At 64.0% G+C, this 56,195-nt stretch carries 54 protein-coding genes, 3 tRNA genes and 1 other RNA gene (2 of these 58 only partly in view); 45 read left to right on the plus strand and 13 right to left on the minus strand.

From position 1 onward, the window contains the following. The 9 genes from QUV11_RS00490 to QUV11_RS00530 form a co-directional block, all read left to right on the plus strand. Nucleotides 1-653, plus strand: partial view of an amidohydrolase family protein gene (locus tag QUV11_RS00490; RefSeq protein WP_300879948.1) — the end only. Its footprint begins 2,545 nt before the window's first position; the window shows 653 of its 3,198 coding nt (coding positions 2,546-3,198); its start codon lies beyond the left edge, outside the window; its stop codon occupies nt 651-653. Between the two features lie 242 nt (nt 654-895). Next, a complete protein-coding gene (locus QUV11_RS00495) occupies nt 896-3,244 on the plus strand; it encodes a PAS domain-containing sensor histidine kinase (RefSeq protein WP_300879949.1) in 2,349 nt (782 codons plus the stop codon). Next, nucleotides 3,241-3,702, plus strand: a complete 462-nt coding sequence (gene tsaE, locus QUV11_RS00500; RefSeq protein ID WP_300879950.1) for a tRNA (adenosine(37)-N6)-threonylcarbamoyltransferase complex ATPase subunit type 1 TsaE — start codon at nt 3,241-3,243, stop codon at nt 3,700-3,702. Before QUV11_RS00495 ends, tsaE begins: the two co-directional genes overlap by 4 nt. Then, the gene (locus QUV11_RS00505; RefSeq protein WP_300879951.1) at nt 3,699-4,685 is read left to right on the plus strand and encodes a phosphotransferase; all 987 of its coding nucleotides are present in this window, start codon (nt 3,699-3,701) and stop codon (nt 4,683-4,685) included. The genes tsaE and QUV11_RS00505 overlap by 4 nt, the downstream gene beginning before the upstream one ends. A 29-nt stretch (nt 4,686-4,714) precedes the next feature. Then, nucleotides 4,715-5,410 (plus strand): nucleotidyltransferase family protein, encoded by a 696-nt coding sequence (locus QUV11_RS00510; protein ID WP_300880048.1) that lies wholly within the window; start codon nt 4,715-4,717, stop codon nt 5,408-5,410. Further along, nucleotides 5,403-8,402 (plus strand): PD-(D/E)XK nuclease family protein, encoded by a 3,000-nt coding sequence (locus tag QUV11_RS00515; protein ID WP_300879952.1) that lies wholly within the window; start codon nt 5,403-5,405, stop codon nt 8,400-8,402. Before QUV11_RS00510 ends, QUV11_RS00515 begins: the two co-directional genes overlap by 8 nt. Continuing rightward, nucleotides 8,399-11,869 carry a double-strand break repair helicase AddA gene (gene addA, locus QUV11_RS00520; RefSeq protein ID WP_300879953.1) on the plus strand — a complete coding sequence of 1,157 codons (3,471 nt, stop codon included), beginning with the start codon at nt 8,399-8,401 and terminating at the stop codon, nt 11,867-11,869. Before QUV11_RS00515 ends, addA begins: the two co-directional genes overlap by 4 nt. 95 nt (nt 11,870-11,964) lie before the next feature. After that, a complete protein-coding gene (gene trxA, locus QUV11_RS00525) occupies nt 11,965-12,291 on the plus strand; it encodes a thioredoxin TrxA (RefSeq protein ID WP_300879954.1) in 327 nt (108 codons plus the stop codon). Beyond that, a complete protein-coding gene (locus QUV11_RS00530) occupies nt 12,269-12,673 on the plus strand; it encodes a virulence factor (RefSeq protein ID WP_300879955.1) in 405 nt (134 codons plus the stop codon). The genes trxA and QUV11_RS00530 overlap by 23 nt, the downstream gene beginning before the upstream one ends. Here the strand turns inward: QUV11_RS00530 and QUV11_RS00535 are convergent, their stop codons facing one another. From QUV11_RS00535 to QUV11_RS00555, 5 genes are all read right to left on the minus strand, one after another. Then, complete coding sequence (locus tag QUV11_RS00535; RefSeq protein ID WP_300879956.1) at nt 12,674-13,465, minus strand: inositol monophosphatase; 792 nt, start codon at nt 13,463-13,465, stop codon at nt 12,674-12,676. 5 nt (nt 13,466-13,470) lie between these two features. Then, a complete protein-coding gene (argJ, locus tag QUV11_RS00540; protein WP_300879957.1) occupies nt 13,471-14,697 on the minus strand; it encodes a bifunctional glutamate N-acetyltransferase/amino-acid acetyltransferase ArgJ in 1,227 nt (408 codons plus the stop codon). 115 nt (nt 14,698-14,812) lie between these two features. Next, nucleotides 14,813-14,896, minus strand: a tRNA-Leu gene (locus QUV11_RS00545). Between the two features lie 73 nt (nt 14,897-14,969). After that, the gene (locus tag QUV11_RS00550) at nt 14,970-16,418 is read right to left on the minus strand and encodes a coniferyl aldehyde dehydrogenase (RefSeq protein ID WP_300879958.1); all 1,449 of its coding nucleotides are present in this window, start codon (nt 16,416-16,418) and stop codon (nt 14,970-14,972) included. A 95-nt stretch (nt 16,419-16,513) separates the two neighbouring features. Further along, nucleotides 16,514-17,692, minus strand: a complete 1,179-nt coding sequence (locus QUV11_RS00555; RefSeq protein ID WP_300879959.1) for a PQQ-dependent sugar dehydrogenase — start codon at nt 17,690-17,692, stop codon at nt 16,514-16,516. Nucleotides 17,693-17,832: 140 nt separating this feature from the next. Between QUV11_RS00555 and QUV11_RS00560 the strand changes: the two genes are divergently transcribed. The 4 genes from QUV11_RS00560 (at nt 17,833) to QUV11_RS00575 (ending at nt 21,160) form a co-directional block, all read left to right on the plus strand. Beyond that, complete coding sequence (locus QUV11_RS00560) at nt 17,833-18,447, plus strand: ribonuclease HII (RefSeq protein WP_300879960.1); 615 nt, start codon at nt 17,833-17,835, stop codon at nt 18,445-18,447. A gap of 229 nt (nt 18,448-18,676) precedes the next feature. Then, nucleotides 18,677-19,828 carry a site-specific DNA-methyltransferase gene (locus QUV11_RS00565; protein ID WP_300879961.1) on the plus strand — a complete coding sequence of 384 codons (1,152 nt, stop codon included), beginning with the start codon at nt 18,677-18,679 and terminating at the stop codon, nt 19,826-19,828. Between the two features lie 5 nt (nt 19,829-19,833). Further along, the gene (gene folP / locus QUV11_RS00570) at nt 19,834-20,940 is read left to right on the plus strand and encodes a dihydropteroate synthase (protein WP_300879962.1); all 1,107 of its coding nucleotides are present in this window, start codon (nt 19,834-19,836) and stop codon (nt 20,938-20,940) included. A gap of 13 nt (nt 20,941-20,953) precedes the next feature. Then, on the plus strand, nt 20,954-21,160 hold the full coding sequence (locus QUV11_RS00575) for a hypothetical protein (protein ID WP_300879963.1): 207 nt from the start codon (nt 20,954-20,956) through the stop codon (nt 21,158-21,160). A 54-nt stretch (nt 21,161-21,214) separates the two neighbouring features. On the opposite strand, the gene QUV11_RS00580 is transcribed toward QUV11_RS00575, so the two are convergent. Next, a tRNA-Pro gene (locus QUV11_RS00580) sits at nt 21,215-21,291 on the minus strand. Between the two features lie 143 nt (nt 21,292-21,434). Here QUV11_RS00580 and thyA point away from each other — a divergent pair. The 4 genes from thyA to QUV11_RS00600 all read left to right on the plus strand — a co-directional run bounded on the left by thyA (nt 21,435) and on the right by QUV11_RS00600 (nt 26,173). Next, entirely contained in the window at nt 21,435-22,406 is a 972-nt protein-coding gene (gene thyA, locus QUV11_RS00585) for a thymidylate synthase (RefSeq protein ID WP_300879964.1), read from the plus strand. A gap of 129 nt (nt 22,407-22,535) precedes the next feature. Next, the gene (locus QUV11_RS00590; protein ID WP_300879965.1) at nt 22,536-23,810 is read left to right on the plus strand and encodes a 3-methyl-2-oxobutanoate dehydrogenase (2-methylpropanoyl-transferring) subunit alpha; all 1,275 of its coding nucleotides are present in this window, start codon (nt 22,536-22,538) and stop codon (nt 23,808-23,810) included. Nucleotides 23,811-23,863: 53 nt separating this feature from the next. After that, nucleotides 23,864-24,868, plus strand: coding sequence for an alpha-ketoacid dehydrogenase subunit beta (locus tag QUV11_RS00595; protein WP_300880049.1), 1,005 nt, complete (start codon nt 23,864-23,866; stop codon nt 24,866-24,868). 6 nt (nt 24,869-24,874) lie between these two features. Further along, a complete protein-coding gene (locus QUV11_RS00600) occupies nt 24,875-26,173 on the plus strand; it encodes a dihydrolipoamide acetyltransferase family protein (RefSeq protein WP_300879966.1) in 1,299 nt (432 codons plus the stop codon). A 140-nt stretch (nt 26,174-26,313) separates the two neighbouring features. Here the strand turns inward: QUV11_RS00600 and QUV11_RS00605 are convergent, their stop codons facing one another. Further along, entirely contained in the window at nt 26,314-26,778 is a 465-nt protein-coding gene (locus QUV11_RS00605; protein WP_300879967.1) for a hypothetical protein, read from the minus strand. Between the two features lie 191 nt (nt 26,779-26,969). On the opposite strand from QUV11_RS00605, the gene QUV11_RS00610 reads away from it, so the two are divergent. Further along, nucleotides 26,970-28,139, plus strand: a complete 1,170-nt coding sequence (locus QUV11_RS00610) for an AI-2E family transporter (protein ID WP_300879968.1) — start codon at nt 26,970-26,972, stop codon at nt 28,137-28,139. Nucleotides 28,140-28,193: 54 nt separating this feature from the next. Beyond that, nucleotides 28,194-28,270 (plus strand) — tRNA-Asp (locus QUV11_RS00615). A 71-nt stretch (nt 28,271-28,341) separates the two neighbouring features. On the opposite strand, the gene QUV11_RS00620 is transcribed toward QUV11_RS00615, so the two are convergent. The 5 genes from QUV11_RS00620 to QUV11_RS00640 form a co-directional block, all read right to left on the minus strand. Next, nucleotides 28,342-28,551: a DUF2842 domain-containing protein gene (locus QUV11_RS00620; RefSeq protein ID WP_300879969.1), complete on the minus strand. Its 210-nt coding sequence runs from the start codon at nt 28,549-28,551 to the stop codon at nt 28,342-28,344. Continuing rightward, nucleotides 28,548-29,141, minus strand: a complete 594-nt coding sequence (locus tag QUV11_RS00625) for a 5-formyltetrahydrofolate cyclo-ligase (RefSeq protein ID WP_300879970.1) — start codon at nt 29,139-29,141, stop codon at nt 28,548-28,550. The genes QUV11_RS00620 and QUV11_RS00625 overlap by 4 nt, the downstream gene beginning before the upstream one ends. 73 nt (nt 29,142-29,214) lie before the next feature. Then, a non-coding RNA gene (gene ssrS / locus QUV11_RS00630) (6S RNA) lies at nt 29,215-29,371 on the minus strand. A gap of 7 nt (nt 29,372-29,378) precedes the next feature. Further along, nucleotides 29,379-29,753, minus strand: a complete 375-nt coding sequence (locus QUV11_RS00635) for a cell division protein ZapA (RefSeq protein ID WP_300879971.1) — start codon at nt 29,751-29,753, stop codon at nt 29,379-29,381. 7 nt (nt 29,754-29,760) lie between these two features. Further along, nucleotides 29,761-29,961: a hypothetical protein gene (locus tag QUV11_RS00640; protein WP_300879972.1), complete on the minus strand. Its 201-nt coding sequence runs from the start codon at nt 29,959-29,961 to the stop codon at nt 29,761-29,763. A 198-nt stretch (nt 29,962-30,159) separates the two neighbouring features. Between QUV11_RS00640 and tkt the strand changes: the two genes are divergently transcribed. The 5 genes from tkt (at nt 30,160) to thiE (ending at nt 35,987) form a co-directional block, all read left to right on the plus strand. Further along, nucleotides 30,160-32,133: a transketolase gene (gene tkt / locus QUV11_RS00645; protein ID WP_300879973.1), complete on the plus strand. Its 1,974-nt coding sequence runs from the start codon at nt 30,160-30,162 to the stop codon at nt 32,131-32,133. A 37-nt stretch (nt 32,134-32,170) separates the two neighbouring features. Then, nucleotides 32,171-33,178 carry a type I glyceraldehyde-3-phosphate dehydrogenase gene (gene gap, locus QUV11_RS00650; RefSeq protein WP_300879974.1) on the plus strand — a complete coding sequence of 336 codons (1,008 nt, stop codon included), beginning with the start codon at nt 32,171-32,173 and terminating at the stop codon, nt 33,176-33,178. A gap of 29 nt (nt 33,179-33,207) precedes the next feature. Continuing rightward, the gene (pgk, locus tag QUV11_RS00655) at nt 33,208-34,398 is read left to right on the plus strand and encodes a phosphoglycerate kinase (RefSeq protein WP_300879975.1); all 1,191 of its coding nucleotides are present in this window, start codon (nt 33,208-33,210) and stop codon (nt 34,396-34,398) included. A gap of 81 nt (nt 34,399-34,479) precedes the next feature. After that, complete coding sequence (locus QUV11_RS00660; protein ID WP_300880050.1) at nt 34,480-35,352, plus strand: fructose bisphosphate aldolase; 873 nt, start codon at nt 34,480-34,482, stop codon at nt 35,350-35,352. Further along, nucleotides 35,349-35,987: a thiamine phosphate synthase gene (gene thiE / locus QUV11_RS00665; RefSeq protein ID WP_289618665.1), complete on the plus strand. Its 639-nt coding sequence runs from the start codon at nt 35,349-35,351 to the stop codon at nt 35,985-35,987. The genes QUV11_RS00660 and thiE overlap by 4 nt, the downstream gene beginning before the upstream one ends. Here thiE and QUV11_RS00670 read toward each other — a convergent pair. Then, a complete protein-coding gene (locus QUV11_RS00670) occupies nt 35,931-36,140 on the minus strand; it encodes a hypothetical protein (RefSeq protein ID WP_289618666.1) in 210 nt (69 codons plus the stop codon). The two genes, thiE and QUV11_RS00670, sit on opposite strands and share 57 nt — an antisense overlap. Nucleotides 36,141-36,394: 254 nt before the next feature. Here QUV11_RS00670 and efp point away from each other — a divergent pair, with 254 nt between their 5' ends. From efp to QUV11_RS00775, 21 genes are all read left to right on the plus strand, one after another. Further along, complete coding sequence (efp, locus tag QUV11_RS00675) at nt 36,395-36,958, plus strand: elongation factor P (RefSeq protein ID WP_300879976.1); 564 nt, start codon at nt 36,395-36,397, stop codon at nt 36,956-36,958. Between the two features lie 15 nt (nt 36,959-36,973). After that, nucleotides 36,974-37,792, plus strand: a complete 819-nt coding sequence (locus tag QUV11_RS00680; RefSeq protein ID WP_300879977.1) for an inositol monophosphatase family protein — start codon at nt 36,974-36,976, stop codon at nt 37,790-37,792. Between the two features lie 226 nt (nt 37,793-38,018). Further along, nucleotides 38,019-38,384 (plus strand): NADH-quinone oxidoreductase subunit A, encoded by a 366-nt coding sequence (locus QUV11_RS00685; RefSeq protein ID WP_289618669.1) that lies wholly within the window; start codon nt 38,019-38,021, stop codon nt 38,382-38,384. Between the two features lie 8 nt (nt 38,385-38,392). Then, complete coding sequence (locus QUV11_RS00690; RefSeq protein WP_300880051.1) at nt 38,393-38,950, plus strand: NADH-quinone oxidoreductase subunit B family protein; 558 nt, start codon at nt 38,393-38,395, stop codon at nt 38,948-38,950. Nucleotides 38,951-38,996: 46 nt separating this feature from the next. Beyond that, nucleotides 38,997-39,752, plus strand: a complete 756-nt coding sequence (locus QUV11_RS00695; RefSeq protein WP_300879978.1) for an NADH-quinone oxidoreductase subunit C — start codon at nt 38,997-38,999, stop codon at nt 39,750-39,752. Continuing rightward, nucleotides 39,749-40,993: an NADH-quinone oxidoreductase subunit D gene (locus QUV11_RS00700; RefSeq protein ID WP_300879979.1), complete on the plus strand. Its 1,245-nt coding sequence runs from the start codon at nt 39,749-39,751 to the stop codon at nt 40,991-40,993. The genes QUV11_RS00695 and QUV11_RS00700 overlap by 4 nt, the downstream gene beginning before the upstream one ends. 8 nt (nt 40,994-41,001) lie before the next feature. Further along, on the plus strand, nt 41,002-41,325 hold the full coding sequence (locus tag QUV11_RS00705; RefSeq protein ID WP_300880052.1) for a nuclear transport factor 2 family protein: 324 nt from the start codon (nt 41,002-41,004) through the stop codon (nt 41,323-41,325). Beyond that, nucleotides 41,325-41,993, plus strand: coding sequence for an NADH-quinone oxidoreductase subunit NuoE (gene nuoE / locus QUV11_RS00710; protein WP_300879980.1), 669 nt, complete (start codon nt 41,325-41,327; stop codon nt 41,991-41,993). Before QUV11_RS00705 ends, nuoE begins: the two co-directional genes overlap by 1 nt. Continuing rightward, entirely contained in the window at nt 41,993-43,300 is a 1,308-nt protein-coding gene (gene nuoF, locus QUV11_RS00715) for an NADH-quinone oxidoreductase subunit NuoF (RefSeq protein ID WP_300879981.1), read from the plus strand. Before nuoE ends, nuoF begins: the two co-directional genes overlap by 1 nt. Then, the gene (locus QUV11_RS00720; protein WP_300879982.1) at nt 43,297-43,935 is read left to right on the plus strand and encodes a hypothetical protein; all 639 of its coding nucleotides are present in this window, start codon (nt 43,297-43,299) and stop codon (nt 43,933-43,935) included. Before nuoF ends, QUV11_RS00720 begins: the two co-directional genes overlap by 4 nt. A 6-nt stretch (nt 43,936-43,941) precedes the next feature. Next, on the plus strand, nt 43,942-45,960 hold the full coding sequence (gene nuoG, locus QUV11_RS00725) for an NADH-quinone oxidoreductase subunit NuoG (RefSeq protein ID WP_289618671.1): 2,019 nt from the start codon (nt 43,942-43,944) through the stop codon (nt 45,958-45,960). Next, a complete protein-coding gene (gene nuoH / locus QUV11_RS00730; RefSeq protein WP_289618672.1) occupies nt 45,957-47,000 on the plus strand; it encodes an NADH-quinone oxidoreductase subunit NuoH in 1,044 nt (347 codons plus the stop codon). Before nuoG ends, nuoH begins: the two co-directional genes overlap by 4 nt. Nucleotides 47,001-47,005: 5 nt before the next feature. Further along, nucleotides 47,006-47,485, plus strand: coding sequence for an NADH-quinone oxidoreductase subunit NuoI (nuoI, locus tag QUV11_RS00735; protein ID WP_289618673.1), 480 nt, complete (start codon nt 47,006-47,008; stop codon nt 47,483-47,485). A gap of 107 nt (nt 47,486-47,592) precedes the next feature. Then, nucleotides 47,593-48,207, plus strand: a complete 615-nt coding sequence (locus QUV11_RS00740) for an NADH-quinone oxidoreductase subunit J (RefSeq protein ID WP_289618674.1) — start codon at nt 47,593-47,595, stop codon at nt 48,205-48,207. Beyond that, entirely contained in the window at nt 48,204-48,509 is a 306-nt protein-coding gene (gene nuoK / locus QUV11_RS00745; RefSeq protein ID WP_300879983.1) for an NADH-quinone oxidoreductase subunit NuoK, read from the plus strand. The genes QUV11_RS00740 and nuoK overlap by 4 nt, the downstream gene beginning before the upstream one ends. A gap of 4 nt (nt 48,510-48,513) precedes the next feature. Continuing rightward, nucleotides 48,514-50,505, plus strand: a complete 1,992-nt coding sequence (gene nuoL, locus QUV11_RS00750) for an NADH-quinone oxidoreductase subunit L (RefSeq protein WP_300879984.1) — start codon at nt 48,514-48,516, stop codon at nt 50,503-50,505. Nucleotide 50,506: 1 nt separating this feature from the next. Continuing rightward, the gene (locus QUV11_RS00755) at nt 50,507-52,048 is read left to right on the plus strand and encodes an NADH-quinone oxidoreductase subunit M (protein WP_289618676.1); all 1,542 of its coding nucleotides are present in this window, start codon (nt 50,507-50,509) and stop codon (nt 52,046-52,048) included. After that, entirely contained in the window at nt 52,048-53,511 is a 1,464-nt protein-coding gene (gene nuoN, locus QUV11_RS00760; RefSeq protein ID WP_289618677.1) for an NADH-quinone oxidoreductase subunit NuoN, read from the plus strand. The genes QUV11_RS00755 and nuoN overlap by 1 nt, the downstream gene beginning before the upstream one ends. Next, nucleotides 53,508-54,218 carry a biotin--[acetyl-CoA-carboxylase] ligase gene (locus QUV11_RS00765; protein ID WP_289618678.1) on the plus strand — a complete coding sequence of 237 codons (711 nt, stop codon included), beginning with the start codon at nt 53,508-53,510 and terminating at the stop codon, nt 54,216-54,218. Before nuoN ends, QUV11_RS00765 begins: the two co-directional genes overlap by 4 nt. 31 nt (nt 54,219-54,249) lie before the next feature. Continuing rightward, nucleotides 54,250-55,026 (plus strand): type III pantothenate kinase, encoded by a 777-nt coding sequence (locus tag QUV11_RS00770; RefSeq protein ID WP_300879985.1) that lies wholly within the window; start codon nt 54,250-54,252, stop codon nt 55,024-55,026. Nucleotides 55,027-55,030: 4 nt separating this feature from the next. After that, on the plus strand, nt 55,031-56,195 hold the 5' portion of the coding sequence (locus tag QUV11_RS00775) for a ribonuclease J (RefSeq protein WP_300879986.1). The gene runs 521 nt beyond the window's last position; only the first 1,165 of its 1,686 coding nucleotides appear in the window; the start codon lies at nt 55,031-55,033; the stop codon falls past the right edge of the window.

The following is a 56,195-nucleotide window of genomic DNA, read 5'->3' on the forward strand; positions in this document are numbered from 1 at the left end:
TGGACATTTCGCTCATCGCCGATGGCAACACCACGCTCGAGCACAACATCCCGGTAGAGACCTTGTATGAAGATGTCCGCAGCTTCTTTGCGCAGAGCAAGGTCGGTTACACCCCGACGCTGGTGGTCACGTATGGCGGTCCGGCGGCCGACCCGTATTGGCGCAGCCATATGGACGTGTGGTCCCACCCGATCCTGAGCAAGCATGTTCCGCGCCGGCGTCTCGAGGCGACCTCGGTGCGTCGCGAGATCGCACCCGAGGAGGATTATTCCGACACGGCATCGGCTCGCGAGGCGATGGAACTGGCGAAGCGCGGCGTCCTCGTCGGCATCGGCGCGCACGGGCAGGAAGAGGGCCTGGCCTCGCATTGGGAGCTGTGGAGCTTCGTCAAGGGCGGCATGACCCCGCTCGAGGCGCTGCGCACGGCGACGATCAGCGGCGCCCGTTCGCTGGGCTTCGACAAGGACATCGGTTCGATCGAGCCCGGCAAGCTTGCCGACCTGGTGATCATCGATGGCGACCCGGTGGCGGACATCCGCCAGTCCGACAAGATCACCCATGTCATGCTCAACGGGCGGTTGTACGAGGTGCCGACGATGAACGAGACGCTGACCGGAACTTCGACGCTCAAGACGTGGTATTGGGAGAAGTGAGGCAAATCCTCCTCGGAACGGGGAGGGGGACCGCGAAGCGGTGGAGGGGCGGGGAAATTGTGCGCCGATTGATCGGATGAGTGCGCACGCTGCCCCTCCGTCTCGCCTTTGGCGAGCCACCTCCCCTGAAGGGGGAGGATCAAATGTTTCGGTTTGCCCGTTTTGCGCCGCCACCAAATTGAGCTACGGCCTTCATCGATGAAGCGGGTGATTTTCAGCGAGCACTATCTGGCGATTCGGCCATGCTGATCGGCAACGGCAGCATGCTCGTTGTCGCCTTGGTGTTCGCCGCCTGGACCGCTGCGGCGATATGGGCACTGGTCACCGGCCTGCAGATGCGCAAGGCTGCGGGCACCGCTCGGCGGCAGCTGCGCAGGCTGACCCGGCTGGTCGAATCGGGCCCTGCCGTGCCGCTGATCGTCCGCTCGGATTCGCGCATCGAAGGCCCGGAAAAAGTCGCCCGGTGGCTGGGCCTGGCCAAGCTGCCACCCTATCTGTCCGAGCTGGCGCAGGAGGGTCGGGGCCTGTCGCGCGAGGCGCTCGACGCGCTGGGCAAGCAGATCACCACCGCGCAGAAGAGCGGCGCTCCGTTCGAGACGGCGATCACTGCTCAGGGATCGAACCGGCGGCTGCGCATCGAGGGAAAACTGGCTGATCCGCAGACAATCGCACCGGGAGCGGTGCTGCTGTGGCTGTATGATGCCACCGAAAGCGAAACCCGCATGGCCGCGCTCGTCGAGGCCGAAGCCGAAGCCAAGCGCGCGTTCGATGCGCTGTCCGGGCTGATCGAGGCCGCACCGATCCCGATGTGGTTCCGCCGCGAGGATCTTTCGCTGCTGCTGGTCAACACCGCCTATGTTCGCGCGGTAGGCGGACCTAGTGCCGCCGAGGTGGCGCAGGCGGGACAGGAACTTGTCGAGACGATCGATGGCCTGACCCCGATGGCGGTGGCCGCCCGGGCAATGGAGAGCAACGCGCCTTCCAGTCGGACCGTCACCACCACGATTGCCGGAACCCGGCGCGCGATGGAGATTGTCGATCTGCCGATCAAGGGCCGCGGTGTGGCGGGCTATGCGATCGACGTGCACGATCTGATTCTCGCGCGGCAGGCGACCGAGCGGTTCCGCGATGCACAGCGCGACATGCTTGACCACCTCTCGGCAGGCGTGGCGCAGTTCGATGCCCAGCGCCGCCTGATCTTCGTCAACCAGCCGTTCGTGCGGATGTTCGCGTTGAAGCCGCAATGGTTGCAGGACGGGCTCGAGTTCGAGCGGCTGATCGACCGCATGCGCGAAGCCGGGCGCGTGCCCGAGGTCCGTGACTTCCCCGCCTGGCGCGACGAGAAGCGCGAATGGTTTCATACCGCTGTGCCCCAGGAAGAGGTGTGGCTGATCGCCGATGGCACGCATCTGCGTGCGATTGTCCAGCCGACGCCCGACAACGGCCTGCTGTTGGTGTTCGAGGATCGCACCGAGCAGGTCCAACTCGCAAGCGCACGCGATACCTTGCTCAGAGTGCGCACCGCGACCTTCAACAATCTGTTCGAAGCGCTTGCGGTGTTCACCTCCGATGGCCGCCTGCATCTGTGGAACACGCGCTTCGGCGCGGTGTGGGATGTCGAGGAAGGCGTGCTGGCCGCGCACCCGCGCGCCGACGAACTGCTCAAGGCGATCGCTCCGCGGCTCAAGCGACCCGCGCAGATTTCCGCGCTGCGCGAGGTGATCCGCGCCGCCACGCTCGACCGCGTCCAGCGCGCCGGGCAGTTGGTGATGAAGGATGGCCGGGTGTTCGATTTCGTCGGCATCCCGCTGCCCGATGCCAGCGCATTGTTCACGATGATCGACGTGTCCGACGCCAAGAAGATGGAAGACGCGCTGCGCGAGCGCAACGAGGCTCTGGTCGAGGCTGATGCGATCAAGACGCGGTTCTTGGCCAATATGAGCTACGAATTCCGCACGCCGCTGACCTCGATTGGCGGCTTTGCCGAACTGCTGGCAAGCGGTGTCGCTGGCCCGCTGTCTGATCAAGGCCAGGATTATGCCAAGGCGATCATCGACTCGGTCGATCGGCTGTCCGCGCAGATCAACATGGTGCTCGATCTGAGCCAGAGCCAGGCGGGCACGCTGCCATTGAAGCTTGAGCCAACCGATATCGGCGCTTTGCTCGTCGATGTCGCCAAGGGCGCATCGGGGCTGGCGGGCGGTCGCAACATCGCGCTCGAGCTCGACGTCAATGGCGGTCCGGGCAGTGCCGAAGTTGATTGCGCGCGCTTCTCGCAGGCGATCAGCGCGGTGGTCGACAACGCGCTGCGCTATACCCAGGAGGGCGGCCGCGTGCTGCTGCTGGGTGACCGCTTCCGAGGCAAGCTGCGCATTGTCGTGTCGGATAATGGCCCCGGCCTGGACGCGCGCGCACAGGCGCGTGCGCTCGATGGCGTGCTGCAGGCGGACGACGCTGGCGGCAAGCCGGTGCAAAAGCGTTCGGGGCTTGGCCTGCCGCTGGCAAAGAACCTGATCGAGGCACACGGCGGACGGATGGAACTGATGAGCGAGCCCGGCGCGGGTACCATTGTCACGATCCTGATGCCATGACAGTCCGGATTGCATCGCTCGAGGCCATGCAGGCGCTGGGCGCCGCATTGGCCGATGTCGCCCAGCCCGGCGATGTCATCGCGCTGTCGGGCGATCTGGGCGCGGGCAAATCGACGTTGGCGCGCGCTATCCTCAAAGCCATGGGCTTTGCAGGCGAGGTGCCCAGCCCGACCTTCGCATTGATCCTGCCCTACGATCCGCCCGAGGTGCGCATCCCCGTCATCCATGCCGATTTCTACCGCCTCGATGGGGCGATGGAGCTCGACGAACTGGGCCTCGATGCAGGCGAGCCGGCGCTGCTGATTGCCGAATGGCCCGAACGCGTCGGTGGACTTGCCGGACCCGACACACTCGAATTGCGGATCGCCGGGACCGATGCTAGCGAGCGCGCGATAACTGCGCAGGCCGGTGTACGCTGGCAGGCGCGCTGGCAGCAGATTGCAGGTGGCAGGTTTTGAACGAACGTAATTCGGTACTCCGGGCATTTGCCGATGCCGCAGGCTGGGGCGCCGCCGAGATCGAGGCGATCCCGGGAGACGCTTCGTTCCGTCGGTATTTCCGGCTGGTCGGGGCAGAGCGCAATGCGATCCTGATGGATGCGCCGCCGCCGGAAGAGGACCCGCGCCCGTTCATCGATGTCGCGCGCTACCTGGCGGCACAAGGTCTGCGCGCGCCCGAAATCCTCGCGGCTGACGCCGATGCGGGACTGGTTCTGCTCGAGGACTTCGGCGATATGCGGATGCGCGAGACCGTCGATGCCGCGGACGCGGCTAGCGAGCGCGCGATCTACGCCCGGGCGATCGAAACGCTGGCGCAGTTGCACGATCGGCCCGCTGCAGGCGTTCCGCTGTACAACCGCGCGGACTATCAGCGCGAAGCCGGGCTGTTCACCGAATGGTATTGTGCCGCGCGGGGACTGGATGTCGATGCAGATGGCTATGCCCGCGCCTGGAGCGCCGTGCTCGATGGGATGGATGACGCCGCCCCGCAGGTAACGGTGCTGCGCGATTACCATTCCGAAAACATCATGCTGCTTGCGGACGGCGGGCAGGGGCTGCTCGATTTTCAGGACGCCCTGGTCGGTGATCCGGCCTATGACCTTGTCTCGCTGCTGCAGGATGCCCGCCGTGATGTCGCGCCCGCGCTTGAGGCGGAGATGATCGGGGCGTATCGCGCGCTGGCCAACCCGGCCTATGATTTCGACACCGCCTATCACGTGCTCGGCGCGCAGCGGAATGCCAAGATCGTCGGCATCTTCGTGCGGCTTTGGAAGCGCGACGGCAAGCCGCGCTATCCGCGGATGATCCCGCGCGTGTGGGCGGCGATGGAGCGCGATCTTGCCCATCCTGCGCTCGCGCCCGTCGCGGCCTGGTTCGATGCCAACATTCCTGCAGAGCTGCGCGATCCCGCCGGCACGCTCGGCGGCGAGTTCGCATTGTGAGCGCGCGCGCGCCCTTTGCTCGCACCGCGATGGTGATGGCAGCGGGTCTTGGCAAGCGGATGCGGCCGCTGACCATCACCACGCCCAAGCCGCTGGTGCGCGTCGGCGGCAAGCCGCTGATCGACCATGTCATGGCGCACCTCGCCGAGGCAGGCATGCAGCGCGTGATCGTCAACGTCCATTATCTCGCCGACGCGCTCGAAGCGCATCTCAAGGCGCGCGACTATCCGTTTGAGCTGATGATTTCGGACGAACGCGATGTGTTGCTCGAAACCGGCGGCGGGCTGGTCAAGGCGCTGCCGTTGATCAAGGAAGACCCGTTCTTCTGCCTCAACAGCGACAATGTCTGGCTGGAGAGCGCGCGCTCGTGCTTCGACGAGCTGCGGGCGGCTTGGGACGATACGCGGATGGATGCGTTGCTGCTGGTGGTGCCACACAGTCGCGCGGGAAATTATCAGGGTGTCGGCGACTTCCACCTCGACCAGATGGGGCGCATCATCCGCCGCCGGCCGGGCCGGGTCGCGCCCTATATCTACACCGGCATCCAGTTGCTGTCGCGCCGCCTGCTCGCCGATGCGCCCGAGGGGGCGTTCTCGACGAATGTGCTTTGGAACCGCGCCATCGCCGCCGACCGACTCTATGGCATCGCGCATCTGGGCCAGTGGTTCGATGTCGGCACTCCGGGTGCCATCGAACCCACGGCAGAGGCACTGTTGAATGCCTGATCCGGGGCAAACCCGCGTGTATGCCATCGGGGCGCAGCGCGGGTTTGCGGACGTTCTGGCGAGCGGTCTGCTCAGCCGGTTTGGCAAGGACCCACTGGCACTGGCGCGGGTGACGCTGCTGATCCCCAACCATCGTGCGGGACGTGCGATCACCGAGGCGCTGGTGCGCCATGCGGCCGACGGGCTGCTGCTGCCGCGCATGGCGCTGATCGGAGATCTCGATCTCGACGAAAGCCTGGGCGCCTTGCTCGATCCGCTGGGCGAGGGCGAAGCGATCCCGCCTGCGGTCGATCCGCTCGAACGGCGGTTCCGGCTGGCGGCGATCATCGCGCGCGAAGGCGCAGGCCGCCCCGGCGCGCACGACCCTGCCGAGGCGCTGCGGCTGGCCAGCGAATATGCCCGCGTGCTCGACCAGTTGCACATCGAAGAGAAGACGCTCGACCAGCTCGATGCGGTGGATGTCGAGGCGGACCTGGCGGATCACTGGGCGCAGGCGCGCGACCTGTTCCTGCGCGTCGGCCGTGCCTGGGCGCAGGAGCTGATCCAGGACGGCCGGATCGATCCCGCCGAGCGCCGCAACCGGCTGCTCGACAAGGCTGCCGATCGCTGGCGCTATCATCCGCCGCAAAGCCCGGTGATCGCCGCCGGGATCACCACATCGGCGCCGGCGATCGCACGATTGCTGCGCAGCATCGCGCATATGCCGCAAGGCATGGTGGTGCTTCCCGGGCTCGATCTGGATATGGATGCGCCGCTCTGGGAGGCGATAGGCGAGCCGGTCCCCGTGACCACGCCGGGAGAGGCGCCGCCCGCAGAACGCCCCGCCGTCACCCATCCGCAATATCATCTCAAGCAATTGCTCCACGCGATGAGCATCGAGCGGGCCGAGGTCGAGCCCTGGCAGCCCGAACCGCGCACCGGATGGATCGCGGACCGCGCCAATTTGCTGCGCAGCATTTTCCTGCCCGCGCGGCTCAGCGACCGCTGGGTTACGTTGCCCGCCGCCGACCGCCGCACCAAGGGCATCCGCATCGTCGAGGCCGAAAATCCTGACGAGGAAGCGCAGGCGATCGCAGTGCTGGTGCGCCAGGCGCTCGAGGTGTCCGGGCGCCGCACCGCGATCGTCACCCCCGATCGCACATTGGCGGCCCGCGTCATTGCCCACCTCAAGCGCTGGAGCATCGAGGCGGACGACAGCGCGGGCGAGGCGTTGCCGGTGACGCCGCCGGGGCGGTTTCTGCTGGCGGTGGCCAACTGCCTGGCGAGCGATTTTGCCCCGGTCGAACTGCTCGATCTGCTCAAGCACCCACTGTCGCAGCCGGGCGAGGGGCGGCTGGCCTGGCTCGACCAGGCCCGTGCGCTCGACATGCGGCTGCGCGGCCCCCGCCCGGCGCAGGGCCTTGCCGGGATCGATGCCAGTATAAGGCAACCAGAGCTTCGCGAATGGTGGACGGGGGCCAAGGCGCTGCTCGCTCCGATTGCGCAATTCCCGCGCGATCCGCAGCCGCTGTCACAGGTCATCGCCGCGATCATCGAGACTGCGCAAGCGCTGAGCCAACAGGCGGTGTGGAACGGGATTGCGGGGCGCTCAGCCTCCGATCTGGTGCAGCAACTGCTCGCGCGCGCGGCGAACCATGACCCGCTTGTTACCGCGAGCCAGGCCGCGACGATCCTGTCACGGCTGATGGCCGAAAAGGCCGTGCGCCCGCCCTTTGGCAAGCACCCGCGCGTGGCGATCTACGGCCTGCTCGAGGCGCGGCTGCAAAGCGCCGACCTCGTCATTTGCGCGGGGCTCAATGAGGGCGTGTGGCCGCAGATTCCGTCGCCCGACCCGTGGCTCGCGCCGATGGTGCGCAATGCGCTGGGACTGCCGCCGCTGGAAATGCGCGTCGGGCTGGCGGCGCAGGATCTGGCAGGCGCGCTCGCGTCGCCCGAGGTGGTGCTGACCCGCGCCCGGCGCGACGGCAGCGCGCCGACGGTCGCGTCGCGCTTTCTGCTGCGGCTGCAGGCGGTCGCGCCCGACAAGGACATGGAAGATACCGCCACTTTGGCGCTGGCCCGCACGCTCGATCGCCGGTTGCCCAAGGTCAGTATCGACAAGCCCGCGCCCCGGCCATCGCGTGCCCAGCGGGCGGTGAAGCTTTCGGTGACCGAGCTCGACCGGCTGCGCGCCGATCCATTCGCGTTCTATGCCAAGCGCATTCTCGGCCTGCGCTCGCTCGACCCGGTCGATGCCGAACCCAGCGCCGCCTGGCGCGGCAGCCTGGTCCACGAGATATTGGAGCTGTGGCACAAGGAGGATGGGCTCGACCCGGCTGCGCTGGTGCCGCGCGCCAACCTGTTTCTGGTGCGCGCCAACGTCCACCCGCTGATCAAGGCTCTGTGGCGGCCTCGGCTGGTGGCCGGGCTGGAGTGGGTGGTCCAGCAGACCTTCGATCTTGCCGAGTCCGGCCGCACGATGCTCGATGCCGAACGCAGCGGCAGCATCCTGGTCGATGGGGTCAAGATTTCGGGCAAGGCCGACCGCATCGACCGCATGCCCGACGGCACTTTGGTGATCGTCGACTACAAGACCGGAAAGCCTCCCTCGGCGGCGCAGGTGCAGACCGGCTTTGCGTTGCAGCTTGGGTTGCTGGGGCTGATGGCCGAGCGCGGCGGCTTTGCCGAGGACGCTGAGCTTCCGCCGATCACCGGCACCGCGCGCGGGTTCGAATATTGGTCGCTGGTGCGGCACAAGGACAGCGAAACGGGATTCGGCTATATCGACAGCCCGGTGCTGCAGGGGCGCAAGCGCAGCGGACTGCCTGCCGAGGACGTGGTCCCGACCAGCGAGAGTTTCCTGCGCGAGGCGCTGGCCGACTGGATCTTGGGCGACGCGCCGTTTGAGGCGAAGCTTGTTCCCGATCATGCGCTGTACACCGAATACGACCAATTGATGCGGCTGGCCGAATGGTATGGCCGCCAGGATGGTCGCACAGGGGGCACGAGATGAGCGGCGCTCCTTCCAGCCTGCATCCGCTGCACGGCGACCAGGCGCGGGCCGTGGCGCCCGCCGACCAGGTGTGGCTCAGCGCTTCGGCGGGCACCGGCAAGACGCAGGTGCTCACCGCGCGGGTGTTTCGCCTGCTGCTCGAGCCCGGCGTCAATCCGGACGCGATCCTGTGCCTGACCTTCACCAAGGCCGGCGCCAGCGAAATGGCCAACCGGATCAACGCGCAGCTCGCCGCCTGGGTGCGGATGAGCGACACCGCCCTGGGCGCGGACCTGCGCTGCATCGGCGCGCCGGTCGATCCCGACACACTCACCCGCGCGCGCCGCCTGTTTGCACGCGTGCTCGATGCGCCGCAGGGCGGCCTGCGCATCCAGACGATCCACAGCTTCTGCCAGTCGTTGCTGGCCAGCTTTCCCGAAGAGGCGGGGCTTGCCCCCGGCTTCCGCCCGATCGAGGACCGCGACCGGGTGCAACGGGCGCGCGACACGCTGGGTGCGATGCTGGTCGAGGCCGCGCGCAACGGCGACACGCGGCTGTCCGAAAATCTCGAAGCTTTGAGCCTGCGGATGGGGGCGGAGGCGACCGAGAAATTTCTGATGCGGTGCGCCGCAAAGCCCGATGCGATGGATGCGCTAAAAGGCGACATCCGCCCCTATATCAATGCGGCATTGGGCCTGAAGAGGGACGAGGACGGCAGCGATCTCGCGCGTCTGTGCAGCGACAGCCTGTTCGACATCGACAATCTGGAGGCGCTGCAGGAAAGCAACGTCGGCTGGGGCACCGCTACAGGTCAGAAGCATGCCGATGCGATCCAGACCTGGCTCGATATGGGCGATGACGAGCGGCTCGAGCATCTCGATCTGATCTGGGGCGTCGTGGCGATCGCCAACGGCAATCTGCGGTCCTTCACCCAGTCGCCCAAAAAGGTCGATCCCGATTACCCGTTCAAGGCCGAAAGCCTGTATTCCGACCTGCTCTCGCTCAAGGAGCACACTGCGCTGATCGGCTTTTCGGGCGAATATGCCCGCGCGCTCGAGGTCGGCCGTGCGTTCGCCTGGAGCTTCGCCGAAGCCAAGCGCCAGGCCGGACTGCTTGACTTCGACGACCTGATCCGCGCGGCGGCAGACCTGCTCTCCGGTCGGAGCATGGCGCAATGGATCGCATACAAGCTCGACCAGCGCTTCGACCATGTTCTGGTCGACGAGGCACAGGACACCAACCCCAATCAATGGGCGATCGTCAACGGACTGATCGCCGACTATTTCTCAGGGATGGGCAGCAAGACGGACCGGTTCCGCACCTTGTTCACAGTGGGTGATTTCAAGCAGGCGATCTTCGGATTCCAGGGCACCAGCCCGCAATATTATGCCGCCGCCCGCCACCGCATCGGTGCCCATGCGCGCGATGCCGGCCAAGCTTTCCTCGACCTCAGCCTTGATCGCAGCTTCCGTTCGACCCAGCCGGTGCTCGACATGGTCGATGCGGTTCTGGGCGATCTGGGACCGGCGGCCTTGGGCATCGCCGATGACGGCCTGCCTTTGCACGAAGGGCGTGCGGGGCCAGGCGCGGTTGAACTGTGGCGCCCGGTAGGCGAGGGCGTCGAGACCGAGGATGGCGAGACCGACGTGGGGCCGGAGGGCGAGATCGCAGAGGAATGGCTGTCCGGCGCCGAACTTCGCTTCGCGCACCAATTGGCCGACCGCATCGCGCGCTGGCTCGATCCGGCATCACCCGACCGGCTGTGGCTGGCGCGACGGTCGGACGGCAGCGCGGGCTGGGCCGGGGCAGGCGATATCATGGTGCTGCTGCGGCGGCGCGGTGACCTTGCTTCGCTGATCGTGGCGCGGTTGTATGCGGCTGGCGTTCCGGTGGCAGGGATCGACCGGCTGCGGCTGGGCCAGCCGCTGGCGGTGCAGGATCTGGTCGCGGCCATCCGCTTCGCGCTGCAGCCGCTCGACGACCTGACCTGCGCTGCTTTGCTGGTCTCGCCTTTGTGCGGCTGGACGCAGGAAGAGCTGCTGCACTATGGCCATCGTCCGGACAAGCGCGCGCTGTGGCCGCATCTGCGCGATCAGGCGCGCGACGATCCGGCGGTGCAGGCGCGGATCGAGGGGCTCTACGCGTTGCTCGGCATGGCCGATTTCGGCACCGCCTATGACTTCCTCGAACAGGTTCTGAGCGGCCCGGTGCAGGGGCGGGCGAAACTGGTCGCACGGCTGGGCGAGGAAGCGCTGGATCCGATCGCCGAGCTGCTGTCGCTGGCGCAGAAGTTCGCAGCATCCCATGACGGCGGGCTCCAGGCCTTCCTCCACTGGTTCGATGCCGGGGATGAAGAGATCAAGCGCGAGCTTTCTGGCCAGTCGGACATGGTGCGGGTGATGACCGTGCACGGGTCGAAGGGCTTGCAGGCGCCGATCGTGGTTCTTGCCGACGCCTGTGTCGATCCGACGCGCAAGGTGGACAGCAGCTTCGACTGGCCGGTCGAGATTACCGGGCTCGACGCGGTGATCGATCTTCCGGTCTACAACCTGCGCAAGGCGGAAAGGGCAGGTCCTCTCGCCGAAGCGCACGATGCAGCGCGCGCGGCGGATATGGAGGAGCATTGGCGGCTGCTCTATGTCGCGATGACCCGCGCCGCCGAGCGGCTGTATATCGGCGGCACATTGGGGCGGCGCGCCAAGGAACCGCCTGAGCTGAGCTGGTACGCGCTGATCGAACGCAGCTTCATGGCATTGGGCTGCGACTGGATCGATGAGGGTGAGGGCGCGTGCCGCCGTTTCGGTGTTGGCGGGGTGCCATCCGAAGCGGCGATAGGCGGGGCGGCATCTTCTCCTGCCAAAGCCATGCCGTTGCCCGATTGGGCGCTGACCCCTGCCGCGCCCGAGCAGCGCCCGCCGAGCCCGCTGGCGCCATCGTCGCTGGGCAAAGACGACAGTGCGAGCCCACCTTTCTTCGGCGCGGACCTTGCCAGGGCGGCGCTGCGCGGGCTGATCATGCACAGCCTGTTCGAACGCCTGCCCACTGTCGCGCCCGATCAGCGGCGTGCCGCGGCGCGGCGGTGGCTGGCGAGCCAGCACCAGATCACGGACGATGCCGAGGCCAATGGCATTATCGATTCAGTCTGCGCGGTGCTCGAGCACCCCGATTGGGCCGATATCTTCGGCGACCAGGCCCTGGCCGAAGCGCCGATCGCTGCGGTCGTGGGCCTGAACGTGGTGACCGGCACCGTCGACCGGTTGCTGATCGAGCCCGACCGCGTGCTGGTGGTCGATTTCAAGACCAGCCGGCGCCCGCCGCGATCGCTCGAGGCGCTGCCGGTGGCGCATGTGCGGCAGATGGCGGCCTATGTCTCGGCGCTGCGGCTGATCTTTCCCGGACGCGTCGTGCAGGCCGGGTTGCTCTACACCGCGACGCCTCAGCTGTTCGTGCTGCCCGACGCCTTGCTGGCTGCGACGAAGCTGGACTAACGGGCGCGACATGAATAGTTGCAAGCTCACGCCTTGAGCACGCCCATCGCCGCGCTTACATTGCTGATCAAGTCACCAAAAAGGAGTTACCCCCGATGGCCACCACCGCAATCAGCGATGCAAGCTTCGATGCCGATGTGCTGAAGTCCGACAAACCCGTTCTGGTCGATTTCTGGGCCGAATGGTGCGGCCCCTGCAAGATGATCGGTCCCGCTCTCGAAGAAATCAGCGACGAATTGGGCGACAAGGTCACGATCGCCAAGATCAACATCGACGACAACCCGGACGCCCCCGCCAAGTACGGCGTGCGCGGCATCCCGACGATGATCCTGTTCGACAAGGGCCAGATCGTCGAAACCAAGGTCGGCGCGGCTCCCAAGAGCGCGCTGAAGAGCTGGCTTGAAGGCGCGCTTCCCGGTTGATGGAAACATGCTCGAAAATGGTGTAATCCCTGAGCCCATGTCGGCTCAGATAGGTCATAATCGCGCTTTGGGCTTCAAGCCGACAAAGGGCGTGAGCATGTATGCCATTGTCTTCGATCTCGATACCACCGTGTTGCAGACCGCCTACCACAATGCCTCTTGGAACAACGCCTATTCCGATATCCGAAGGGTATTGGAAGCGCGCGGTTTCGAGTGGCAGCAGGGGTCGACCTATTTCGGCAACGACACGGTGACTCCGGTCGATTGCGTGCTGGCTGTCCAGCAGCTTCGCCGCGAGTATGACTGGTTCAAGCCCTCGGTTCGCGACATCCGCATGTTGCGGATCGAGGAAAACAACGACCTTGGGCCGGCAATAGAATAATCAGGCCAATATCGCCGCTGCCTCGTCCCACAGCCGGGGGGAGGCGGCGGCGATCATGCCCGTACGCTTGTCGCCGGGCAGATAGCGCGAGCCGTCAAGCCGCGCCGCCTTGCCGCCCGCTTCCTCCACGAACAGCACACCGGCCGCATGGTCCCAGGGCAGAGTGCGCTCGAACAAGGTCACGTCGTTCTCGCCCAGCACCAGCCGGGGATACTGCTCGGCGGCACAGCGCGGTATGTCGACGAGGCGGAATTTGCCCTCCGCCGCCGCGTTGATCGCGCTGCGGCGCGGTTCGGGAATAAACAGCGTCGAAATCGCGGCCACGGGCAATGCCTCGCCGCTCTCGCGCGCGGTCACCAAAACCTCGTTGATGAACGCGCCGCCGCCGCGAACCGCGTGGCACATGCGGTCGGCGAGCGGATCATAGAGCCAGCCTGCGACCGTCTCCCCGCCTTCGATCAGTGCGATCAGGATACCGAAGGGCGGATGGCCGTGCGCGTAATTGTGGGTGCCGTCGATCGGATCAATGATCCACGCGGTCGTGTCGTTTACGCGGTCGATCAATGCCGGATCGGCCTCGACTGCCTCTTCGCCGACGATGCTGGCCTCAGGCAGGATTGCCGCCAGCCCGGCACTCAGCCTCCGCTCGCTCTCCTTGTCGGCGAAGGTCACCAGATCGCCTGGCGACTTCTCGTCGATCTGGGAGGCGCTGAGCTCCTGATAATGGTGCAGCACCACGTCGCGCGCAACGGTGCGGATCAGGGCGGAAACCGGGGCGTGGAGCGGGTGCAAGGCCGTCAGCTCCGGTAGTCGGCGTTGATCGAGATATAGCCGTGCGTCAGGTCGCAGGTCCACACCGTGGCGCGGCCATCGCCAAGACCGAGGTCGGCCTCCACGAGGATATCCTGTCCCTTGAGGTGCGCTGCGACAGGCGCTTCGTCATAGCCTTCCACGACGACGCCCTGCGCGGCCACCTCGACGCCGCCAAAGCGGATCGCCAATAGGTCGCGCTCGGCGGGCTCGCCAGCCTTGCCGACCGCCATCACCACGCGGCCCCAGTTCGCGTCCTCGCCCGCGATCGCGGTCTTGACCAGGGGCGAGTTGGCAATGCTGAGCGCGATCCGATGCGCGCTGTCGTCCGATGTCGCGCCGGTGACGCGGACTTCGATGAACTTGCTCGCGCCTTCGCCATCGCGCACCACCAGATGCGCCAGCTGGCGGCACAGATCGGCAAGCGCGGCGGCGAACGCATCTGCGCCCAGGCTGTCCATCGTCTCGAGGCGGGGATGCCCGGCCTGGCCGGTGGCGAAGGCGAGCACGGTATCGCTGGTCGAGGTATCGCTGTCGACGGTGATGCAATTGAAGGTGTTGCGGTTGGCCGCGCCCAGCATGTCCTGCAGCAACGCCGGGGCAATCGCGGCATCGGTGAAGATATAGCCCAACATCGTCGCCATGTCGGGCGCGATCATCCCCGAACCCTTGATCACGCCGACCAGTTCGACCCTCTGGTCGCCGATCAACGCGCTGGTGGTCGCGGCCTTGGCGAAGGTGTCGGTGGTGCCGATCGCATCGGTGAGATCGCGCCACGAGCAAGGCGAAGCGTCAAACGCCGCCTCCAGCCCGGCACGCGCCTTGTCCTGCGGCAGCGGCACACCGATCACGCCGGTGGCCGAAACGAAGACGTGTTCGGTCGCGCACTGCAACTGCGCCGACACCGTATCGACCACCATCTGCACCGCGGCGCGGCCCTTGCCGCCGGTGAACGCATTAGCGTTGCCCGCGCTGACCACCAATGCGCGCGCCTGGCCCTGAGCCAGCGCGCTGCGGCACCATTCGACCTCGGGTGAGGGGCACTTGCTGGTGGTGGTGACACCCGCGACGCTGGTGCCGGGTGCCATTTCGACGAAGCTCAGGTCGCAGCGGTCCCAGTCCTTGTAGCGTGCGCGCGCGACGCGCGGGGTGACGCCCGCGATGATCGGCAGATCGGGGAAGGGGAGCGCGAGCGGCGATACCGAATGGGACATCATGCAATCCAGAAAAACCAACACTGTACCCGGCACTAAACCGGAAAAAACTGCGCGCAAGCTTTTTGCCCGGTAGTCGGGCGGATGGTGTCAGGATTGTTTTGGGAAATGTCCTTGGTGCGGGCGGTGGGACTCGAACCCACACTCCTTGCGGAACCGGATTTTGAGTCCGGCGCGTCTACCATTCCACCACGCCCGCCAAGCAGCGGCAGCCTATAACGGTTCGCAAAATTCCTGCAACCCGCAAAAGCCGCCGCTGGTGTGGCTGTGCCTCAGAGCTTCAGATCGCGGTCAATCGCCTTTTGCGTCGCGCTGCCATAAGGCGGCAGAAATCCGCCCAACTTGGCAACATCGATGCGCGGCTGGCTGTAGATCGACTTGGCGTGGCTGAAAGTCCGGAAGCCGTCGAGCCCGTGATAGGCGCCCATGCCCGAGGGGCCGACACCGCCGAACGGCAGGTCTTCCATCGCGACGTGGAAGATCGTGTCGTTGAGCGTGACGCCGCCCGAGACCGTGCGGTCGGTCACGCGCTTGGCCTCGTCGGCATTGTCGCCGAAATAATACAGCGCCAGCGGACGGTCGCGGCCGTTGACGTAATCGATCGCCTCATCGACGGTGATATAGGTTTTCACCGGCAGGATCGGGCCGAAGATCTCGTCCTGCATCACCTTCATGTCGTCGGTGACATTGCGCAGGATATGCAGCGGCATCTTGCGGCTGTTGGCCGACTTGAAGTCTTCGCCCGCCGGATTGACCTCGATCACCTCGGCGCCCTTGTCGCGGGCGTCGTCGAGATAGCTGTTGAGCCGTTGGTGATGGCGCTCGTTGACCACGGCGGTGTAATCGTCATTGCCCAGCAGCGTGGGATATAGCGTGCTCGCCGACTGCTTGATGTTCTCGATGATCTCGTTCTCGTCTTCACGCGCGACATAGAGATAATCGGGCGCGATGCAGATCTGGCCGGCGTTGAGCATCTTGCCCATGGTGACGCGCTGCGCCGCCTTGGCCTTGTCGGCGTCGCGGCCGATGATCGCGGGCGACTTGCCGCCCAGCTCCAGCGTGACCGGAACCAGGTTCTTCGCAGCAGCGCGCATGATGTGGTGGCCGACGCTGGTCGCGCCGGTGAACAGAAGATGGTTGAACGGCAGTTCGGAAAACGCCTCGCCGACATCGGGTCCGCCGGTGAAGAAGGCGACTTCGCTGGCATCAAAGAATTGCGGTCCGAGCTTGGCGAGCAAATTCGATGTGTTTTCGGTATATTCGCTGTTCTTGATCATCACCCGGTTGCCCGCAGCGAGCGCACCGATGGCGGGGGTCAGGCACAGCTGGATCGGGAAATTCCACGGCGCGATGATGCCGACGACGCCCAACGGCTGATATTCGACGCGCGCGCGCGCACCGAGCAGTCCCAGCGGAAACTGCACCGGGCGCTTTTCGGCTTTCGCCCAGCCGTCCATGTGCTTGAGCGTGTGGCGCGCGCAGTTGAGCACGCTGACGATGTCGGTCATCTTCGACTGCTCGGCGCTGCGATGGCCGAAATCCTCGCTCATCGCGGCGACCAGCGCATCGGCGTTGTCGTGGACCATCTTCATCACCCGACGAATGCGGTCCTTGCGCACGGCCATCGGCACCGGAAGCTCGGCCAGGAACGCAGCTTTCTGCCGGTCCAGAATTTCGCTGAGCTGATCAGCCTTGAGGGGGGCGTCAATCGTGGTCGCCATTCTTCGTCTCCCGTTAGGATTTTCGCACATGGACTAGCGCGATGGATTGCGAACTCAGTTGGCTTGGCACCCATGCCTGAGTGCGGCCGTTCGCATTATTTCGCCGGCGTCAGCTTGAGCAAACGGCCCTTGGATCCGCGTGCGCCGTCCTCGAGCACCCAGATCGCGCCATCGGGACCCTGTTCGACTTCGCGGATGCGCGCGTCCATCGCCCAGTTGTCGGCCTTTTCAGCGTTTTCGCCGTCCAGCTTGACCCGGACCAGCGCCTGACCGCTCAAGCCGCCAATAAAGGCGCTGTTCTTCCAGGCCGGGAAAAGGTCGCCGGTATAGATCATCAGGCTGCTCGGCGAGATTACCGGCGTCCAGGAAAGCTTCGGCGCGGTAAAGCCATCGTCGGCCGAATGATCGGGGATGTCGCGGCCGTCATAATGGTCGCCATTGGACACCTTGGGGTAGCCGTAGTTCGCGTTACGCTTTACCAGGTTGAGCTCGTCGCCGCCCTTCGGACCCATTTCCGATGTCCAAAGATTGCCGCTGGTATCAAACGCCAGGCCCAGCGGATTGCGATGGCCATACGACCAGATCTGCGCCTTGATGCGGCCCTGGTTGTACATCGGGTTGTCCGACGGAATGCCACCGGTCGGCGTCAATCTCACGACCTTGCCGAGGTTCTGCTCGAGGTCCTGCGCCGGATCGAACTTCTGCCGCTCGCCCGAAGAGATGTACATCATGCCATCGGGCCCGAACGCGATGCGGTGACCGTAATGGCCCTTGCCGCTGACCTTGGGCTCCTGACGCCAGATTACCTGAAGGTCGTCCAGGCTCGCACTGCCGTCCTCGGCGGTGACCATCTTGGCGCGCGCCACGGCGGCACCGCTGGTATCGCCTTCACCGGCTTCTGCGAAGCTCAGATAGACATAATTGTCGTTGGTAAAGTCGGGCGAAAGCACGACATCGCCCAGGCCGCCCTGGCCGCCATAAGCGACCTTGGGGATGCCCGAGACATCGACCATCGACGGTTTGTTATCGGCGCCGAAGCTGACCAGCTTGAGCACGCCCTTTTTCTCGGTGACCAGCGCGCGGCCATCCGGAAGAAACGTCATCGCCCAAGGCTCGTCGAATGTGGCGATCGCGGCTGTCTCGAAGGGCAGGCGATCAACCGGCGAAATCGCCGCGACTTCGGTTTCGGTGTCGCCGCTGGCCACGGCTTCTTCGCTGCTGGTGCACGCAATCAGGATAAGCGGCATGGCTGCGCTCAGGGTCAGTCGGTGCATCAGGTGAACTCCATTTTTCATGAAAACGATCATCGTCATCCAGTGAGATATTGCAAACGATTCGGGACAATTTCGCGCGAACCGGTGATGCGCTCGAGACGACGCTTGCGGTCGCAAAAGCCTTGCGGCACAGACGCACGATGACCCGTCCCGGTTCCCTGGTATCGCCCGAATTCCCTTCGTCTTCCGCCGCTTGCGGTTCGGTGGCCGGAGTCGATGAAGCGGGCAGGGGGCCGCTGGCGGGGCCGGTGGTTGCTGCCGCGGTTATCCTGTGCCCCGACGGGATCACCGGTCTCGCCGACAGCAAGGTGCTGAGCGCAGGCCAGCGCGCGCGATTGGAAGCTGAAATTCGCGCGCATTGCGTGTTCGGCATCGGCGTGGCGAGCGTCGAAGAAATCGACGCGATCAATATCCTTCAGGCGACGATGCTGGCGATGACTCGCGCGGTCGAGGCGCTGCGCGATGCTCCCGGCCATGTGCTGGTCGATGGCAACCGGTTGCCGCGCTGGAGCTATAGTGCCGAGGCGATCGTCAAGGGCGATGCGCTGCATCCGTGCATTTCTGCCGCCTCGATCCTCGCCAAGCAGGAGCGTGACCGCATGATGCAGGCAGCCGCCGCGCAGCACCCGCATTATGGCTGGGAGCGCAATATGGGCTATGGAACGCCCGAGCACCTTGCCGCCTTGCGCGAGCATGGCCCGTGCGCGCTCCATCGGCGCAGCTTTGCTCCAGTGGCGCAGGCAATGCTGCTGTAAGGCGATTTGAGGCACTTTTTTTGAGCGCCGAGTCCTTGGTGTCACACCACTATCCCTTGAGTCCCCAGGCGTTAACAAGACTCAACATCTGGATTTGGACTCATTGTGTTCTGCCGTCGCGATGTGTCGTTAACCATTTCAACACACGGAATCCCTAGGGTTTTGGCCTTGACCGATGGTCGCCGAGGACTCATGCAGGGCCCTGTTACAGGGCAAGCGGGGGTAAAGAATGGTTTTGACTGGCGAGATGATGGCGCCTGTGGTGCGCAAGGCAAAGGCGCCTGTGCGCGCCCGGCCTGCGGCCAAGCCCGAGCTGCCCCTGGGCCAGATTTTGCGTGGCGACTGCATCGAGGAAATGCGCAAGCTGCCGACCGGTTCGATCGACATGATCTTTGCCGACCCGCCCTACAATCTGCAGCTGGGCGGCGATCTGTTCCGGCCCGAGGGCGGCCGCGTCGATGCTGTCGACAACGATTGGGACAAGTTCGATACCTTCGCCGCCTATGACCGCTTCACCCGCGAGTGGATGACCGAGGCGCAACGCATCCTCAAGTCCGACGGCTCGATGTGGGTGATCGGCAGCTATCACAACATCTTCCGCGTCGGCGCGACGCTGCAGGACCTGGGCTTCTGGATCCTCAACGACATCGTCTGGCGCAAGGCCAACCCGATGCCCAATTTCCGCGGCACGCGCTTCACCAATGCGCACGAGACGCTGATCTGGGCCTCGCGCGACGAGAAATCGAAGTACACCTTCAACTATCGCGCGATGAAGACGCTCAACGACGAACTCCAGATGCGCTCCGACTGGGTGATCCCGATCTGCGGTGGCCAGGAACGCTTGAAGCGCGGCGGCGTCAAGGCACACCCGACGCAGAAGCCCGAGGCTTTGCTCTATCGCATCCTGCTCGCCTGCACCAATCCGGGCGACGTGGTGCTCGATCCGTTCTTCGGCACCGGCACCACCGGCGCAGTCGCCAAAAGGCTAGGCCGCGAGTGGATCGGCTGCGAGCGCGACGACACCTATATCGATGTTGCTGAAGAGCGTATCGCCGCCGCGCTGCCGCTCGATGAATCGGGCTTGAAGACGATGCAGTCGCCCAAGAGCCAGCCGCGCGTCGCCTTCGGCACATTGGTCGAAACCGGCTATGTCCAGGTCGGCGCAGTGCTCATGGACAAGGCGGGCAAGCACCGCGCCACCGTCCGCGCCGATGGCTCGCTGCTCACCGGCGACCTGACCGGATCGATCCACAAGGTCGGCGCGACCCTGCAGAACGCGCCATCGTGCAACGGCTGGACCTATTGGCATATCGAGACCAATGCGGGTCTCAAGCCGATCGACAGCCTGCGTCAGACCTATCTGCTCGCCACCGAGCCCTGAGGCGTATGCCCGGCAAAGTCTATATCCGGCCGGTGGGGTTGGCGGAAAACCCGCAGACCTTCGACGGCGCGACGCTCCGTCTGGGCAACAGCCTGGTATGGTGTCATCTGCTCGCAGTAGAGACCTATGTTGCTGGCAGGCTGACGGCGCGGCAGATCGTCCCGGTCGATGGCTTTGATGAGGCTCTGGGGTCGCTTGCCGCAGATCAGGCCGACCGGGCGCGCGTCCAGTTCGCCAACCTGTCGCGGCAGCACCCGCCGCTGGCGCTGGGCGAGCGGATGCTGCGCTTCGACCAGCCGCAGGTTATGGGCATATTGAACGTCACGCCGGACAGCTTCTCCGACGGCGGCCGCTTCACCGACGATCCCGCGGGCGCCGCCGATGCGGGATTCGCCATGCTGACCGCAGGCGCGTCGCTGATCGATATCGGCGGCGAATCCACCCGTCCCGAGGCGCCTGTGGTGTGGGAGGGCGACGAGATCGCCCGCGTTGTCCCTGCGATCAGGGCGCTGGCGCACAGCGGTGCGATCCTCTCGGTCGATACCCGCAAGGCTTCGGTGATGGAGGCCGCGCTCGATGCGGGCGCGCATATCGTCAACGACGTGTCGGCCTTGCTGTTCGATTCGCGCGCGCTCGATGTTGTCCGGCAGGCCGGTTGCCCGGTCGTGCTGATGCATGCGCCCTCGCAGGGGCAGAACCCGCACACGGGCGCAGGCTATGGCAACGTCGTCACCGACGTCTTCGACTGGCTTGAGGCGCGTATTGCTGCGGTCGTGGCAGCGGGAATCGCGCGGGACCGCATTCTGATTGATCCCGGCATCGGCTTCGGCAAATCGCTCTCCGACAATCTCGCGTTGATCAACGCGCTGGCGCTGTTCCATGCGCTGGGCCAGCCGATTCTGTTCGGTGCGAGCCGCAAGCGCATGATCGGCGCGCTCTCGAACGAGGCGCCAGTGAGCGAAAGACTTGGCGGATCGCTGACGCTGGCGCTGAGCGCGATCGGATCGGGCGCTCAGATCGTCAGGGTGCATGATGTGCCCGAAACGGTGCAGGCGGCGCGCGTTTGGCGCGGGTTGCGCGATGCCGCCTTGACGATGCCCGGCCTCGGCTGACACACGGACGACCATGACCAGTTTCGTCCTCTCGCTCGCCATGCTCACCGCAATGGCGCTCGTCGCCGGTGCCATCGTCCTGCTGCGCCGCGGATTGCGCAAGCAGCCCGTGCTGATGCTCATCCTGGCGGCGGTGATGATCGGCAATGTCGTGATCTGGTCGATTCCGACGGAACGCGGTGACAAGCTGGTCGATCAGCAGACCTTGCCGAACCAGTAACGTCCCCCAGCAACATCTGCCCAGCGAGGGCCGTAATTGGTGCGTTTGGTTAAATGGTCGGGGAGAGAGGATTCGAACCTCCGGCCCCTGCCTCCCGAAGACAGTGCTCTACCAGGCTGAGCTACTCCCCGACCCAGACTTCATGGTGCCTTGCGGCGCCTGGGAGGCAGGGGCGTGCCTATAGCCACGCTGTGGTCCCCATGCAAGCGGCCATTTTCGCTTTTCTCGGGCGATGCAATGGCAAGCCGAAAAGCCCCATGCTAGACCCCGTCTTATGGACACCGCACTACAGAGTCGCGCGCCACACCAGGCGGGCACGCGCCATTTCGAATGGCAATATCTGGATCTGATGCAGCAGGTCTGGACGCAAGGACACGAGCGCTCCGATCGCACCGGGGTGGGCACGCGCTCACTGTTCGGCGCGATGATGCGGTTCGACCTTTCGGATGGGGCGATGCCGCTGCTGACCACCAAACGCGTCTACTGGAAAGCCGCGGCGCGCGAGATGCTGTGGTTCCTTACCGGGGATACCAACATCCGCTCGCTGGTGATGCAGGGCGTGCACATCTGGACCGACTGGCCGCTCGATGCGTATCGCCGCGCGACGGGCGAGGCGATCGATCGCGACAGCTTCGAGGCACGGATCATCGAGGACGCAGCTTTTGCCGCGCGCTGGGGGGATCTGGGCCCGGTCTATGGCAAGCAATGGGTCGACTGGCCGGTCTATGAGCCGCTGGACGATGGCAGCGGCCTGTTCCGTCAGCGTGGGCAGGGGATCAACCAGATCGCCGAACTGGTCGACAGCCTGCGGACCAACCCCGGATCGCGCCGCCACATCTTCGAGGGCTGGAACGTCGCCGAACTCGACCGGATGGCGCTGCCGCCGTGCCACAAGACCTATCAGTTCTTCGTCGCAGATGGGAAGCTCACCGGATTGCTCTATCAGCGCTCGTGCGATCTGGCGTTGGGCGTTCCGTTCAACATTTTTTCCGCGGCGCTGATCATCCGGATGCTGGCGCAGCAATGCGATCTCGAGCCGGGAGAGCTGATCTGGAACGGCGGCGATGTGCACCTCTATCTCAATCACGCTGAGCTGGTCGCGACGCAGCTTGCCCGCGAACCGAGCGGGGCGCCCAGGCTGGACATCGTCCGCCGCCCGCCCAGCATTTTCGATTATGCGATCGACGATTTCCTGGTTCGGGATTACGCGCCACAGCCGCATATCTCCGCGCCTGTCGCCGTGTGAGACAGGGTGAAGGGCAGCACTATTGACCTATTCCGAATCTTGAAATAATGTGTCTCGACGGTGCAATTAGTCGAAAGGCCATCAAGAGCCTTTTCCGGCTGAAAGAGCACAGACCCGAGAGGATTTTTGATGGCCGATGGTCCTTTGAGATCGAATCAGCAGCCGCTTGCGCTGCACGTTCCTGAACCCCGCTCACGGCCCGGTGATCCGGTCGATTTTAGCGATGTGGTCGTTCCCGCCGCTGGCAGCATGGCTCGGCCCGACGAAGCGGTGTCTCCTCACGAGATGCGTGATCTGTCCTTCGGCCTTGTGCGCGTGCTTGACGACGAGCATCGCGCCGTCGGCGCTTGGGACCCACGGCTTCCGCACGAAACGCTGCTCAAGATGCTGCGCACGATGGCGCTGACCCGCGCGTTCGACGAGCGGCTCTATCGCGCGCAGCGGCAGGGCAAGACCAGCTTCTACATGAAGTGCACCGGCGAGGAGGCGACATCGGTCGCCGCTGCCGCCGCGATGCAGGGCGATGACATGGTGTTCCCCAGCTATCGCCAGCAGGGCATCCTGATGTGGCGCGGCTATGCGCTCACCGAGATGATCAACCAGATCTATTCGAACCGCGGCGACAAATTGAAGGGCCGTCAGCTGCCGATCATGTATTCGGTGCCTGAGCTCAGCTTCTTCACCATCTCGGGCAACCTCGCGACGCAATATCCGCAAGCGGTGGGCTGGGCGATGGCGAGCGCGATCAAGGGCGATACCCGGATCGCCAGCTGCTGGTGCGGCGAAGGCTCGACCGCGGAAGGCGACTTCCACAGCGCGATGACCTTTGCTTCGGTCTACAACGCGCCGACCATACTTAACGTCGTCAACAACCAGTGGGCGATCTCGAGCTTCTCAGGATTTGCCGGAGCCGAGCGAACCACCTTTGCCGCGCGCGCGATCGGCTATGGCATCGCCGGCCTGCGCGTCGATGGCAACGATGCGCTCGCGGTCTATGCGGCGACGCAATGGGCGGCCGAGCGCGCGCGCTCGAACAAGGGCCCGACGCTGATCGAGCACTTCACCTACCGCGCCGAAGGGCACAGCACTTCGGACGATCCATCCGCCTATCGCAGCGCGCAGGAAAGCGCCGAATGGCCGCTGGGTGATCCGATTTATCGGTTGAAGCAGCATTGCATCGCGCTGGGCATCTGGGACGACGAGCGCCACGCCGCGATGGACCTGGAGCTGGCCGAAATGGTCAAGGCCGCGACCAAGGAAGCCGAGAAGAACGGCGTGCTCGGCCATGGCATGCACCAGCCGTTCGAGACGATGTTCGAGGACGTGTTCGAGGAACTGCCCTGGCATCTACAGGAGCAGATGGCGCAAGCGCTGGAAGAAAGGGCCGCGAAATGGCCGAAGTGATGCAGGATAACGCGACGTCCGAAGCTGGCTCCGATGAAGCGGCCACCAAGACGATGAACATGATCGAGGCGATCAACAGCGCCATGGACGTCATGATGGAGCGCGACCCCGATGTGGTCGTGATGGGCGAGGACGTCGGCTATTTCGGCGGCGTGTTCCGGTGCACCGCAGGGCTGCAGGCGAAGTACGGCAAGACGCGGGTGTTCGACACCCCGATCAGCGAATGCGGCATCGTCGGTGTTGCCGTCGGCATGGGGGCCTATGGCCTGCGTCCGGTCCCCGAGATCCAGTTTGCCGATTACATCTATCCCGGGATCGATCAGCTGATCTCCGAGGCCGCGCGGCTGCGCTATCGTTCGGCGGGCGAGTTTATCGCGCCGATCACGGTGCGCTCGCCTTTCGGCGGCGGCATCTTCGGCGGCCAGACCCACAGCCAGAGCCCTGAGAGCCTGTTCACGCACGTCTCCGGCCTCAAGACGGTGATCCCGTCGACGCCCTATGACGCCAAGGGACTGCTGATTTCGGCGATCGAAGACAACGATCCGGTGATCTTCTTCGAGCCCAAGCGCATCTATAACGGCCCGTTCACCGGCTATTACGACCGTCCGGTCGAACCCTGGTCCAAGCACGCGGCATCGAAGGTGCCGACCGGCCATTATCGCATCCCGCTGGGCAAGGCGAACATCGTGCGCGCAGGGGAAGCGCTGACCATTCTGGCCTATGGCACGATGGTGCATGTCGCCAAGGCCGTCGTCGAAGCCAATGGCGTCGATGCCGAGGTGATCGACCTGCGCACATTGCTGCCGCTCGACATCGAGACGATCGAGGCGTCGGTCAAGAAAACCGGGCGCTGCCTGATCATCCATGAGGCGACGCGGACCAGCGGCTTCGGCGCGGAACTCTCCGCTTTGGTGCAGGAGCGCTGCTTCTACCACCTCGAAGCCCCGGTCGAACGCGTCACCGGCTTCGACACGCCTTATCCGCACAGCCTCGAATGGGCGTATTTCCCCGGCCCGATCCGCATCGGTCGCGCCATTGCCAAGATCATGAAGGACTGACCCGCCATGGCAACTTTTACCTTCAACCTGCCCGACATCGGCGAGGGCATTGCCGAGGCGGAAATCGTGGCGATGCACGTCAAGATTGGTGACCGGATCGAGGAAGACGGTCGCATCGCCGACATGATGACCGACAAAGCGACCGTCGAAATGGAATCGCCGGTCTCGGGCACCGTCACCAAGGTGGCGGGCGCCGAGGGCGATGTCATCGCGATCGGATCGATGCTGGTCGAGATCGAGATCGAGGGCGAAGTTTCCGACAGCGATGCCGAGCCGGGCTTCGATGTCGCGCCCGAGCCCGAGACGATCGAGGCGGAAACGCCCAAGCTTCCGCCCGTCGAAGAGGTTGCTGCTCCGGTTGCGAAACCGGCACCCGCACCGGCCCCTGCACCCGCAGCTCCAAAGGCCAGCGTGAGAGATGGGCCCCTGCCTTCGCAGGGGGCCGGGCACGACAGTGCCAAGGTGCTGGCGTCACCCGTCGTACGCCAGCGGGCGCGCGATCTGGGCATCGATCTTGCCAAGGTGCGGCCTTCGGAAGGCACCCGCATCCGCCATGCCGATCTCGACGCCTATCTCAACTATGGCGGCACCCGCGCCGGTCCGGGCCGTGCCGCAGACGAGGAAATCCGCGTCATCGGCATGCGCAAGCGAATCGCGCAGAACATGGCCGAATCGAAGCGCAACATCCCGCACTTCACCTATGTCGACGAGATCGACGTGACGAAGATGGAGGATATGCGCGGAGAAATGAACGCCAGCCGAGGCGATCGCCCCAAGCTGACCGCGCTGCCGATCCTGATCGCGGCGATCTGCAAGACGCTGCGTGAATACCCGATGCTCAACGCGCGCTATGACGACGAGGCCAATGTCGTCACACGCTCGGGCGCGGTGCATCTGGGGATCGCCACGCAGACCGATGCCGGGCTGATGGTACCCGTGCTGCGCGGTGCCGAATCGCTGAGCGTCTGGGATATGGCGAGCGAGATCGCGCGCCTCGCCGACGCAGCGCGCAGCGGCAAGGCGAAGAGCGACGAGCTGTCCGGCTCGACGCTGACGCTGACCTCATTGGGCCCGCTTGGCGGCATTGCCACGACGCCGGTGATCAACCGGCCCGAAGTCGCGATCATCGGCCCCAACAAGATCGTCGAACGGCCGATGGTGGTCGATGGCGCGGTCGTGATCCGCAAGATGATGAACCTGTCGATCTCGTGCGATCACCGCGTGGTCGACGGCTATGACGCGGCCAGCTTCGTCCAGGCGCTCAAGCGCCGGATCGAGACGCCGATCTATATCTTCGCGGATTGAATAGGAAATCCTCCCCTGCAAGGGGAGGGGGACCATCCGGAGGATGGTGGAGGGGTGTCACCCTCTCGCAGACGTGGACACCCCTCCGTCAGCGCTTTGCGCTGCCACCTCCCCTTGCAGGGGAGGAATTTTTGAAATCATTACCTAACAATCGCCCGGAAGGTCACCCGGCGGGTCTCGCCCTGCATCAGCCGGTCGCCGACCTGCCAGCGCAGGTGGGTGACGTCGTCGGGGTTGGCCGGGCGCCAGCCGCCTTCGCCCAGCGATACGCGCAGGTCCGACAGCACGCCCCAGCTGCGGCCGCCGTCGATCGATACGATTTCGCTGCCGTCCACCGTCTCGTCGAGGCGCACGGTGCGCGGCAGGGGGTTTGTGACGGTGAAGTCTCGCACCGGCTGCTTGCCGGTGTTGCGGTATTCGACGACATAGATCAGCCGTTCGCCGCGGCTCACCTGGCGGGCGGGCTCTAGCCGCACGCGGCGCGCGCCGGTCCCTTGCGGGTCAATCCGTTCGACGAAAATAGATGATTTGGTGAGAACATCGCTCGATGCCAGCGCCGCTGCCGGTGCCGCCAAGGCGAGCAGCGCGAGAGTTGTGCGCAGCATTCCTTACCCCAATTTGCCCCTGCCGGCCCTGTCCGGCTTGGCAGGGAGATAGCTGCCAGCAGCGAACATATGGTTAATACGACAGCAGATTTTCCATCCGATATTGCTTTCGATGCCGCTGGATTGTGCCGGGGATTCGGTGCAGATATGCAATCAACAGCCCGGATTGCGGGCCAAGGGCATTGTCATTCATGTCGCTACCTCCACCAGACCGTTCCTTATCCGACGAATTGCGACGCGACCGGTTGTTGGCCGCGTTGGCACTGATCGCGGGTGTCGCCCTGTTTCTGGCGTTTCCCTTCGCGATGCGGGCAGGGGCCGAGTTCTTCCTGCCGCTTGCCGTCGCCATCGTGCTGTCGATCGCCCTGGTGCCCGCGCTGGAGTGGATGGAGCGGCGCGGACTGCCTTCGATGGCGGCAGCGTTCCTGTGCCTGGTGCTGTTCCTGGTGATCGCCAATGGCGCGTTGGCGGTGATCGTGGTGCCGGCAGCCGACTGGTTCCTGCTGCTGCCCGACCGGCTGCCCAAGATCATGGAAAACCTCGCGCCGCTGATCGATCTGTATTCGGATCTGCAGAAGTTCGTCGATGACACCACACGATTGGTGTCGGGGTCTATGGTGCGGGCGCAGAAGGCCGCGACGGCCTCGCCCGAATCGCTGCTCGATCTGTTTGCCAGCGCAGCGCCCGGCGTTGCTCTGCAAATGGCGTTCGTCGTGCTGCTGATCTTCTTCTTTCTCGCGGGGTGGACCAAGCTGCGCGAGAACGCGATCAACAGCCGCGGCAGCTTTACCGGTGCAATGGCGACCGCCAGGGTCATCCAGAACGTCGTTTCGGCGACGTCGGCCTATCTGACCACGATCACCATCATCAACCTGCTCCTGGGGCTGTCTGTAGGCGTTGTAGTGTGGATGCTGGGGATGGAGTCGCCTGCGATGTGGGGCGGCATCGTCGCGCTGCTCAACTTCGTGCCCTATCTGGGCCCGGTGATCGCCGCCGTGCTGCTCGCGCTGGGCGGGCTGATGAGCTTTGGCGACCTGTGGACCGCGCTGATTCCCGCTAGCGTGCAGATCGTGTTCCACCTGATCGAGGCCAATCTGATCACGCCTGCGGTGCTCGGCCGCAAGCTGACGATGAACCCGCTGCTGATTCTCGTGTCGCTGAGCTATTGGGCGTGGGTGTGGGGCACCACCGGCGCGCTGTTGGCGGTGCCGCTGCTGATCATCATCCAGACCGTCGTCGCGGCAGCAGGCAAGCCGGATATCGCCGGTTTCCTGTTCGAATCGGGGACACTCACGCGCGCGCCGCGCGAGCCGGAATCGCCAGCAGCAGAGCCACTTTCACCAGTTCGCGGGAAAAATTGAAACACCTGTTGACAGGTGGGATGGTCAATTCTATCAGCCGCGCTCCAACACGATGCGGGTGTAGCTCAGTTGGTTAGAGCGCCGGCCTGTCACGCCGGAGGTCGCGGGTTCGAGCCCCGTCACTCGCGCCATTGGACCGGAGATTATCTCCGGCAAAATGGTCACTCGCACGTGTTGGAACTACCTTGAAATCATGATCGGATCAGGCGCTCCAGCGCCCTGTTTCCATCCAGATCATCAGCGGGCGCATCGGCGCGATCCAGATGATCCCGGCGATGCAGTAGATGATCGATTGCACCGCGATGTGCCAGTTGCCGATCACGCTCGAGAAGCTCGCGACGATAACCGCCCAGATGGTGATGATCGCCAGGATGGCAAAGATTCCCACAGGCTTGCGTATCGTCGGCTTCATGGCAGCATTCTTTCGTTCTGCGGCAGCAACACCTGCTGCTCGGTAATCACCGCATCGAGCGGCATGTCATGGGGTTCGGCGGGCACGTGGTCTGCCTGCTGCACGGTCCAGGCAAGCCCGATCCTGCGCGTGCGGGGATGCGCGGCGCACCAGCCGTCATAATGCGCGCCGCCCTGGCCAAGCCGGTTCAGGGCCGAATCGAATGCCACCAGCGGCATGAACAGCGCGTCGGGAATCACCTCGGGCATCGCGGCATGTGGCTGGATGCCCCAAGGTCCGCGTTCGAGCGTTGCTTCCGATCCCGTCCATAGCCTGAAGGTCATCGGTCCTTCGTGCGATCGCGTCCAGGGCAGGGCGATCATCTTGCCCATATCGAGCATATGCGCCGCATAGCGGTCGGTGGGCACTTCGCCCGGGACGGCATGATACAGTCCGATCGTCTCGGCCCGTTCGATCAGGGGCAGGATCATTCTGGGTGGACGGCCAAAGACGAGAGCGCGGTGACTTTCGGGCAGGGCCTGCCAGTGCGCGAGGCGGCCGGTGCGCATGGAACGGCGCAGTTCGCGCTTTTGACTGATCACGGCCGTCACTGAAAGATCCCGTTCAAAGGCTGTGGCCGCCCAGAGGCTCGGGCGAGCGCTGCCCTTGCTTGCGCAGGCCGTGGGTGGAACCGCCTTGGCCGTTTGCTGGAATATCCTCTGACGCCAGTAACGTCAGGTGGGCGCCGTGTACCGTTGGCCTGAGCCAGGGCAGGGACAGCTCCCTTGGAAGATGTATCGCCTCAGGGATGTTCTCTGCAGCTCGTACCAGGCAGTCCCACGCCTGATTTAGGACTGATCGGTCTGCTTCTCAAGGGCTTCTGCCATATTCTCGATTCGCGCGGCCAATCGTTCGATCGCGTGCGCGGCCAGTTCGGCATCGTTGTCATGCTCGAGCGGATCGGCCGGAGCGTTTTCGGTCTCGGCGTCAACGGGCGCAGACGGGTTCTGATCCGCCTCGCGGTCCTGCGCTTCGGCCAGGTCGTCGGCCATCAGCAGGCCGGCAAACAGCAGCGCGCGTGTCTCGTTCAGACCCCCTGAAGCGCCTGCCTTGCGGGCGGCGGCGTCCATCATGGATCCGAGCCGCGCGAGATGCTCTTCCTCACCCGGCTGGCAGGTGACGGTGTAGATGCGACCAGCGATCGAGAGACGGATGTCCGGCATGGGCGCGTTATCGCTTTTCGGCCAGAAGGGTGTCGATTCCGGCCAATGCTTCGGCCGCAGCTTCTTTCAACCGTGCGTGACGGTCTGCAAGGTCGGCGTCGGATGACGGCCGACCCGCCTGTTCGCCAAGCCGTGCCTGGGCTGTTTCCAGCCGCGTCAAAGCTCGCTCCATGTGTCCGATAGCCAGAATAAGGCGTTCATTTGCCATGGAATGGCTGTAGCATCTTGCGCCGCGAATGCAATAATTTGCCGCCGACGGCGCTTTGCGGAACTTGACGCGGTGCACCATGGATACCAAAGGGTGACGCCAAAGCCGACTCGGCGCGTATTTTCTGCGACATCGAACTTGTCCGATGCCTTGCGATTACGGTGCTGACCGGAAATCAGTTTGGAGATTTTACAGGCGATGTCCGTGGTTTTTGAAGATCTCGCCAATGCCGTTCGGGCGCTGTCGATGGATGCGGTGCAGGCAGCGAACAGCGGCCACCCGGGAATGCCCATGGGCATGGCCGATGTCGCGACCGTGCTGTTCGGCGAGTATCTTAAATTCGATGCGTCCGCACCCGACTGGGCCGACCGGGACCGCTTCGTGCTCTCGGCGGGGCATGGCTCGATGCTGATCTATTCGGCGCTGCACCTGACCGGTTATGCGCGCCCGACGATCGAGGACATCCGCAATTTTCGCCAGTTGCACAGCCCTTGCGCCGGCCACCCCGAGAATTTCGAACTGGCAGGGGTCGAATGCACCACCGGTCCGCTGGGCCAGGGTCTGGCGATGGCGGTCGGCATGGCGATGGCCGAGCGGCATCTCAATGCCGAGTTCGGTGACGACCTGGTCGACCACCGCACCTGGGTGGTCGCGGGCGACGGCTGCCTGATGGAAGGCGTCAACCACGAAGCCGTTGGCCTGGCAGGGCATCTCAAGCTCGGCCACCTCAACGTGCTGTGGGACGATAACCGCATCACCATCGACGGCGCGACCGATCTGTCGACCAGCGAGGACATCCGCGCGCGGCATGCCGCTTCGGGCTGGCATGTTGTCGATTGCGACGGCCATGATCCCGCGTCGATCCGCGCCGCGATGGACGCGGCGATCGCCGATCCGCGCCCGTCGCTGATCGCGTGCGCCACGATCATCGGAAAGGGCTCGCCCAACAAGCAGGGCACGTCGGCCACGCATGGTTCGCCGCTCGGCACCACCGAAGTCGACGCCGCGCGCGCCGCGCTGGGCTGGAAGCACGCGCCGTTCGATGTTCCGCAGGATATCCGCGATGCCTGGCTCGCTTTTGGCCGCCGCAGCGCCGACACCCATGCCGCCTGGGCAGAGCGCCTGTCGGCATCGGGCAAAGCCGCCGACTTCAAGCGTCGGATGGCTGGCGATCTGCCGCAGGGCTTCGGCCTGTCGCAGCATATCGCGGGCCTGCTCGCCGAGCCGCAGAAGGTTGCCACCCGCAAGGCATCCGAACTGGCGCTCGAAGCGATCAATCCGCGGATGCCTGAAACCGTGGGCGGATCGGCCGACCTGACCGGCTCCAACAACACCAAGACCGCAGGGCTTGGCGTGTTCAGTGCGGATAATTACGGCGGTCGTTACGTCAATTACGGCATCCGCGAATTCGGCATGGCTGCGGCGATGAACGGCATGGCGCTGCATGGCGGGGTGATCCCCTATGGCGGCACCTTCCTGGTGTTCTCCGATTACTGCCGCGCCGCGATCCGCCTGTCGGCGCTGCAGCGCCAGCGGGTCATCTATGTGATGACGCATGACAGCATCGGCCTGGGCGAGGACGGTCCGACCCATCAGCCGGTCGAGCATGTCATGAGCCTGCGGATGATGCCCAACCTGCTGGTGTTCCGTCCCGGTGACGCCGTCGAAACCGCCGAATGCTGGGAGCTTGCGCTGCAGGCATCGTCCACGCCGACGGTGCTGGCGCTCACCCGCCAGAACCTGCCGCAGTTCCGCCGGGTCGAGGCCGAGGGCAACCAGTGCGCACGCGGCGCCTATCGCATCAAGTCGGCGGGCAACAAGCGCCAGGTCGTGCTGATCGGCACCGGGTCCGAAGTGTCGCTCGCCCTGTCGGTGGCCGATGCCCTGGAATCAGCAGGCGTGGGCGCGGATGTCGTCTCGATGCCGTGCTGGTCGCTGTTCGATGCGCAGAGCGAAAGCTATCGCAACGATCTGCTGCCCGCCGACGTACTCAAGGTCTCGATGGAAGCCGGCGTCACCTTTGGCTGGGAACGGTATGTCGGCCGCGATGGCCTGACATTCGGCATCGACACCTTCGGGGCTTCGGCACCGATCGAGGCGCTGTTCGATCATTTCGGACTGACCGCAGACAAGATCACCCCGGCCGTGCACACCGCGCTGGGCCAGGGCTGAAGCCGCTAACACGATATCAATCGCAGGAGAATTTCCGATGGCAGTCAAGGTTGCAATCAATGGTTTTGGCCGTATCGGCCGTCTGGTGGCGCGCGCGCTGCTCGAGCGGACCGACCACGACCTTGAACTGGTCGCGATCAACGACCTCGCCGATGCGAAGTCGAATGCGCTGCTGTTCAAGCGCGACAGCGTCCATGGCCCGTTCCCGGGCACCGTCGAAGCGGTCGGTGACACCATCGTCGTCAACGGCAAGGCGATCAAGGTCACTTCGGAGCGCGATCCCGCCAAGCTGCCGCATGGCGAGATGGGCGTCGACATCGCGCTGGAATGCACCGGGTTCTTTGCCGACAAGGAAAAGGCCAGCGCGCATCTGACCGCGGGCGCCAAGCGCGTGCTGATCTCGGCACCCGCCGGTGGTGCCGACAAGACCATCGTGTTCGGCGTCAACCATGACGTTCTGACCGCCGACGATCTGGTCGTCTCGAACGCCAGCTGCACTACCAACTGCCTTGCGCCGATGGCCAAGGTGCTGAACGATACCGTCGGCATCGAGCGCGGCCTGATGACCACGGTGCACAGCTATACCAACGACCAGAAGATCCTCGACCAGATCCACAGCGACATGCGCCGCGCGCGCGCCGCTGCGATGTCGATGATCCCCACGACCACCGGCGCAGCCCGCGCGGTGGGTCTGGTTTTGCCCGAACTCAAGGGCAAGCTCGACGGCTCGGCGATCCGCGTTCCGACCGCCAACGTCAGCCTCGTCGATCTCACCTTCACCCCCGGCCGCGACACGACCGTCGAGGAAATCAACGGCGCGCTCAAGGCGGCGTCGGAAGGCGCGCTCAAGGGCGTGCTGGCTTATACCGACGAGCCGCTGGTTTCGATCGACTTCAACCACGACCCGGCCAGTTCGACCATCGACAGCCTGGAAACCTCTGTCATCGACGGCAAGCTGGTCCGCGTGATCAGCTGGTACGACAATGAATGGGGCTTCTCGAACCGCATGGTCGACACCGCAGGCGTGATGGCCGGCCTGCTCTGATCCTGAGCGCCAACCGAAGAAGGACCTGTATGTTCAAGACCATCGATGACCTGATTGCCGACCGCCACGGCGTGGCAGGCAAGCCTGTTCTGGTTCGCGAAGATCTGAACGTACCGATGCACGAAGGCCGGGTGTCCGATGACACCCGGCTACGGGCGGCGATGCCGACGCTGGCCGAACTCGCCGATCACGGTGCCAAGGTGCTGGTGCTCGCGCATTTTGGCCGTCCCAAGGGCAAGGTCGATCCCGAGTTCACGCTGCGTCCGATCGCCGAGGCGCTGGGCGAGGTCATGGGCCGGCATGTCGGTTTCCTCGCTTCGCCCGACCGCCATGCGATTGACGTTCTCGAACCTGGCAGCATCACCGTGCTGGAAAACAGCCGCTTCTATCCCGGCGAAGAAAAGAATGATCCGGTGCTGGCAAGGCAGATGGCTTCGCTGGGCGATTTCTATGTCAACGATGCCTTTTCCGCCGCGCACCGCGCGCATGTGACCACCGAAGGTCTGGCGCATCTGCTGCCGGCTTTTGCCGGTCGTGCGATGGAAGCCGAATTGAAAGCGCTCGAAGCAGCTTTGGGCAAGCCCGAGCATCCGGTCGCTGCGGTGGTCGGGGGCGCCAAGGTTTCGACCAAGCTCGACGTGCTGACCCATCTGGTCGGCAAGGTCGATCACCTGATCATCGGTGGCGGCATGGCCAACACCTTTCTGGCCGCGCGCGGCGTCGATGTCGGCAAATCCTTGTGCGAGCATGACTTGGCCGATACCGCCAATGCCATCCTCGAGGCCGCAGACAAGGCCAATTGCACGGTCCACCTGCCGTACGACGTCGTGGTGGCGAAGGAGTTCGGCGCGAACGTGCCGTGCCACACCGCCAACGTCCACGAAGTTGCCGCTGACGAGATGATCCTCGATGTCGGCGCGTCGGCGGTCGAGGCATTGTCCGACGTGCTCAAGACCTGCCGCACACTGGTATGGAACGGTCCATTGGGGGCGTTCGAATATCCACCATTCGACACCGCCACGGTCGCGCTGGCGCGCACGGCGGCTGCCCTTACCCGCGAGGGCACATTGGTGTCGGTCGCAGGCGGGGGCGATACCGTGGCCGCGCTCAATCATGCCGGTGTTGCGGATGATTTCTCTTTCGTTTCAACCGCTGGCGGTGCTTTCCTCGAATGGATGGAAGGCAAGGTCCTGCCCGGCGTCAAGGCGCTCGAAGGCTGACCCAGCCATTTCGACCTCAACTATAAACCTGGCACAGACCAAAGGGAAACTCAGATGACCGACACCGCAACCTTCGAAAAGATGCTCGCCCAGATCGAGACCGGCGCGGGCTTCATCGCCGCGCTCGACCAGAGTGGCGGATCGACCCCCAAGGCGCTCAAGGGCTATGGTGTCGAAGAAGATGCCTGGGGCAGTGACGAAGAAATGTTCGCGCTGATCCACTCGATGCGCAGCCGGATCGTCACCTCGCCGTGCTTCACAGGCGAAAAGGTGATCGGCGCGATCCTGTTCGAACGCACCATGGATGGCGAAGCGGGCGGCAAGCCGGTTCCGGCTTTGCTCTGGGAACGCGGCGTCGTCCCATTCCTCAAGGTCGACAAGGGTCTGGAAGACGAAGCCGATGGCGTGCAGATGATGAAGCCGATCAGCGGCCTGGGTGAGCTTCTCGCCCGCGCCAAGGCCAAGGGCGTGTTCGGCACCAAGATGCGCTCGGTGATCAATTCGGCATCGCAGTCCGGAATCGCGGCCATCGTCAAGCAGCAGTTCGAGGTCGCAGGCGAGATCCTCGACCATGGCCTGGTGCCGATCATCGAGCCTGAAGTGAACATCAAGAGCGAGACGCGCAGCCAGTGCGATGACATCCTGCTCGCCGAAACGAAGAAGGCGCTCGACGCGCTGCCCGAGGGGCGCCGCGTGATGCTCAAGCTCTCGCTGCCCGCCAACGCCGGGCTGTTCGCCGATCTGGTCAAGCATCCCGCTGTGGTGCGCGTCGTTGCGCTGTCGGGCGGCTTCAGCCGCGCGGACGCCTGCACCGAGCTCGCCAAGAACAGCGGCATCATCGCCAGCTTCTCGCGCGCGCTGCTCAACGATCTCAAGCATCAGATGAGCGACGACGAGTTCGACGCCTCGCTCGGCGGCGCGATCGACGAGATTCATAAGGCATCGATCGCTTGACCGGCTGCGAACTCTATCTGATCTCCCCGCTCGATGTGGGCGGGGATTTCCCGGACCGGCTGCGGGCTGCGCTGGAGGCGGGGCCGGTGGCCGCGTTCCAGTTCCGGGTCAAGGGTCTCGACCAGCACGAGGCGGCACGGCTTGCCGCGCCGCTGCTCGAGATCTGCCGCGAGCATGATTGCGCGTTTATCGTCAACGATGATGTCGCGCTCGCCAAGCGGCTTGGCGCCGATGGCGTGCATCTGGGGCAGGGCGACGGAGACCCGCGCGAGGCGCGCGAGGAACTGGGCAAGGAGGCGCAGATCGGCGTGACCTGTCACAACAGCCGCCATCTGGCGCTCGAAGCCGGCGAGATGGGCGCGGACTATGTCGCGTTTGGGGCGTTCTTCCCAAGCAGCACCAAGGACGCGAAGATCCAGGCCGAGCCGGAAATTCTGGAGTGGTGGTCATCGATGATGGAGCCGCCCTGCGTCGCCATCGGCGGGATCACGGTGGACAACGTCGCGGCGATCGTGGCGACCGGAACCGACTTCATCGCGGTGTCGGGTGGCGTGTGGAACCACCCCGAGGGGCCGGCATCAGCCGTGCGACAGTTCCTTGCGCTCATGGCCAAGGGCAGAGCGACTGCCGACTGAGGCATCCAGCCGGGCAAGGTAGCTGACGAAATCGGCTTCGAACTCTTCGACACCAGGGACAGCCTCGCCGCGCGCTGCATGTGCCGCGTCAATCTGGTTGCGGGCCTTGCCGAAGATGCCGGCCGCGGGCGTCTTGATGCTGAACAATGGCATGAGTGTCTGATCCAATCCCCGGTGGCTTTTTAGCAGCCATTGCCGATGTTTCCCATCTACTATCTGGCAGTGTCCCTATATAGGAAGAAACAGCCATTTCGGGGCTTTGTCGACCGGGGTGCCTCAGCCATCGGTCAGACGCATGCGCGGGTGGGGGCTGGCGGCCCGTTCATCGCCCAAAGCCCTTGCCATGCCAGCGCCCAACGCCTAGAGGGCCTGTCCAATCCCTGAAACCTGATGGAAACGAGCCTCGCATGAAGATCAGCGGTGTCGATATTCGCCCCGGCAACATTCTGGAACATGAAGGTGGTATCTGGAAAGTCGGCAAGATCCAGCATACCCAGCCCGGCAAGGGCGGTGCGTTCATGCAGGTCGAGATGAAGAACCTCGAAGACGGCCGCAAGACCAACATCCGCTATCGCAGCCAGGATACGGTCGAAAAGGTCCGGCTTGATACCAAGGACTTCCAGTTCCTGTTCGCCGACGGCGAGTCCTTCGTGTTCATGGACGAAGAGAATTTCGAGCAGATTACCATCGCGGCCAAGCTGCTGGGGGACGAAGCTGCCTTCCTGCAGGACGGCATGCAGGTCACCCTCGAAATGTACGACGAGCGCCCGATTTCGGTGCAGCTGCCTGACCAGATCGAAGCCACGATCGTCGAGGCCGACGCCGTGGTGAAGGGACAGACCGCTTCTTCGAGCTACAAGCCTGCAATCCTCGACAATGGCGTGCGCGTCATGGTTCCGCCGCACATCAGCAGCGGCACGCGGATCATCGTCGACGTCTACGCCAAGGAATATGTCCGCAAGGCGGATTGATCGGACCTTATCGCAATGCCTGCCATCTCAGCCATCATCCGTGTCATGGAAAGCGCCGCGCGCAAGGCGGGGGGACGGCTGCGCCGTGACTTCGGCGAGGTCGAGCACCTGCAGGTCTCGCAAAAGGGGCCGGCGGATTTCGTCTCCAAGGCCGATCAGCGCGCCGAGCGCATCCTGTATGACGAGCTGAGCAAGGCGCGTCCCGGCTGGGGCTTCATGCTCGAAGAGGGCGGCGACATTCCCGCCGAGCCCGGCAAGCCGCGCTTCATCATCGATCCGCTCGACGGCACCAGCAACTTCCTCCACGGCATTCCGCATTTCGCGATCTCGATCGCGGTGCAGGAGCCGACGCTGGACGGCAAGGGCTGGGGCGAAATCAGCGCCGCGCTAATCTATCAGCCGGTCACAGACGAGAGCTATTGGGCGGAAAAGTCGCGCGGCGCATGGCTGCACGACCGCCGTCTGCGCGTGTCGGGCCGTCGCAGCCTCAACGAAGCGCTGATCGCCACCGGCATTCCGTTTCTGGGGCACGGCGACATCGGCGAATGGACGCGGATTTTCGGCGCGATCGCACCCGAAGTCGCCGGTATTCGCCGCTTTGGCGCCGCATCGCTCGATATGGCGTGGGTCGCTGCGGGCAAGTTCGACGGCTTCTGGGAAAGCGGCCTCAAGCCGTGGGATGTGGCCGCCGGAATTCTGCTGGTGCGCGAAGCGGGCGGCTTCGTCACCGATTATCGCGGCGGTGCCCAGCCTATGGAGCGCCAGCAGGTGATTGCAGGCAACGATTCGCTGCATTCGCGGCTGCACAAGCTGCTGGTCGGCGCGCTGCGCTGACCGAGCCATTGGCGGTTGCGCCAAGGCGGGTTCGCTTCGCGCACAGGGTGATCCACTCGGGCGCGGCAATCGCGAACACATCGTGTCTCGAGCCTTCAGATCCCGCAATATTCGGGCGTTATTGAGGGCGTCGGCTTTACCGCAAAAAAGGGGTCCACCCGGGTTGCGATAGGCGACGGGCTGGCCTAAAGACCGCCCAAGCAACACGCACAAGCGGGATACGCACATGGCCGAATATCTGCCAATTTTGCTGTTCCTGGCGGTCGCTCTGCTCTTGTCGGTGGCATTTGTTTTCCTTCCGATCGGGGTGTCGCGGCTTACCGGAGCGCACAAACCCACCGTCGCCAAACTGAGCGAATATGAATGCGGTTTTCCCGCGTTCGAGGATTCGCGCAGCAAGTTCGACGTTCGCTTCTATCTGGTGGCAATCCTGTTCATCATCTTCGACCTTGAGGTGGCGTTTCTGTTCCCCTGGGCGGTGACATTCCTCGATCTGGGCTGGGAAGCCTGGGCGGCGATGATGGTGTTTTTGGGCATCCTCACCGTGGGGTTTGTTTACGAGTGGAAAATGGGAGCGCTGGATTGGGAGTAGAACCGAAGATGGTCGCAACGCCTGCTGGCGCGCCCGGTGGCGCACTCGTGCCCGGCACGGGTACGCTGCCTGACGTCGGGTTCCTCAACGACATCAACGCCGAAGTCGCCGACAAGGGCTTTCTGGTCACCTCGACCGAAGAGCTGTTCCAATGGGCGCGCACCGGTTCCTTGTGGTGGATGACCTTTGGTCTGGCTTGCTGCGCTGTGGAGATGATCCATGTGAGCATGCCGCGCTACGACATGGAGCGCTTCGGCGTCGCGCCTCGCGCATCGCCGCGGCAGTCGGACGTGATGATCGTCGCGGGCACGCTGTGCAACAAGATGGCACCGGCGCTGCGCCGCGTCTATGATCAGATGTCCGAGCCGAAATACGTGATTTCGATGGGCAGCTGCGCCAATGGCGGCGGCTATTACCATTACAGCTATTCGGTGGTGCGCGGCTGCGACCGCATCGTGCCGGTGGACATCTATGTCCCCGGCTGCCCGCCGACCGCCGAGGCGCTGCTCTACGGCGTGATGCAGTTGCAGCGCAAGATCCGCCGGATCGGCACGATCGAGCGCTGAGAGTTGAGAAGGCCTGTCGTGGAGGCAGGCCGGATAAGGGACGCACATGGGACATTCGGCACCACGCTATGCCGTTCTGGAAGGCTTGGGCGATGCTGTCGCCGCGACGCTGGGTGACCGGCTGATCGCGACGCGTTTCGCGCAGGGCGAGTATTGCTTCACCGTCCGGCGCGAGGCGATTGCCGAGGCGCTCGACCTGTTGCGTGATCGTTACGAGTACCAGCAACTCGTTGAAATCGCTGGCGTCGACTATCCCGAGCGCGCTGAACGTTTCGAGGTCGTCTATTGCCTTTTGAGCCTGACCAAGAACCACCGCATCCGCGTCGCCTGTACGACCGACGAGGATACCGCGGTGCCGACCGTCACCACGATCTGGCCGGTCGCCGGCTGGCTCGAGCGCGAAGTCTACGACATGTATGGCGTGATTTTCGCCGGCAACCCCGATCTGCGTCGCATCCTCACCGATTATGGCTTCCGCGGCCATCCCTTCCGCAAGGACTTCCCGCTCACCGGCTATAGCGAGATGCGCTATTCCGAGGAGCAGGGCAGGGTGATCTACGAGCCGGTCAAGCTCGCGCAGGATTTCCGCAACTTCGACTTCACCTCGCCCTGGGAGGGCGCGGATTATGTGCTTCCGGGCGACGAGAAGTCGCTGGGTGGTCCGCCGCATGTCGACACTCCCAAGACCACCGAGAAAAAATCGGACACCGGCGCGGGCCGCGCTGCCAATAAGGAAGCTGCCAAGCCCAGCCCTGAGGCTGCTGCCGAGAAGCCCGCCGACAAGAAGGGTGACAAGGCATGACCACCGAGGCACTCCACGATATTGCCGGCGCGACGTCCGAACCCGGGCAGATCGAGCAGGATTCGGCCGATCTGGAAATCCAGAACTACACGATCAACTTCGGTCCTCAGCACCCGGCAGCGCACGGCGTGCTGCGTATGGTGATGGAGCTCGAAGGTGAAATCGTCGAGCGCATCGATTGCCATGTCGGGCTGCTGCACCGCGGCACCGAAAAGCTGATCGAGTACAAGACCTATCTGCAGGCGCTGCCGTACTTCGACCGGCTCGATTACTGTTCGCCGCTGGCGATGGAATACAGCTATGTGCTCGCCATCGAGAAGCTGCTCAACCTCGAGGTTCCGCTGCGCGCGCAATATCTGCGCGTGCTGTTTGCTGAGCTGACTCGCATCTGCAACCACATGCTCAACCTGGGTGCGCATGTGATGGACGTCGGCGCGATGACGCCGAACCTTTGGCTGTTCGAGATCCGCGAGGATTGCCTCAACTTCTTCGAGCGCGCGTCCGGTGCGCGGATGCACAGTGCATGGTTCCGTCCCGGCGGCGTCCATCAGGACGTGCCGCTCAAGCTGCTCACCGATCTGGCTGACTGGCTCGACACCTTCCCGAAGCTGTTCGAGGATGCGATGAGCCTTGTCATCGACAACCGCATCTTCAAGCAGCGCAATGTCGATATCGCGGTCGTGTCCAAGGATGATGCGGTGCGCTGGGGCTTTTCCGGGCCGATGATCCGCGGCAGCGGCATTCCCTGGGATTTGCGCAAGTCGCAGCCTTATGATGTCTATGACCGCATGGAGTTCGACGTGCCCGTCGGTACCCGCGGCGATTGCTATGATCGCTTCATGGTCCGCGTCGAGGAAGTGCGCCAGTCGGCTCGCATCATGCGCCAGTGCCTCAACGAGATGCCCGAAGGCCCGATCGCCTCGTCCGACCGCAAGGTCGTGCCGCCCAAGCGCGCCGAGATGAAGCAGTCGATGGAAGCCTTGATCCATCACTTCAAGCTTTACACCGAGGGCTTCCACGTTCCGGCGGGCGAAGTCTATGTCGCGACCGAGAGCCCCAAGGGCGAGTTCGGCGTGTATCTGGTCAGTGATGGCACCAACAAGCCGTACCGTTGCAAGATCCGCCCGACTGCGTTCTCGCATCTTCAGGCGATGGATTTCATGACGCGCGGGCACATGCTGTCCGATGCGACCGCCATCCTGGGCGCAATCGACGTCGTGTTCGGGGAGTGTGACCGGTGACCGTCCAGATGGCTGTCGCAGAGGCGATGATCGCCCATTACAATGCGCAGGACGCTGACGCCTATGTCGCGCTGATGACCGACGATGCCTGCGAAGCGGGTTATCGTGGTGACGTGCTGCGCAACGGCAAGGAGGGCGTGCGCGCTGGCCTCAAGTCGATGTTCGCCGAGTTTCCGGGCAACCACGCGGAAATCCTGTCGGGCCATATGCTCGGCGAGCATGTCGTATTGCACGAGCGCGTGTCGCGCTCGGCAGATGCCGAACCGTTCGAGGTCATGTCGATCTACAGTTTCAAAGGCGACAAGGTGTCGCGCGTGGAGTTTGTCCGCTGATGGCTGACGCAGCCCATATCCCCGATGAAGCCGAAACCCGCGCCCGCTGGGGCGGTTTTGCATTCACGGACGAGAATCTCGCCAAGGCGAAAACGTTCATTTCGCGCTATCCCGAAGGGCGCCAGCGCTCCGCGGTGATGCCTCTGCTCGATCTGGCGCAGCGCCAGGTCGGCGCAGATACGCAGACGCAAGGGTGGTTGCCGGTGCCGGTGATCGAGTATGTCGCAGCGATGCTGGATATGCCCTATATCCGGGCCTATGAGGTCGCGAGCTTCTACACCATGTACAATCTCGCACCGGTCGGGCGCTTCCACGTGCAGGTCTGCGGCACCACGCCGTGCCTGCTGCGCGGCAGCGATGATGTCATGGCAGCATGCGCCAACAAGGGCCTGGTCAAGGGCAAGACCACGCCCGATGGCCTGTTCACGCTGACCGAGGTTGAGTGCATGGGCAACTGCGCCAACGCACCGATGGTCCAGATCAACGACGATAACTTCGAAGACCTGGACTATGACATCACCACGCGCATTCTCGAAGCGCTGGCCGCCGGCGAAAGCCCGAAGGCCGGGACGCAGATCGCGGGGCGTCATACCAGCGAACCCGAGGGCGGACCGACGAGCTTGAAGGCGATGGTCGATGCCAACCATGATTATCGCGGGGAATGGTGATGAGCTTTGATTTTCTCAGCGACAAGGATCGCATTTTCACCAACGTCTATGGCTTCCAGCCGTGGAACCTCAAGGCGGCTGAGGCGCGTGGCGACTGGGACAACACCAAGGACCTGATCGCCTGGGGCCAGGACAAGATCATCGACGAGATGAAGGCGTCGGGCCTGCGTGGGCGTGGCGGTGCAGGCTTCCCCACCGGCATGAAGTGGAGCTTCATGCCCAAGGAATCGAAGGACGGTCGTCCCAGCTTCCTGGTCATCAACGCCGATGAATCCGAGCCTGGCAGCTGCAAGGACCGTGAAATCCTGCGCCACGATCCGCACAAGCTGATCGAGGGCGCGCTGATCGCGGGCTTCGCGATGCGCGCGCGTGCGGCGTACATCTATGTCCGCGGCGAATACATTCGCGAAGCCGAAGTTCTGCAGGCAGCGGTCGACGAGGCTTACGAAGCCGGGTTGATCGGCAAGAACGCCTCGAAGTCGGGCTATGATTTCGACGTGTTCGTCCATCGCGGCGCCGGCGCCTATATCTGCGGCGAAGAAACCGCGATGATCGAAAGCCTCGAAGGCAAGAAGGGTCAGCCCCGGCTCAAGCCGCCGTTTCCGGCAGGCGCGGGCCTCTATGGCTGCCCGACCACGGTCAACAACGTCGAATCGATCGCGGTCGTACCGACCATCCTGCGGCGCGGCGCGGCCTGGTTTGCGAGCTTCGGGCGCGAGAACAACAAGGGCACCAAGCTCTTCCAGATCAGCGGGCATGTCGACAAGCCCTGCGTCGTCGAGGAAGCGATGAGCATCCCGTTCCGCGACCTGATCGAAAAACACTGCGGCGGCATCCGCGGCGGTTGGGACAATCTGCTCGCAGTGATCCCCGGCGGCTCTTCGGTGCCTCTGGTTCCTGCAGCGCAGATCATGGATGCGCCGATGGATTTTGACGGGCTGAAAGAGGTCGGCTCGGGCCTCGGCACGGCGGCGGTGATCGTCATGGACAAGTCGACCGACATTGTTCAGGCGATCAGCCGGCTGAGCTATTTCTACAAGCACGAAAGCTGCGGCCAGTGCACCCCGTGCCGCGAAGGCACCGGCTGGATGTGGCGCGTGATGGAACGCATGCGCACCGGCGATGCCGACATCAGCGAGATCGATACGCTGTATGAAGTGACCAAGCAGGTCGAAGGCCACACCATCTGTGCATTGGGCGACGCTGCGGCCTGGCCGATTCAGGGACTTATCAAGCACTTCCGCCCCGAGATGGAGCGCCGCATTGTCGAGAAGCAGGGCGGCGGATTGATGGAGGCCGCGGAGTGAAGCGGCCGATTGTCCTGCTTGCGGTGATGGCGAGCTTGCTTCCTTCTGGTGCGTCGGCGCAATTGGCTCCGGGCGCCTCGGGGACGTCGAGCGAACCCGTTGACGCCACGATGGACGAATATTGGTCGGGCATATCGGAAATGGGCCGCTGCATGGCTACGTCGAAGCGGGATAAGGCACTCATCTTTTTGCAGACGGACGTAGGGTCGGCAGACGAGGGGAAGGCGTTCAAGCAGTTGTTCAACAAGCAGAGCAACGCTTGCATGCGCAATTTCGTCCGCATGTCGTTCCCGCGGTCGCATCTGCGTGGGACGCTTGCTGAAGCCTTGTATGAAAAGGCCGGGACAAACCCTGGCGTTCCGGGTCCGGCAGCGTCGGCTGCCTGGCCGAAGGGGCCGCCGATCAACGCGATCGCCCGCTGTTATGTTGAGGGCCATCCGGTCGAGGCCCAAAGGTTGCTGCGGGAAACGCGGCTGGGAACCAAGGGCGAGCGCGCCACCATCGAGAAAATGGCCCCGCAGATTGCCCCTTGTTTCCCGGAAGGCCTGAAAGCCACTCTCAACCCTAGCTACTTCCGACTGGCGATAGCCGAAGCGATGTATCACGCCGCAGGCGCCACGATAGAACGGAACTGACGAGCAATGCCTAAACTTACCGTAGACGGGATCGAGGTTGAAGTCCCACAGGGTGCGACCGTGCTGCAGGCTTGCGAGGCTGCCGGCAAGGAAATCCCGCGTTTCTGCTATCACGAGCGGCTAAGCATCGCCGGCAACTGCCGGATGTGCCTGGTCGAAGTGAAACCCGGACCGCCCAAGCCGCAAGCGAGCTGCGCGCTGCCCGCGATGGACAATCAGGAAGTCCGCACCAACTCGGATATGGTGAAAAAGGCGCGCGAAGGCGTGATGGAGTTCCTGCTGATCAACCATCCGCTCGACTGCCCGATTTGCGATCAGGGCGGCGAGTGCGACCTGCAGGACCAGTCGGTGGCCTATGGCCGCGGCGGTTCGCGCTATGACGAAAACAAGCGCGCGGTGACCGAAAAGTACATGGGTCCGATCATCAAGACGATCATGACCCGCTGCATTCATTGCACCCGCTGCGTGCGGTTTGCCGAGGAAGTGGCCGGCACCGAGCAGATCGGTGCGATTGGCCGCGGCGAGAACATGCAGATCACCAGCTATCTCGAAAAGGCGGTCTCGTCCGAGCTTTCGGGTAATGTCATCGATCTGTGCCCGGTCGGCGCGCTGACCTCGCGGCCCTATGCCTATGAGGCGCGGCCGTGGGAGCTCAAGAAGACCATGGGCATCGATGTGATGGACGCGGTCGGCACCAACATCCGGTTCGACAGCCGGGGCAGGGAAGTGATGCGCGTGCTGCCGCGGGTCAACGACGACGTCAACGAGGAATGGGCGCACGATAAGACCCGCTATGCGGTCGATGGCCTGATGCGTCGCCGGCTCGACCGGCCCTATGTGCGCCGTGACGGCAAGCTCGTCCCGGCAAGCTGGGCCGAAGCGTTCCAGGCGATTGCCGCAGTGAACGCCGGATCGAGCATGGGCGCTGTGGCGGGCGATCTGCTTGATTGCGAAACCCTGTTCGCCGCGCGCGAATTGCTGGCGGCGATGGGCTCGACCCTTATCGAAGGCCGTCAGACCGGTCTGAAATACGACGTCTCCAGCCTGTCTGCGGTGAATTTCAACTCGACGCTCAACGGCATCGAGACCGCCGATGCGATCCTGCTGGTGGGCACCAATCCGCGCTGGGAAGCGCCTCTGGTCAACACCCGCATCCGCAAGGCGATCAAGCACGGCGCCAAGGTCTATGCCATCGGCGAAGAAATCGACCTGACCTACAAGGCCGAATGGCTGGGCAACGACATGGGCCTGCTGGCCACGCTGCCCGATGCGGTCGCTGACGTCTTCAAGGGGGCCGCGCGGCCTGCCTTGATCATGGGTGGCGGCGCTTTGGGTGTCGATGGCGCGCATGGCGCAGCGCTGGCGCTCGCCGAGACCTTCAACATGGTCCGCGACACCGAGGACGGACCCTGGAACGGCTTCAACGTGCTGCACATGGCGGCATCGCGCATGGGCGGGCTGATGCTCGGCTGGGCGCAGCCCGGCGGCATCGCCGATCTGGTCGCGGCCAAGCCGAAGCTGTTGGTCGCGCTCGGCGCCGACGAGGTCGATTTCACCCAGTTCGATGGCAGCTTCAAGGTGTTCATCGGCCATCATGGCGACAAGGGGGCTGCAGCGGCCGACGTCATCCTGCCATCGGCTGCGTATCCCGAGAAGAACGGCACCTATGTCAATGTCGAGGGCCGGGTGCAGATGAGCGACAAGGCCGTGTTCGCGCCGGGCGATGCCCGCGAGGACTGGTCGATCCTGCGCGCGCTGTCCGAGGTTCTGGGCCACAAATTGCCGTTCGATACCTTTGCCGAATGCCGCAGCGCGATGGTCGCTGCGGAGCCGGCTTTGGGCGTGGAAGGTCTTGCCTCGTTCGACTGGGCGCCGCCGAAGCTGACGGCAAGCCCGTCCGGCCCGGTCGGCTATCCGATCAAGGATTTCTACCTCACCAACGCCATCGCCCGCGCCAGCGGCACGATGCAGCGCTGCTCGGCTGAACTGCTGCACGGCGAAGCGATGCTGGAGGCCGCGGAATGACCGAGTTTTTCCAATCATCGCTCGGCATGGGCTGGGGCTGGCTTGTTGCCAACCTGATCCTGATCCTGCTGATCGCGCTTCCGGTGATGCTGTCGGTGGCGATCGTGATCTATTTCGACCGCAAGATCTGGGCCTCGATGGCGCTGCGGCGCGGACCCAATGTGGTCGGGCCATTCGGTATCCTGCAGAGCTTCGCCGACGCATTGAAGGTGTTCCTGCAGGAAACGATCATTCCATCGGGCGCCAACAAGGGCCTGTTCCTGATCGCGCCGATCATCACCTTCACCGTGGCGCTGCTGTCATGGGCGGTGATCCCGTTCGATCAGGACATGGTGCTCGCCGACATCAACGTCGGCTTGCTCTACATCTTCGCGGTCAGTTCGCTGGGCGTGTATGGCGTGATGATCGCCGGCTGGGCGTCCAACTCGAAATACCCGTTCTTCTCGGCGCTGCGTGCGGCGGCGCAGATGATCTCGTACGAAGTCTCGATCGGCTTCATCATCATTACGGTGGTGATGTTTACCGGCAGCTTCAATCTCAATGCCATCGTCGAGGCGCAGCGCGGCCACGGGCTGGGCTTCATCAATTGGTATGGCTTCAACCTGCTGCTGTTCCCGATGGCGGTGATGTTCCTGATCTCGTCGCTGGCCGAAACCGCGCGCGCACCGTTCGATCTCACCGAGGCCGAAAGCGAGCTGGTCGCGGGCTATCAGACCGAATATTCGTCGATGGCCTTCGCTTTGTTTTGGCTCGGAGAGTACGCCAACGTGCTGCTGATGTGCACGCTCAACGCGCTGCTGTTCTGGGGTGGCTGGCTGCCGCCGGTCGATTGGGCGCCGCTCTATGCGATCCCCGGCATCTTCTGGCTGATCTTCAAGATCTCGGCGTTCTTCTTCATCTTCAGCTGGGTCAAGGCGACGGTTCCCCGTTACCGGTATGACCAGCTGATGCGGCTGGGCTGGAAGGTGTTCCTGCCGATTTCGCTGCTGTGGGTATTCCTGGTGTCGGGCTATCTGATGCTGACACGTTACGGGGTCTGAGAGACATGTTGCAAACCATCAAGGCGTTCACGCTCTTCGAGTTCGTGAAGGCGCACGCGCTGACCTTGAAGTATTTCTTCAAGCCCAAGGCGACGATCAATTATCCCTTCGAGAAGAACCCGCTGAGCCCCCGGTTCCGCGGCGAGCACGCGCTGCGCCGCTATCCTAATGGCGAGGAACGCTGCATCGCGTGCAAGCTTTGCGAAGCGGTGTGCCCGGCTCAGGCGATCACCATCGAGTCCGAACCGCGCGAGGACGGCAGCCGCCGCACCACGCGCTACGACATCGATATGACCAAGTGCATCTATTGCGGTTTCTGTCAGGAAGCCTGTCCGGTGGACGCGGTGGTCGAGGGTCCGAATTTCGAATATGCGACCGAAACCCGCGAAGAGCTGATCTACGACAAGGGCAAGCTGCTTGAGAATGGTGACAAATGGGAACGAGCCATTGCCGCCAACCTTGAAGCCGATGCCCCTTATCGGTAAGGCGCACTCGAAATCGATTCACCGATGGCTTTTGCCCCGCTGGGAGACGCGGGGCAGGGGCCTGATACCAGACCTGCTCGATTGGGCGCATCGGGGGCTGTAAAGCTTTGATCCAGATATTTGCCTTTTACCTGTTCGCCTCGGTGGTGATCGCCAGTGGCGCGTTTACCATCCTGGCCCGGAACCCGGTGCACTCGGTGCTCTGGCTCATCCTCGCGTTCTTCAACGCGGCGGGCCTGATGATCCTGATCGGCGCGGAATTCATCGCGATGCTGCTGGTGATCGTCTATGTCGGCGCGGTCGCGGTGCTGTTCCTGTTCGTGGTGATGATGCTCGACATCGATTTTGCCGAACTGCGCGCAGGCTTCATGAAGAACTTGCCGCTGGGTATCGCGCTCGCTGCGGTGCTGCTGGCGGAAATGATCTTCGGCATCGGTGCCTGGCAGGCGGGCAACATCGCGCTGGGCGAGCACGCGCTCAACCCAGCGCGGATGGGCGCAAGCAATATCGAGGCAGTCGGCGAACTGCTGTACACCCGCTACATCTTCCTATTCGAAGCGGCAGGGCTTGTCCTGCTGGTGGCGATGGTCGGCGCGATCGTGCTGACTCACCGCAAGCGCGCGGGCGTTCGTCCACAGAACATTGCCTCGCAGGTGCGCCGCCGTCCCGAAGAGGCCACGCGCAACACGCAGCCCACCGTCGGTGAAGGTGTCGAGCTATGATTGGTATCGAGCATTATCTGGTGGTCAGCTCCATCCTGTTCGTGATGGGCGTGCTGGGCATCTTCCTCAACCGCAAGAACGTGATCATCATCCTGATGGCGATCGAACTCATCCTGCTTGCGGTGAACATCAACCTCGTCGCGTTCAGCGTCTTCCTCGGCGACATGGTGGGCCAGGTGTTCGCGATGTTCGTGCTCACCGTGGCAGCCGGCGAAGCCGCTATCGGGTTGGCCATCCTGGTCATCTACTTCCGCGGCCGCGGCACGATTGCGGTTGACGATATCAACCAGATGAAGGGTTAAGCACATGGCCATCACCCTGATCGTCTTCCTGCCGTTGCTGGCAGCCATCGTCGCTGGCCTGGGCAACCGCATCATCGGCAATGTGCCCGCCAAATTGGTCACCACCGCCGCGCTGTTCGCCGCGTGCGCGCTGAGCTGGCCGATCTTCATCGGGTTCCTGAACGGTTCGACCACCGAATATGTCGTTCCGGTGCTGTCCTGGCTGCGCTCGGGCGACCTCCAGTTCGACTGGGCGCTGCGCGTCGATACGCTGACCGCGATCATGCTGGTCGTCGTCACCTCGGTCTCGGCGCTCGTCCATCTGTATAGCTGGGGCTATATGGACGAGGATCCCGACCAGCCGCGTTTCTTCGCCTATCTCTCGCTGTTCACGTTCGCGATGCTGATGCTGGTGACCGCCGACAACCTCGTCCAGATGTTCTTCGGTTGGGAAGGCGTGGGCCTCGCCTCGTATCTGCTGATCGGCTTCTGGTTCCGCAAGCCCACTGCCAATGCCGCCGCGATCAAGGCGTTCGTCGTCAACCGTGTCGGCGATCTCGGCTTCATGATGGGCATCTTCGGGACGTTCCTGGTGTTCGGCACCGTGTCGATCCCCGCGATCCTCGAAGCGTCGCCGGCCATGGCCGGTTCGACCATCGGCTTCCTCGGCCTGCGCGCCGATACCATGACGGTGCTGTGCCTGTTGCTGTTCATCGGTGCGATGGGCAAGTCGGCGCAGCTCGGGCTGCACACCTGGCTTCCCGATGCGATGGAAGGCCCGACCCCGGTGTCGGCGCTGATCCATGCCGCAACGATGGTGACCGCTGGCGTGTTCATGGTCTGCCGTCTGTCGCCGATGTTCGAAACCAGCCCGGTCGCGCTGACCGTGGTGACGATCGTGGGCGCGGCGACCTGCTTCTTCGCCGCCACCATCGGCACCACGCAGTGGGACATCAAGCGGGTGATCGCGTATTCGACCTGCTCGCAGCTCGGCTATATGTTCTTCGCTGCCGGCGTCGGCGCTTATGGCGCGGCGATGTTCCATCTGTTCACGCACGCGTTCTTCAAGGCGCTGCTGTTCTTGGGGGCCGGTTCGGTGATCCATGCGATGCACCATGAACAGGACATGCGCTATTATGGCGGCCTCAGAAAACACATCCCGCTGACCTTCTGGGCGATGCTCGCCGGAACGCTCGCGATCACCGGGGTGGGGGTCTACCATCTTGGGCTTGGATTTGCTGGCTTCTGGTCAAAGGATGCCATTCTCGAAGCCGCTTGGGCGTCGGGTTCGCAGGCCGGGAATACCGCCTTCTGGCTTGGGACCGTGTCAGCGTTGTTCACCAGCTTCTACAGCTGGCGTCTGATGTTCCTCACCTTCTGGGGCAAGCCGCGCTGGATCCAGTCCGAACACATCCAGCACAGCGTTCACAAGACGCCTGAGAAGGCCGGCGCGGACACCACCGGTGGCTATCATCCGCATGAAAGCCCGCTGGCGATGCTGTTGCCGCTCGGCCTTCTGGGCATCGGCGCGGTCATTGCCGGTCAGGTCTTCCATGATGCCTTCCTCGATCAGGCTGGCTTCTGGAACGGCTCGATCGCCTACAACGCTGGCCTGATGCACGCGATGCACGAGGTGCCGATGCTGGTGAAATATGCCGCGTCTATCGTGATGGTGATTGGTCTGCTGGTGGCGTGGCTGTTCTACATCCGCAACACCGCGCTCCCGGGCAAGGTGGCTGGCGCGCTGGGTCCGGTCTACCGCTTCGTGCTCAACAAGTGGTATTTCGACGAGCTCTACAACCACATCTTCGTCAAGCCCAGCTTCGCGCTTGGCCGCTTCTTCTGGAAGGTCGGCGACGAAGGAACAATCAACCGCTTCGGTCCCGATGGTGCCGCGGTGCTGGTTGCCTCGGGCAGCCGCATGGCCGTGAAGCTGCAATCGGGTTTCCTCTACAGTTACGCCCTGGTGATGCTGCTTGGCCTTGTGGCCGCACTCACCTGGCTGATGGTGCGCTGACATGAACGATCTGGGATTTCCTGTGCTGTCGCTGATGCTCGCCGTGCCGATGGCGGCTGCGATCGTCTGTCTGTTCGTCAGCGCCAACACCGCGCGCTGGCTGGCGCTGACCGCCACGCTGATCGATCTGGCGCTCGGCATCGTGCTGTGGATGAACTACGATATCGGCGGAGCGCAGTGGCAGTTCGTCGAGAAGGCCGCCTTGTTCGACCGGTTCAGCTGGGCGCTGGGCATCGATGGCATCGCGCTGATGCTGATCATGCTGTCCGTCTTCCTGATGCCGATCTGCATCGGCGCGAGCTGGGAAGCGATCCAGACCCGCGTCGGCGAATACATGGCGGCATTCCTGCTGATGGAAGTGCTGATGATCGGCGTCTTCGCCGCGCAGGACATCTTCCTGTTCTACATCTTCTTCGAGGCCGGCCTGATCCCGATGTATCTGATCATCGGCATCTGGGGCGGCGCAAACCGCATCTACGCGTCGTACAAGTTCTTCCTCTACACCCTGCTCGGATCGGTGCTGATGCTGATCGCGATGTTCTGGATGGTGAACGAGGCGGGCACGTCGGACATTCCGACGCTGATGGCCTATGACTTCCCGCTCGAGGCGCAGTCCTGGCTGTGGCTGGCGTTCTTCGCGAGCTTCGCGGTCAAGATGCCGATGTGGCCGGTGCACACCTGGCTGCCCGATGCACACGTTCAGGCGCCGACCGCAGGGTCGGTGATCCTGGCCGGCGTGCTGCTCAAGATGGGCGGCTATGGCTTCATCCGCTTCTCGCTGCCGATGTTCCCCGATGCGTCGGTGGATTACATGTGGCTGGTGTTCGCACTGTCGATGGTTGCGGTGGTCTACACCTCGCTGATCGCGCTGGTGCAGAGCGACATGAAGAAGCTGATCGCCTATTCGTCGGTCGCGCATATGGCGATCGTCACCGTCGGCCTGTTCGCGTTCAATCGCCAGGGTCTCGAAGGCGCGCTGGTCGTCATGCTCAGCCATGGCCTGGTTTCGGGCGCGCTGTTCCTGTGCGTCGGCGTGATCTACGACCGCCTGCACACTCGCGAGATCGACCGCTACGGCGGCCTGTCGATCAACATGCCGCGCTACGCGCTGCTGTTCCTGCTGTTCACGATGGCGTCGATCGGGCTGCCGGGCACTAGCGGCTTTGTCGGCGAGTTCCTCTCGCTGCTCGGGATCTACGAAGTGTCGAGCTGGGTCGCGATCGTCTCGACCACCGGGATCATCCTGGGCGCCGGGTACATGCTCTATCTCTATCGCCGCGTGGCCTATGGCGTCATCAAGTCCGATGACGTCGCTGCCATGCCCGATCTCAACAAGCGCGAAATCGCGCTGCTGCTGCCGATCGCGATCGTCGTGCTGTGGATGGGTGTTTACCCTGAAAGCTTCATGGCGCCGATGCGCAACGATGTCGGCGCGCTCGAAGCGCGGCTCGCCGCGGTCAAGCCCGTGGGCGACGCGCAGGTCACGCCGGGCACTGCCCCGGTTCTGACGCCCGCAGCCCATGCTGAAGAAGGCCATCACTGATGAATTACGCGCTCTGGTTCCAGTTGGCCTCGCCGGAAATCGTTCTCAGCGCCTCCGGTCTGGTGCTGCTGCTGATCGCCGCATGGGGCGGCGTGCAGTCGTCGCGCCTTGTCAGCGTGCTGACCGTCGTCGCGTTGTTCGGCGCGCTCGCGCTGTCGTTCAACTTCCTGCTGGGTGACAGCTTCGCCAACGGCGCCGACGCGTTCTACGGCCAGTACCGGATGGATCGCTTCGCTTCGTTGTCGAAGGTGCTGATCTTCCTCTCGGCCATCGGCTGCGTGATCGTGGCGCCCAAGTTCTTTGCGCGCGACAACATGATGCGCCCGGAATTCCCGATCCTCATCCTGTTTGCCTCGGTCGGCATGGGCCTGATGGTGTCGGCGGTCGATCTGCTGACGCTGTATATCGGTCTCGAGCTCAACAGCCTGGCTGCGTATGTCCTCGCGAGTTTCCTGCGCAGCGATGATCGCTCCGCCGAAGCGGGCCTCAAATATTTCGTGCTGGGCGCGCTTGCGAGCGGCATTCTGCTGTTCGGCATGTCGCTGCTCTATGGCTTCACCGGCACCACCAGCTTCATCGGCATCCAGACCGCCTTTGCCGATGGCGTGTCGACAGGTGCGCTGTTCGGCATCGTGTTCGTGCTCTCGGGCCTGGCGTTCAAGATCAGTGCGGTGCCGTTCCATATGTGGACGCCCGACGTCTATGAAGGCGCACCTACCCCCGTCACGACGTTCTTCGCCACTGCGCCCAAGGTTGCAGCATTGGCGCTGACCATGCGCGTGGCGATCGAGGCGTTCGGCGGCCAGCAGGCCATCTGGCAGCAGATCGTGATCTTCGTGGCGCTGGCCTCGATCATCCTCGGCGCTGCGGGCGCGATCGGGCAGGTCAACATCAAGCGGCTGCTCGCCTACTCGTCGATCAACAATGTAGGCTTCATGCTGATCGGACTGGCTTGCGGAACCCCCGAAGGGGCCTCGGCGATGCTGACCTATCTGGTGATCTATGTCGCGATGACGCTGGGCAGCTTCATCTGCGTGCTCGACCTCAACGACCGTGAAGGCCATCCGGTCGAGGATATCGGCAAATTGGCTGGTCTGTCGCGCACCCGTCCAGGTCTGGCGGCGGCTTTGGCGATCTTCATGTTCAGCCTCGCCGGCATCCCGCCGCTGTTCGGCTTCTGGGGCAAGTTCGTGGTGTTCGATGCCGCCGTGGCAGCAGGGCTCATCCCGCTCGCCGCGATCGGTATCGCCGCCTCGGTCATCGGTGCGTTCTACTACCTCAAGGTCATCAAGGTGATGTATTTTGACGAACCCGCCGATGTGATCGCGCCGAGTGGTTCGAAGGCGCGCATGGTTCTGGTGGCGATGGCCGCCCTGTTCCTGTCGCCGCTGGGATACTTCACCACGCTGGCGCTCAGCCCGGTCACGGCGGATGCCGCCAGAGCGCTGTTCTGGGCGGCTTGATCGAAACGGTTGCGCTGACCGCATCCACCAATGCGGACATGCTGGCGCGCGCCGAAACGGGTGCGCCCGAGGGACTGTGGATCCGCGCCGAGCAGCAGAGCGGGGGCAGGGGCCGGCTGGGCCGGCCCTGGCTGAGCCCGCTCGGCAACCTGTATTGCAGCACATTGGTGCGCATCGGTCCGAGCGATCCGGCGGCGCACCTGCTGGCGTTCGTGGCCGGTCTGGCGGTGCTCGATACCGTTGGTGCGATCCTTCCAGAGACAAAAGCCCGGCTGAAATGGCCCAACGACGTCCATGTCGCCGGCGCCAAGCTGGCGGGCATCCTGCTCGAGCGGCGGCGCGATGCGGTGGTGGTGGGAATCGGCCTGAATGTCGCCGTCGCCCCGGACATTTCCGGACGCACCGTCACGTCGCTGCACGCGCAGGGCGCGAACGCGCAGGTCGATGCCGCCGCGGTGCTCGAACTGCTGGCGACGCGCTTCGGGTCGCGGCTGCTTCAGTGGCGGACCGGCGATCCTGCAACGCTGCTTGAAGTCTGGTGCGCTGCCGCGCATAAGCCCGGTGAAGCGATGGCGGTACAGCGTGGTCCGGAGGATCGGATCGAGGGCGTCTTCGAAGGCCTGTCGGCGGACGGCGCTTTGCTGATCCGCTGCCGCGATGGCCGGATGGAGAGCGTCAGCGCGGGTGATGTCCATCTCCTTGCGTAAAGCCGTTTAGTGGAAATGAAGGACTTGTCGCATGCTGCTTGCCATTGATGTCGGCAACACCAACGCCGTGTTTGCGCTGTTTAACGAGCGTGCGATCAAGGCGCGCTGGCGCATTTCGACCGATGCCCGGCGCACGGCGGACGAATATGCGGTCTGGCTGAACCAGCTGCTCGCGCTCGAAGGCTTTGTCCGTCAGGACATCAGCCAGGTGATCATCTCCACCGTCGTGCCGCGCGCGCTGCACAATGTGCAGGTGCTTTCGCGCAAATATTTCAGCGTCGAGCCGTTGATCGCAGGTGTCGCACCGGCCGATTGGCAGATGCAGATCGATGTCGACGAGCCCAAGTCTCTGGGGGCGGATCGCGCGGTCAACTCCATTGCGGCGCACGCGCTGCATCCGGGCGATATCATCATCATCGACTTTGGCACCGCAACCACCTATGACGTGGTCGACTATACGGGTGCTTACAAGGGAGGCATCATCGCGCCGGGGATCAACCTGTCGCTCGATGCCCTGGTTCAAGCCGCCGCAAAGCTGCCGCGCATCGCGATAGAAACCCCGCGCAACAACCGGTCTGTCATCGGTCGCAACACCGAAGACCAGATGCAGATCGGCGTGTTCTGGGGCTATGTCGCCATGATGGAAGGTCTGGTCTCACGGATGCGCGCCGAAATCGGACGCCCCGCGAAGGTCATCGCCACCGGTGGGCTTGCGGTGCTGTTTGACGAGCACACGACGATATTTGATGCGGTCGAACCCGACCTGACCCTGCAGGGTCTAGCCATGATTGCCGAAAGGGCATTTTGATTACATGAAACCTGGAAAAGAACTGTTGTTCCTGGCCCTTGGCGGGTCGGGCGAAATCGGCATGAACGCCAACCTCTATGGCTGTGACGGCAAATGGGTCATGGTCGACCTGGGCATGACCTTCTCCGACCCGGCTTACCCCGGTGTCGAATTGGTCTTCCCCGATCTCGAATTCATCGAGGAACGCGCCGACGACCTGCTTGGCATCGTGCTGACTCACGGTCATGAAGACCATATCGGTGCGCTGCCGTATCTGGCGGCCGACCTCAATGTGCCGTTGTTCGCCACCCCGTTTACCGCCGACCTGATCCGCCGCAAGCTCGAAGAGCAGGGGCTGGTCAAGGATGTGCAGCTCAACGTCATCGAGAACGAGGGCAGCCTCCAGCTTGGTCCCTTCGGCTTCCGCTACCTGCCGCTGGCGCACTCGATCGCAGAGGGCAACGCGCTGCTGATCGACACGCCTTATGGCCGTATCTTCCACACCGGCGACTGGAAGCTCGACGACGAGCCGATCGTCGGCGTCCCGTCGACGCCCGAGACGCTCACCGCGTTGGGCGACGAAGGGGTGCTGGCGCTGGTCTGCGATTCCACCAATGTCTTCAATCCCGAAAGCTCGGGCTCCGAAGGTGCGGTGCGTGACGAACTGATCAAGGCGGTCAAGCCGCTCAAGGGGCGTGCGCTGATCACGACCTTCGCGTCCAACGTGGCGCGGCTGCACACCCTGGGCGAGGTTGCCAAGGCGACCAACCGTTCGCTGTGCGTCGCCGGGCGTTCGCTCGACCGGATCATCGCGGTGGCCAAGGCCAACGGCTATCTCAAGGACCTGCCCGAGCTGGTCGATTTCGATACCGCGATGGGCCTGCCCCGGCGCGAGGTGCTGGTGATCGCAACCGGCGGCCAGGGTGAGCCGCGCGCTGCGCTGGCGCGCGTCGCCGATGGCAATCATCAGATCAAGCTGGAGGCGGGCGATACCGTGCTGTTCTCGTCCAAGGTCATTCCCGGCAACGAGATCGCCATCGGGCGGATCCAGAACAAGCTGGCTGAAGACGGCATCAAGATGGTCACCGACCGTCAGGCCGACATCCACGTGTCGGGCCACCCCGGCAGGCCAGAGCTGGCCGAGATGTACCGCTGGATCAGGCCGCAGGTGCTGGTGCCGGTGCATGGCG

The sequence above is a fragment of the Blastomonas sp. genome (assembly GCF_030373265.1).
Classification (GTDB): Bacteria; Pseudomonadota; Alphaproteobacteria; order Sphingomonadales; family Sphingomonadaceae; genus Blastomonas.

Bases quoted from the DNA above. Each gene is read 5' to 3' on its own strand.
- nuoF (WP_300879981.1), top strand. From the start codon at position 41,993: ATGAGCTTTGATTTTCTCAGCGACAAGGATCGCATTTTCACCAACGTC.
- QUV11_RS00560 (WP_300879960.1), top strand. From the start codon at position 17,833: ATGACCCGTCCCGGTTCCCTGGTATCGCCCGAATTCCCTTCGTCTTCC.
- QUV11_RS00755 (WP_289618676.1), top strand. From the start codon at position 50,507: ATGAACGATCTGGGATTTCCTGTGCTGTCGCTGATGCTCGCCGTGCCG.
- QUV11_RS00610 (WP_300879968.1), top strand. From the start codon at position 26,970: ATGTCGCTACCTCCACCAGACCGTTCCTTATCCGACGAATTGCGACGC.
- QUV11_RS00690 (WP_300880051.1), top strand. From the start codon at position 38,393: ATGGTCGCAACGCCTGCTGGCGCGCCCGGTGGCGCACTCGTGCCCGGC.
- pgk (WP_300879975.1), top strand. From the start codon at position 33,208: ATGTTCAAGACCATCGATGACCTGATTGCCGACCGCCACGGCGTGGCA.
- QUV11_RS00605 (WP_300879967.1), bottom strand. From the start codon at position 26,778: ATGCTGCGCACAACTCTCGCGCTGCTCGCCTTGGCGGCACCGGCAGCG.
- QUV11_RS00590 (WP_300879965.1), top strand. From the start codon at position 22,536: ATGGCCGATGGTCCTTTGAGATCGAATCAGCAGCCGCTTGCGCTGCAC.
- tsaE (WP_300879950.1), top strand. From the start codon at position 3,241: ATGACAGTCCGGATTGCATCGCTCGAGGCCATGCAGGCGCTGGGCGCC.
- QUV11_RS00700 (WP_300879979.1), top strand. From the start codon at position 39,749: ATGACCACCGAGGCACTCCACGATATTGCCGGCGCGACGTCCGAACCC.
- efp (WP_300879976.1), top strand. From the start codon at position 36,395: ATGAAGATCAGCGGTGTCGATATTCGCCCCGGCAACATTCTGGAACAT.
- nuoL (WP_300879984.1), top strand. From the start codon at position 48,514: ATGGCCATCACCCTGATCGTCTTCCTGCCGTTGCTGGCAGCCATCGTC.
- QUV11_RS00600 (WP_300879966.1), top strand. From the start codon at position 24,875: ATGGCAACTTTTACCTTCAACCTGCCCGACATCGGCGAGGGCATTGCC.
- QUV11_RS00770 (WP_300879985.1), top strand. From the start codon at position 54,250: ATGCTGCTTGCCATTGATGTCGGCAACACCAACGCCGTGTTTGCGCTG.
- QUV11_RS00670 (WP_289618666.1), bottom strand. From the start codon at position 36,140: ATGCCATTGTTCAGCATCAAGACGCCCGCGGCCGGCATCTTCGGCAAG.
- nuoG (WP_289618671.1), top strand. From the start codon at position 43,942: ATGCCTAAACTTACCGTAGACGGGATCGAGGTTGAAGTCCCACAGGGT.
- QUV11_RS00595 (WP_300880049.1), top strand. From the start codon at position 23,864: ATGAACATGATCGAGGCGATCAACAGCGCCATGGACGTCATGATGGAG.
- QUV11_RS00515 (WP_300879952.1), top strand. From the start codon at position 5,403: ATGCCTGATCCGGGGCAAACCCGCGTGTATGCCATCGGGGCGCAGCGC.
- QUV11_RS00565 (WP_300879961.1), top strand. From the start codon at position 18,677: ATGGTTTTGACTGGCGAGATGATGGCGCCTGTGGTGCGCAAGGCAAAG.
- nuoK (WP_300879983.1), top strand. From the start codon at position 48,204: ATGATTGGTATCGAGCATTATCTGGTGGTCAGCTCCATCCTGTTCGTG.
- nuoN (WP_289618677.1), top strand. From the start codon at position 52,048: ATGAATTACGCGCTCTGGTTCCAGTTGGCCTCGCCGGAAATCGTTCTC.
- QUV11_RS00695 (WP_300879978.1), top strand. From the start codon at position 38,997: ATGGGACATTCGGCACCACGCTATGCCGTTCTGGAAGGCTTGGGCGAT.
- folP (WP_300879962.1), top strand. From the start codon at position 19,834: ATGCCCGGCAAAGTCTATATCCGGCCGGTGGGGTTGGCGGAAAACCCG.
- QUV11_RS00685 (WP_289618669.1), top strand. From the start codon at position 38,019: ATGGCCGAATATCTGCCAATTTTGCTGTTCCTGGCGGTCGCTCTGCTC.
- argJ (WP_300879957.1), bottom strand. From the start codon at position 14,697: ATGTCCCATTCGGTATCGCCGCTCGCGCTCCCCTTCCCCGATCTGCCG.
- QUV11_RS00510 (WP_300880048.1), top strand. From the start codon at position 4,715: ATGGTGATGGCAGCGGGTCTTGGCAAGCGGATGCGGCCGCTGACCATC.
- nuoE (WP_300879980.1), top strand. From the start codon at position 41,325: ATGGCTGACGCAGCCCATATCCCCGATGAAGCCGAAACCCGCGCCCGC.
- QUV11_RS00680 (WP_300879977.1), top strand. From the start codon at position 36,974: ATGCCTGCCATCTCAGCCATCATCCGTGTCATGGAAAGCGCCGCGCGC.
- QUV11_RS00555 (WP_300879959.1), bottom strand. From the start codon at position 17,692: ATGCACCGACTGACCCTGAGCGCAGCCATGCCGCTTATCCTGATTGCG.
- QUV11_RS00575 (WP_300879963.1), top strand. From the start codon at position 20,954: ATGACCAGTTTCGTCCTCTCGCTCGCCATGCTCACCGCAATGGCGCTC.
- QUV11_RS00550 (WP_300879958.1), bottom strand. From the start codon at position 16,418: ATGGCGACCACGATTGACGCCCCCCTCAAGGCTGATCAGCTCAGCGAA.
- addA (WP_300879953.1), top strand. From the start codon at position 8,399: ATGAGCGGCGCTCCTTCCAGCCTGCATCCGCTGCACGGCGACCAGGCG.
- QUV11_RS00640 (WP_300879972.1), bottom strand. From the start codon at position 29,961: ATGGCAAATGAACGCCTTATTCTGGCTATCGGACACATGGAGCGAGCT.
- QUV11_RS00635 (WP_300879971.1), bottom strand. From the start codon at position 29,753: ATGCCGGACATCCGTCTCTCGATCGCTGGTCGCATCTACACCGTCACC.
- trxA (WP_300879954.1), top strand. From the start codon at position 11,965: ATGGCCACCACCGCAATCAGCGATGCAAGCTTCGATGCCGATGTGCTG.
- tkt (WP_300879973.1), top strand. From the start codon at position 30,160: ATGTCCGTGGTTTTTGAAGATCTCGCCAATGCCGTTCGGGCGCTGTCG.
- QUV11_RS00495 (WP_300879949.1), top strand. From the start codon at position 896: ATGCTGATCGGCAACGGCAGCATGCTCGTTGTCGCCTTGGTGTTCGCC.
- thyA (WP_300879964.1), top strand. From the start codon at position 21,435: ATGGACACCGCACTACAGAGTCGCGCGCCACACCAGGCGGGCACGCGC.
- QUV11_RS00705 (WP_300880052.1), top strand. From the start codon at position 41,002: ATGGCTGTCGCAGAGGCGATGATCGCCCATTACAATGCGCAGGACGCT.
- gap (WP_300879974.1), top strand. From the start codon at position 32,171: ATGGCAGTCAAGGTTGCAATCAATGGTTTTGGCCGTATCGGCCGTCTG.
- QUV11_RS00660 (WP_300880050.1), top strand. From the start codon at position 34,480: ATGCTCGCCCAGATCGAGACCGGCGCGGGCTTCATCGCCGCGCTCGAC.
- nuoI (WP_289618673.1), top strand. From the start codon at position 47,006: ATGTTGCAAACCATCAAGGCGTTCACGCTCTTCGAGTTCGTGAAGGCG.
- QUV11_RS00620 (WP_300879969.1), bottom strand. From the start codon at position 28,551: ATGAAGCCGACGATACGCAAGCCTGTGGGAATCTTTGCCATCCTGGCG.
- nuoH (WP_289618672.1), top strand. From the start codon at position 45,957: ATGACCGAGTTTTTCCAATCATCGCTCGGCATGGGCTGGGGCTGGCTT.